Here is a 54412-nt window from a genome sequence, read left to right on the forward strand (position 1 = left end):
TCGAGCAGCTTCGCGAACACCTCGCGCACCTGCTCCTCGGGCACCGCGCCCGTGAACATCGGCACCGGCTGACCGCCGATGAGTGCCACGACCAGCGGGATCGACTGCGCACGGAACGCCTGCGCGATCTGCGGGTTGGCGTCGACGTCGACCTTGGCCAGCACGACCCGGCCGCCCTGCTCCCTGGTCACCTTCTCGATGATGGGGCTGAGCTGCTTGCACGGGCCGCACCATTCGGCCCACAGATCGACGACCACGGGCACCGACCGCGAGAGCTCGAGGATCTCGCCGAAGCTCGCGTCGGTCACATCGACGACGACCCCGCCGGATGCCGCCGGAGCGGCCCCGTCCGGAGCGGTCGCGGGCTGGGCCGCACGGCCGCGCAGCGAGGAGAGGTCGACGGCGCCGCGAAGTGCGGCAGCGGAGATTTCGGTCACTTGATCACCTGCACACTGAGAAGGTCCTGCTTGTAGGCGAGCAGACGGATCTGCTCGTTGGAGCCCTGCGCGGGCACGGCGAAGAACAGCTGGATGCCGTACGTCGTCGTGTAGCCCTTCGCGGCTTCGGAGACGCCGGTCAGCGCCTTCGAGGGCTCATCGGTGATCTTGATCACCGCGTCGGGGTTCGTCGGTGTGATCGTCTGCGTGTCGGTGACGCTCACGCTGACCACCGCGCCGCTGTCGAGGGTCGCCAGCGACAACGGCTCGTCGTCGGATGCCGCCATCTTGAAGGCGGCTTTCGATGTCTTACCGGCACCGGCATCCGCAGCCTTCTTCACCAGCGCGGCGCGGCTGTCACGGATCGACTTCGCGAACTCCTTGGACGCCTCGTCGAAGTCGCCGGCGTACTGGCTCTTGTCATCGGCGTCCACGAAGTCGGAGAACGCACCGGCGAGCTCCGACGGGGGCAGCGACAGGAACGCCGACTCGGCCGGGACGCGGGTGGTGCCCAGCCAGGCGGGCGCCACGTTCGGGAAGGTGCTCTTGGCGAGCATGTCGGCCATCGAGGTGACCCGGTAGTTGGCCCACGGGTCGCTCTGCACCATGGTCAGGAGCACCGGCGGCTTCTTGGCGTTCTTCTCGTCCACGGTCAGCGCGAGCACGGTGCGCGGCCACCCCTCGGTCGCCTCGGGGAGCAGGATCTTCACCTTGCCCAGCGGCGTCACGAGGGCGCCTTCACGCGCCTCGATCTTCCCGCGCAGCTGGTACTCCAGCCGGCGGGCGTCGAGCGCGGCTCCGATGAGGCGCGTCTCCGCGAGCTTGCCGTCCAGGTCGGTGTCGGCCTTGGTCAGCGTCGAGGCGACGTCGGCGACGATCCGCTGCCCCTGCTTGTCGGTGACGACGGGCTGCTTCTGGTTCTCCGGCGCGACGACACTCGGCGACGGCGTCGGTGAGGGGGCGTCACCGCCGAACTGCGGCCAGGAGTCGGCCGTGCAGCCGGTGGCGAGCAGCCCGGTCAGCGCGAGAGCCGGCAGCGCGATCGCCAGACGGCGACGCAGCGGCGTCATGGTCCGCTGAGTGGTGCCCGCGTCGCCCTGCAGCTCGATCTCGGCACGCTCCGGCATCGTGATCGGCTGCGTCTCGGGCAGCGGGCCCGGGCCCTTGCGACGCGGACCGCGTCCGCGGCGCTGGTGACGGATGCCGAGGATGTACAGCACGATGCCGACCGCCAGCAGCAGTCCACCGGCGGCCATCAGCGGACCCGCCCACGGCGTGCGCGTGTCCAGCGCCCAGGAGACGAGGATGTCGGTCGGCGCCGGCTTGACGCCGTCGCGGGCGATCAGCACGCTGTTGCCCTTGGTCAGCTGCAGATTCGCGACCAACGAGTCCTTGTCGGCGAACGAATCGAGCCAGAGATCCGAGCCGACCGGCGAGCGGCCGGACGTCTCACCGCCGTCGGCGGGCGGCTGCTCCGCCTTGACGCGCGCCGTCTTCGGCTTCCCCGACTTGGTCAGGGACACATGGTCGTAGGCGGTGTCGGACAGCCAGGACTTCATGTCGTCGGTGCGGGCGTAGGCCACGAAGACATCGCCCTTGCCGCGCACCAGCAGCGTCTGCAGACCGGTGTGGGCACGCAGCACGTCGGCATCGACAAGCACGTACGGAGTGGGTTGATCGACCGTCAGCTCCATCCGCTGCTCGGTCGGTCCCATGAAGATGGTCCGCTGAGCGATTCCCGCTCCGATGAGAACCGTGGCCAGCACGAAGGCCACGACGGCCCATACGAATCGCACGAATCAACTCCTTACGTGACCCCGGACGCGTTCCAGGGGTCCCCGCTCGACGTTCCAGACTATCGAAAGCACCTGAGCATTGCCCACGAGCACATCGGCCCGTCGTGGACGGTGTGAGGATCACAGGCGATTAGGCTTGCTCGCATCCGACCGGGAGAACGATGAAGATCCACAGCCCTTTCCGCACCGCTCTGGTGGCCACGCTCGGCGTGGGCCTGGGAATCATGCTGCTCACCAGCGTGCAGATGCTCTCGACGGTGCTGCTGTACATCGGCACGGCGCTGTTCCTCAGCCTGGGCCTGGACCCGCTGGTGTCGTTCCTCGAGCGCAGGGGCATGCCCCGCTGGGCATCCGTCCTCACCACGATCGTCGCCGTGCTCGGCGTGTTCACCGCGATCGTGCTGATCATCCTGCCCGTCGTCATCGAGCAGATCTCCCAGCTGGTCACGAAGATCACCGACCTCATCGTGAACGGCGACCAGACGATCCAGAACCTCAAGGACTGGATGACGGACACGTTCCCGAACCTGCGTGTGAACGACGTCTTCGCCTATGTGGAGGACTGGCTGTCCAAGGAGGACTGGGCCAAGAACGTCACCGAGTGGGGCGGCTCGATCGGACAGGGCGTGCTGATCGTCGGCGGTGCTGTGCTGACCGGCCTCTTCGGCGCGTTCATCGTGCTCGTGCTCACGATCTACCTGACCGCCTCCACCCCGTCGCTCAAGCGCGCGGTGTACCAGCTCGTCCCGGCGTCGCGCCGGGAGCGGTTCATCGACATCGCCGACCAGATCACCGACTCCGTCGGGCACTACGTGATGGGTCAGGTCACGCTCGGCGTGATCAACGGCATCCTGAGCTCGATCTACCTCTCGATCATCAATGCGCCCTTCACGGCGGTGCTCGCCGTGGTGGCGTTCTTCTTCTCGCTGATCCCGCTGGTGGGCACGCTCACGGGCTCGACCCTGATCGTGCTCGCCTGCCTGATCCCGGGGGTCGGCTCCCCCGCCACCGCCCTGGCGGCGGCGATCTACTACCTCATCTACATGCAGATCGAGGCGTACTTCATCGCCCCGCGCATCATGAGCCGCGCCGTGGCCGTGCCCGGCGCCGTCGTCGTCATCGCGGCGCTGTCCGGTGGTGCGCTGCTGGGCCTGCTCGGCGCGCTCATCGCGATCCCCGTCGCAGCCAGCATCCTGATCATCTACCGGCAGGTGCTGATCCCACGCATGAACGAGCGCTGACGCTCAGGCGTCCCAGACCGTCGCCAGCGGCAGCGCGTCGGGGTTCACGGCTGCGACGATCTCGGTCAGCACTCGCCTGGTCTGGCTCTCGCCGACCCACAGGTGCCGACCGCCGTCGACAGCGATGAGCCGGGCGTGCGGCACGAGCCCGAACCGCGCGCGAGCCTCGTCGGGACGCAGGTAGTCGTCCAGCTCGGGGACGAGCACGACCAGCTCGCGCTCGTCGCCCCGCCACGCCGACAGGTCGGCGTCGGTCGCGCGGTGCAGCGGCGGGGAGAGCAGGATCGCGCCCTCGATCTCGTGATCGCGACCGTACTTGAGCGCCAGCTCGGTGCCGAACGACCAGCCGACCAGCCAGGGGCGGGGAAGCCCGCGCTCACGGACGAAGTCCATCGCAGCGGCGACATCGAACTGCTCGGCCCCTCCCCCGTCGAAGGCGCCCTCGCTTCTGCCGCGGGGGGACGAAGTGCCGCGGGTGTTGAAACGCAGCACGGCCATCCCCGCCTGGGCGGGCAGCCGGGCGGCCGCCTTGCGCAGGATGTGGGTGTCCATGCATCCGCCGGCCGTGGGCAGCGGATGCAGCGTCACCAGGGTCGCCGTCGGCTCCCGGTCCGACGGCACCGACAGCTCGCCGACCAGTGTCAGTCCGTCCGCCGTGGACAGCTCGACGTCAGTGCGCTCAGCAGGCAGCAGGACGGGCCCGCGGATCTCGAAGGTCATCCGATCCTCCAGCAGTGCGTGTGCCAGTGCCGACGTGCGGCGAGGTCGGCAGAGTCGCCCATCACGCCGTCCGCGCGCCACGCGACCAGATGAGCCGTGCCCGGAGGGATGCTGCGTCCGCAGCCCGGGCAGATGTACTCCTTGACGGCCGATGCACCCGACACGGGCTGCACCGTCCATTCCTGGCCGCGACGGCTCTCGGTACGCTTCCAGCCCGCCAGGAGGCGGTCGAAGGACTCGTCTGCGCGGGAGCGGTCAGGACGCCGCCGGTGGGATCTTGCCATTCCTCCGGTCTACCACCAGTGGTTGCGGGTCCAGAACGCGTAGGCGCCCGCCCAGCTTCCGTAACGACCCGTCGCATAGCCGGTGCCCCAGCGCAGGTTGTCCACCGGGTTGTAGCCGTTCCCGGGGACCTTGCTGCAGGGCAGCGCCTGCACGAGACCGCAGGCGCCCGAGGACTTGTTGGTCGCGTTCGGATTCCAGCCGCTCTCCCGCGAGACGATGTAGTCCACGTAGGGGTAGTCGCTCGGGGCGATCCCCGCCGCAGCCATCCACTCCTCCTTGGTGCCGCCGCCGGTGTACTTCGGACGTGCTGCACCGCCACCGCCGCCGCTCTTCGCGGGCGCCGAGGCGACCGTGGGCTTGGGGGTCGGCTTCGGCTTGACGTAGACCTCGAACGCGCCGCGATCGACGGCCTGGATGGTCGCACCCTCGACCGTGACGGTGATGTTCTGCGTGTCCTCGGAGGCGAGGGAGAACGTGGTCACCGCCTTGTCGGCCGCGGTGCTCGGATCGGCGATGGCCGTCCCTGTGGGCGCCAGCAGTGCGGCGGAGACGCCGACGACCGCGAGACCCGCGCCGACAGCGCTGAGCCGTCGTCGCCAGGGAGTCTTCTGCGTCGAACCGGACGCGTTCGGGCGCGTCGGGTTCGATATCGATTCGTTATCGGGAGTCACGATGGTGGTCAGTCTACGCAGAACTCGCTGAGACGTCCATGAGAGTCCGCCGCGTGGCGGCAGATCAGCGGACCGCAAGCATCACTTCCACGGTGGCGTCGAGCAGTGCGTCCACCTGCTCCTCGCGGTATCCCCCGCGCTGCATCCGGAACGCCGCGCCACGCACCTGCTCCACCGTGAGGGGGTCGCCGTCGCGGAGGAAACCGCTGATGCGGTCGGCGACATGATCGACCTCGTCGATCCGGTATCCGAAGGTGAGGCGCCCCGTACGGGCGAAACGGTGGTGCGCGGGACGCGCGAGATGGTCGAGGATGCGCTGCGCGTCCTCACGGGCCCTCGCGACCCACTCGGTGACCCCCAGCGAGCGCACGGCGCGCTCCCTGGTGCGTGCGGCGAAGGCGTCCTCGACGCGTCCCAGTGCGGCATCCACCGCGGCGATGTCGTAGCCGTGCCGGACCAGCGGGAAGGAGGCATCGCGCACGTCCTCGGCTCCGAAGTCCTTCCGGTCGTCCTCGAACGCGCCGCGGGCGGCGTCGAGGAACGTGTCCACGGCTGCGCGGTGGTAGCCGCGGGTGCGCCCCGACGTGAGCGGAAACGCCGGAGGGGCGGCCTCGTCATCGCCGTCGAACACATCGAGATCAGAATCAGACATCACGAGACCATCCATGGGGCGAGCAGGTATGAGAGCGCGAGGGCGGGGATCGTCGACGGCAGGATGCTGTCCAGACGATCGAGCAGACCGCCGTGACCGGGCAGCCAGGAGCTCATGTCCTTGATGCCGAGATCGCGCTTGAGCATCGACTCCCCGAGATCGCCGAGGGTGGCGGAGAGCAGGATCACGGCGCCCAGGACGAGACCGCACCACCACTGCAGGTGCAGAAGGTAGGTCGCCAGCAGCACACCGGCGATCAGGGATCCGAGCACCGCCCCGCCGAAGCCCTCCCAGGTCTTCTTGGGGCTGATCCTCGGCGCCATCGGATGCTTCCCGAAGGCGAGCCCGGCCGCGTAGGCGCAGGTGTCGGCAGCGACGGCGATGGCCACGAAGGAGAGCACCCACCACTGACCGTTCTCACGGAACAGCAGCATGATCGCGATCGATGTGAGGAACGGCACGTAGACCTGCACGAACGCGCCGACCACGACATCGGAGAGCACGTCGCCGTAGGTGCGGCCGTCCTTGACGACCATCTGCGCGATCATCCGCCACACGGCGATGAACGACACGGCGACGATGAGCACCACCCAGCTGATCCAGAACTCGCCGGATGCTCCGGCCAGCAGCACACCCGTCGCCGCGATCAGCTGCGGAACGACGTCGACCCGCCGGCCGCCGGCGCGCAGCGCGCGGGAGAGCTCGTAAGTCCCCAGCAGGCCGGCGGCCAGTGCGATCGGCACGAAGAGCCACTTGATGAACAGCAGCGATGCCACCAGTGCAGCGCCGAAGGCCACGCCGATCACGATCGCGAGGATCAGATCGCGCCCGGTGCGCTGTTTGATGCGCTCGTTGGCCTGGTCGAAGTGGTCACGCGCCTGGGAGACGTGCGTCTCCAGCTGGTCGCGCGCCTGCGACACGTGCGACTCGATCTCATCGCGCCTGGCCCGCCACTGCTCGCGGATCGCGCTGTGATCAGCGGTCGACAGCGGACCCGCGTACGGATCGGGCTCCGCCGCGGGGAGCGGGGGACGCGGCGGCACGCGGGTCGCATCGAACTCCGGGAAGGCCGCATCCGACAGGGGCCGCGCCGTCACCGGCACATCGCCGTCCACCCGGCGCGTGCCGCGCACGGGGGTGGCGGCATCCTCGTTCCCGGATGCCGCCGGCCGCTCTGCGGACGACGCCGCATCCGGTTCCTGCGACCCGGGCGTCCCGGGCCGCGGTTCCTCGGAGTGATTCTCGCCGGACATGCCGATCAGACCTCGAGGAGCTCTGCCTCTTTGCGCTTGAGGGCCTCGTCGATGGCGTCGACGTACTGGCGCGTCAGAGCGTCCAGCTCCTTCTCGCCGCGAGCGATCTCGTCCTCGCCGACCTCGGCCTTGAGCGCGTCCATCTCGTCCTTCGCCTTGCGGCGAATGCCGCGGATGCGGACCTTCGCGTCCTCGCCCTTGGTGCGCACGAGCTTCACGTACTCCTTGCGGCGCTCCTGGGTGAGCTCGGGCATGGTGACGCGAACGATGTTGCCGTCGTTGCTGGGGTTCGCGCCCAGGTTCGGCATGTCGCGGATCGCCTGCTCGATGGCCTTGAGGGCCGACTTGTCGTACGGCGTGATGATCAGCGAGCGAGCCTCGGGGTTCGCGAGCGAAGCGAGCTGCGCGAGCGGCGTCGGCGTGCCGTAGTAGTCGACGAGCACCTTCTGGAACATCTGCGGGTTCGCACGCCCGGTGCGGACCGTGGCGAAGTCCTCCTTGGCGGCATCGACCGCGCGGGTCATGCGTCCGGTGGTTTCAGCGAGGACATCCGCGATCACGGGGGCTCCTTAGGTTCGGGGGTTTCAGAAGATTCTATCCGGCACGCCTCGGCGGTCCGTGGAGGAAAGGCCTCAGGCCGTGACGAGCGTGCCGATCGGCTCGCCCAGCAGGGCGCGGGTGACGTTGCCGGCCGGCTCCATGCCGAACACGCGCATGTCCATGGCGTTGTCCATGCACAGGCTGAACGCGGTGGAGTCGACGACCTTCAGGCCGCGCTGCAGGGCGTCGCGGTAGGTCACGCGGTCGATCCGCTCCGCGTCGGGGTCCTTGTTCGGGTCGGCGGTGTAGATGGCATCCACACCGTTCTTCGCGACCAGGACCTCCTGCGCGCCGATCTCGAGAGCGCGCTGCGCGGCGACCGTGTCGGTGGAGAAGTACGGGAGACCCGCGCCGGCGCCGAAGATCACGACGCGGCCCTTCTCCATGTGGCGCTCCGCGCGCAGCGGGATGTAGGGCTCCGCGACCTGAGTCATCTGGATCGCGGACTGCACGCGCGTCGGCGCGCCGGCCTGCTCGAGGAAGTCCTGCAGGGCGAGGGCGTTCATGACGGTGCCCAGCATGCCCATGTAGTCGGCGCGACCGCGGTCCATGCCGCGCTGGCTCAGCTCCGCACCGCGGAAGAAGTTGCCGCCGCCGACGACGACGGCGATCTCGACCCGGTCGACCGCCGCGGCGATGTCGCGCGCGATGGCGCTGACGACGTCGGGGTTCACACCCAGCGATCCGCCGCCGAAGGCCTCGCCGGAGAGCTTGAGAAGGACGCGACGGCGTCCGGTGCGTTCAGTCATGGGGTGGGTCCTCTCGTCCGGATTCAAGATAGTGCCTTCAGGGCATGAAGAAGGGGTTCGGATCGTGTGGATCCGAACCCCTCCCGAGGTGTTACGCGCCGACCTTGAACCGGGCGAAGTCGGTGACGGTGATACCGGCATCCTTCGCGACCTGGCTCACGGACAGCTTGTTGTCCTTCGCGTAGTCCTGCTCGAGCAGGGCGACCTGCTTGAAGTACGCGGTCACGCGGCCCTCGACGATCTTCGGCAGGGCGGCCTCGGGCTTGCCCTCGTTGCGGGAGATCTCGGTGACGATCTCGCGCTCCTTCTCCACGTCGGCGGCGGGGACATCCTCGCGCGTCAGGTAGGAGGGGTTCGCGAACGAGATGTGCTGCGCGATCGAGCGAGCGGTCTCCGCGTCGGTACCGGAGTACGCGACGGCGACGCCGATCTGCGGGGGCAGGTCCTTGCTGGTGCGGTGCATGTACACCGACAGGTTCTCACCCTTGACGGTGCGGACCTTGCGCAGCTCGACCTTCTCGCCGATGATCGCGGCCTCGTCGGAGATGAGCTGCTCGACGGTCTGAGCGCCCGCGGGGGCGGCCAGAGCGGCCTCGACCGAGTCGGCGCCGACAGCCGCGACGGCGTCGGCGACCTTGTCGGCCAGAGCGATGAAGCGCTCGTTCTTGGCGACGAAGTCGGTCTCGCAGGCGAGCTCGATCAGCGTCACGGCACCGGCGGACTCACGAGCGGCGATCAGGCCCTCGCTGGTCGAGCGGTCGGCGCGCTTGGCGTTGCCCTTGGCACCCTTCAGACGCAGGATCTCGGTGGCCTTCTCGACGTCGCCGTCAGCCTCCTCGAGCGCCTTCTTGGTGTCGACCATTCCCGTTCCGAGCTGCTCGCGCAGCGCCTTGATGTCGGCGATGGTGAAGTTGGCCATGTGTGGTGGCTCCTTGCTTCGTGTCTGTGCGTGGTGTGCTGGTTGCTTACTTGGCGTCTGCGTCGGCAGCGGCCTCGGCGGCCGGAGCCTCGTCAGCGGCCGGAGCCTCGACGACCTCAGCGGCCTCGGCGGCGGGAGCCTCGGCGTCACCCTGCAGGAGCTCCTGCTCCCACTCGGCGAGCGGCTCGGCGTCGCCCTCGGGGTTGTGCTTCTGCTGCAGGCCCTCGGCGGCGGCGTCGGCGATGATGCGCGTCAGCAGCGAGACCGAGCGGATGGCGTCGTCGTTGCCGGGGATCGGGTACTGGAAGTCGTCCGGGTCGGCGTTGGTGTCGAGGATGCCGATCACCGGGATGCCGAGCTTCTTGGCCTCGTCGATGGCGAGGTGCTCGCGCTTGGCGTCGACGACCCACAGGGCCGAAGGGGTCTTCGACAGGTTGCGGATGCCGCCCAGCGACTTGTGCAGCTTGTCGAGCTCGCGCTTCTTGAGCAGCAGCTCCTTCTTGGTGAAGCCCGATGCGGCCGGGTTCTCGTAGTCGAGCTCCTCGAGCTCCTTCATACGGGCGAGGCGCTTCGCGATGGTCGAGAAGTTGGTCAGCAGACCACCCAGCCAGCGCTGGTTGACGAAGGGCTGACCGACACGGGCGGCCTGCTCCGCGAGGACCTCCTGCGCCTGCTTCTTGGTGCCGACGAAGAGGATCGTGCCACCACGGGCGACGGTCTCCTTGACGAAGTCGTAGGCCTTGTCGATGTACGACAGCGACTGCTGCAGGTCGATGATGTGGATGCCGGAGCGCTCGGTGAGGATGAAGCGCTTCACCTTCGGGTTCCACCGACGGGTCTGGTGTCCGAAGTGCACGCCGCTGTCGAGCAGCTGGCGGATGGTGACCACAGCCATGGTCGTCTCCTTGTTCTGACGCTCTCGCGTCGTTGAGGTTGTTGCGCCGATCAGGTGATCGACTGTCCTGGTGCCCGGCGCACACCCGCCCTCGATGAGGAGGGACCTGTGGGAGTGGATGCCGCGACCTCCGCCTTTCGACGACGTCGCTCTGGGCACGCGTAGTCATCCCGATTGCGGGATGCTCCTCCAGCATACAGGATCGCGCGTGCGACGAACGGCGCAGCCCGGTGCGCTCTCCCTGCACGGCAGCACTGATTCGGCGGTTGTGCACGGATGCCGGGGATCGGGCGCGACGCCGTCGGGCTCGCGTGCCAGGGTGGGCGGATGGTCAGCGGGCATCTGGACGCGGAGAGGCGCCGTGGTCGCATCATCGCGATGCGCTGCGCGGTCGTGCTCGCCGTCCTCGCGATCCTGGGCGATGGCCGGGCTGCGCCCGGGGCGATGGCGACCGTGGTCCCGCCGGCCGCCATGTCCGTGTCCGGCTCGGTGGACGCGAGCGGCACGGCGCGACCGAGCGGCTCCGTGGCACCGGCAGGCGCGGCCCGCAGTGCGATCGGTGCGCCGGCGGAGGAGGCTCCCGGGTACCCATGGCGGTGGCCGGTCGCGGGCTCGCGCACGGTGATCGAGCCGTTCCGTGCACCTGCGCACGACTACGGCCCCGGCCACCGCGGCATGGACGTGACGGCGGCACCGGGCGCTGATGTGCTCTCACCGGCGGCGGGCGTGGTCGCTTTCCGCGGGACAGTGGCGGACCGGCCGCTGATCACGATCGATCACGGCGACGGCTACATCAGCACGCTGGAGCCCGTGTCGTCGGATCTCGCAGCGGGTGACGCCGTGCTGGCCGGCGACGTGGTCGGGGTCCTCGTCTCGGGAGGCCACGCCGCCCCGGGGACGCTGCATGTGGGCGTCCGGATCGACAAGCGGTACGTGAATCCGCGCGGACTGTTCGGCCTGCCGCCTCGTGCCGTGCTGCTCCCGTGCTGCGAGGACTGAGCCTCTCTGCGTCGTCCGGTTCGGGCGTCAGGCCCGAGGATGCGCGAGGCGATAGGTGGCGGTGAGCCGCTCGGCCGAGACGTGCGTGTAGATCTGGGTCGTGCCGAGGCTCGCATGGCCGAGCATCTCCTGCACCGCGCGCAGGTCGGCCCCGCCGTCGAGCAGGTGCGTCGCCGCCGAGTGCCGGAGGGCGTGCGGACCCACATGCTCTGCGCCGACGATGGGCCCGAGCACACGGGCGACGAGCGCGTACACCGTGCGCGGTCCGATGCGCGCGCCGCGTGCACCGAGGAAGAGCGCGGCACCGGGCGACTCGGTGCGGGCGAGCAGTGCAGGGCGTCCGCGTGTCAGAAACGCGTCCAGCGCGATCGCGGCGGGTGCACCGAACGGCACGACCCGCTCCTTGGAACCCTTGCCGAGCACCCGCACGACCCGCCTCTGCAGGTCCAGGTCGTCGACGTCGACGCCGCAGAGCTCGGAGACACGGATGCCCGCGGCATAGAGCAGCTCGAGGATGGCATGGTCCCGCAGCGCGATCGGATCCCCTGTGGACGCGGCGACGCGCTGCGCGTCCAGGAGCTCGCGCATGCCGTCGGCGGATGCGACGACGGGGAGGGTCTTGGCCCGCCGGGGCGTGACCAGGCGCAGGCTCGGGTCCGCGGTCACGAGCTGGGCGTCATGGGCCCATCCGAAGAACGACCGTACGGCGGCCGCGCGACGCGCGAGCGTGGAACGGGCGTCCCCCCGCTGGGTCGCCTGCCACAGCCAGTCGCGGAGAGCCTCCAGATCGATCTCGGTGACGTCGGCCTCTCCGACCGCTCTGCCCAGGTCGGCGAGATCCGAACGGTACGCGCGCACGGTCGCCGGGGAGAGCCTTCGCACCTGCGCGAGGTGCGCGATGAATGCCTCCACCGCCTGCGCGTACCTCATCGCTCCAGCATGCCGCGCCGCGGCCTCATCGGCGCGCTCCCCCGCCGATGTGCGAGCCTCAGGAGGTCCGCCTCCATCCATCCTGCCTCTGCTCCACGCTCCCCTCGAGCGCGAGGAGCCCCAGGAGGCTCCGCACGCGTTCCGCCGACAGTCCGCTGCGGAGCGCGAGGTCATCAGCATCGCGGGCAGTCCGGCTGCTCATCGCGTCGGTCAGGCGGATCTGGTCCGGATCGGCCCGTGCCGTCTGCGGTGCGATGAGCACGCGGTCGTCCCAGAGCTCACGCACCTCCCGCGCGCTGGTCACGCAGATCGCGTCGAACTCCCGGAGCAGCCGGTGGCAGCCCGCCGACGCGGCGGAGGAGATCGGGCCGGGCACTGCGCCGAGCGGACGTCCGAGGGCTGCCGCGTGCCCGGCGGTGTTCAGGGTGCCGCTGCGCCAGCCGGCCTCGACGACGACGGTCGCCAGCCCGGCGGCGGCGATCAGGCGATTGCGCTGCAGGAACCTCCACTTGGTGGGTGCGCCTCCGCAGGGCACCTCGCTGACCACCGCCCCGCCCCGCCGAATGCGATCGAACAGCTGCTGATGACCGATCGGATAGGCGCGGTCCACTCCCCCGGCGAGGAACGCGATCGTGGTCCCGCCCACCCCGAGTGCCGCGCGATGCGATGCGCCGTCGATGCCGTACGCCCCGCCCGAGACGACCACGACGCCGGAGCCTGCCAGATCCCCCGCCAGCTCACCGGCCACCGCCTCCCCGTAAGGCGTCGCGGCCCGCGCCCCCACCATCGCCACGGCGGGCTGCGCCGCCAGTGCGGCGGTGTCTCCGCGCACCCAGAGCAGCAGCGGCGCATGCGAGCCCAGATCGTCGAGTCCGCCGGGCCATTCGGGATCACCGGGAAGGAGAAGGCGACCGCCGACTTCAGCACAGGAGGTCAGCGCGTCCAGCACCGCCTGAGAACGGGCTCGCGGGTGCCACCGCGCCTGCGCCTCGGCGAACTCCCGCGGCTCCAGCAGCCCCGGTGTCAGCATCCGGTCCTCGCTCAGCGCGCGATCGAGCGCCTCCGATGCCCCGTGCGCCGCCACGAGCGCACCGGCCGCGCCGTCGCCCGGTTCGACGAGGACCGACCACGCCGCGCGCGCCAGTACCTCGTGCGGGTCCGCATCCGGCCGCAGTCGCTCGGCGGCGGGCAGCAGCCTCGCATCGTCCAGCATCCGGTTGGTCGTCGTCCTCATGCCAGCAAACCCTTCTTCAGGAACAGGGCCCGTCCCAGTTCATCGATGCCCGGAGTCGTCGCGCCGGCGAGGTCGGCGATGGTCCACGCCACACGGAGCACCCGGTCGTACGCGCGCAGTGTGACCGTCCCGCGCTCCAGTGCACGATCCAGCGGTGCGCGCACCTTCGCAGACAGGCGCAGTGCCCCGACCCGCAACCGCTCCCCCGGAACCTCGCCGTTCACGCGCCAGGGAGTGCCGCGGAGCCGCTCTGCCGCCGCCGCCCTGGCCGTCACCACCCTGGCGCGCGCCAGAGCGGAGGTGAGCTCCGACGCCTCTCCGGACGTCGCCCGCGAGGCGGCGACGCGGGCCACCTGCAGATCGATGTCGATGCGATCGCGGAGCGGTCCGGAGAGCCGCCCCGCGTAGCGCCGGATCGCCATGGGCGGACAGGTGCACTCCGCGCCACGGACCCCGTAGTTGCCGCACGGGCAGGGGTTCATCGCCAGCACCAGCTGGAATCGCGCCGGATAGCTCGCGGTGAAGCCGGCGCGGTGCACCTCGATCCGGCCTGACTCCAGCGGCTGCCGCAGCGCGTCCAGCGCGACCCGCTGGAACTCGGGTGTCTCATCGGGGAACACCAAAAGGGAGTAGTCTCGCAGGCCTCCGGGGCAGGTAGGGCAGGTCCGCAGCCGGGCAGTCACATACTTGCTGTTAACCATCCTTTTCTGTCACGGCCTGGGCCCCCGGTGCCCCGAATGCCCCTCCACACGCCCTCCGGGGTGCCCAACAGGGCGGTTTCAGGGCAAAAGGGCAGCGAGGGCGGCACGCTCTCTATTAGTTGTATAACGGAGTGCTAAAGTGTCACGGCCCCCGTCAGCCGCACTCCCGAGTCGTCCCCGGCCACCCTGCGTTACGATGCTCACCCTGGCCGCCCGGGATTCCCTCACTGCCGCCGTCACGAACTCCTGAACAGACACGCTAGCCGCCTCCCCGCCCGCACGCCTTCCCAGGAGTCCGCATGTCCGACGCTCTCACCCCCGGCATCGTCTCGCACGACGACGACCGTCTCCCCTATGACCTCTCCGACGACTTCGAGATGGTGTTCACCGTGGAGCGTGGCGGCTTCGCCCCTCGCACCGCCGTCTACGCCCTGGCAGTCGAAGCAGCCGAGTCAACCGGCAGCCGCATCCCCTCGCCCTCCCAGGTCTACGCGGCGCTTCGCGCCCGAGGTTTCCGGGAAGGGCGCAAGCATCCGGGAACTCGGGGCTTCCACGACCTCACCGTGCCGGATCGTCTGCTCGGCGTCCCTCGCGTCCAGCCGGACGGCACAGCCTCCGCATACAAGAACCGGGGCGAGCGCACCCCTGAAGCGCGCGAGGCTGCCCGCATGGCCCGCGTTGAGCGCTGGCTCGCCGAGCAGCGCCGCGTGGACATGATGACCAACCAAACGCCCAAGCGCGACGAGCGCGACTTCATCCGTCGCTCCCCATGGTTCACCCGCGCCTGACCCCGCTACCTCGCGTCACTCGCTCCAGCCGGGTCACCCGCGGCGATTCCCATGGGTTCCACGGGACTACCTAACCCGAGGCCCCAGACGCCGCCTGCTACCCGCCCCCAACGTGGTATATACAGGTAGAGCGGCGGAAAGGGCGCGAACGCGACCCCCGCCCAGCCCACCACCCCCGCCCTGTACGCAGGACGTGGTATATACATATGGACGGGCGGGAACGGCGCAAACGCGACCACCTGCCCCACACACTCCAAGCCCTCGGCTGCCACTCGGCACCGGGGGCTTTCGCATGCCCCCGACCCCGCAGGAGCCGCCTTGCCGCGCAGGAACCGCCGCCGCCCTTCCAACGACCCCGCCAACTTCTCCCGTCTCCTCCAGGAGCTCCGCGATGAGTTCGCCCGCTCGCATGGCCGTCTCACCGACGCCGAGCGCCTGAACCGGCGCGAACGGCGCAAGCAGGCCGCTCTCGCCCGTGAGGCCGAAGTGCGCCGGCTTGAGCAGCTGCGCCAGTCGGACCAGCCCCTCGACTTCGAGGATGCCAAGAACCTGCTCGCCGCCTACCTCTAGGCCGCGAGCCCCACAGACCACCCGCGCATGCGGGTTCCGCGAGTGAAGCGGTCACGCCGACGGGCACCGATCGAACCACCCGCACACTCCGCCGCGATCGCGGACGCCGAGGGCCAGGAGGCCAGAGCGTCCGAGCCCGGTCACCGGTTAGCCGGCCCGCCAGCCTCAGTCCAGGAGGACACGCAATGGGGTCCGCGAAGGTCAGCGTCGGGCAGGCGACTACTGCGCCAGATACGGCGCGTCAGTCTCCCTACCCATTGGAGAATCACATGGACATTTCCGTCCTCAAGGCCGAGCTCTCGGCCATTCAGCTGAAGGCCTCGGCCCTCGGCGACAAGATCAAGGCCAACACGATCACCGACGGCGAGTCGGCTGAACTCGAGTCGATGGCAGACCGTGCCGTCGCTCTGAAGGCGCAGATCACCCACCTGGAGAAGAACCCGAGCGGTTCCCCTCTCGGTGACACTGCCGGCGACTATGGCTGGGACGAGGGCCTGAACGGCCAGAAGCCCACCGGCACCCCTGCCGGCGAGAAGGGCTTCATCACCCCAGCCTCCGTCAAGCGCATGGCTGCCGCTCAGGTCGCTCAGATCGAGGCCAAGGGTCTCGTCGCGAACGGCTCGAACGTCATCCCGGTCGAGTTCGACAAGACGCCGCAGGTCCTCGCGACCCCCGGCGCCAACCTCGGCATCCTGGACGTCCTCGCGGTCAAGACCCGCGGGTCGTCTAAGTACACGTACGTCCGGCAGAGTGTGCGGACGAACAACGCCGCGGTCGTCCCGGCTGGCTCGCTCAAGCCCACTTCGGTCTTCACGGTCGAAGAGGTCGAGGGCGAGCTCGACGTCGTCGCTCACATGAGCGAGTACGTCGGGACCTACCTCCTGAAGGACAACGATGCGCTCGAGTCCTTCCTGGTGTCGGAGCTCCGCGCGGGCATCCTCGCCAAAGTCGCTGAGCTGGCCGTCGCCGAGTTCGCCTCAGTCACCGGCTCGCAGACGCAGGCCTTCGTGGACAACGCGATGGACTCGATCTACCTGGCAGCCTCGAAGGCTGCGGCTCTGGGCTACAACCCGGATGTCGTGCTCCTGCCGCGTGCAACGTTCGACGCGATCATGCTGGCCAAGGACGCGGACGGTAACTACCTGTACCGCAAGTCCGAGGACAGCCGCATCAACGGCCTGCACCCGGTCATCATCGAGGGCGCGGCCGACCAGGCCATCGTGCTCGACAGCTCGAAGGTCGGCATCTCGGTCGACAAGCAGGGTGTCGAGACCAAGTGGGACTCGATCAGCCGCTTCGAGTACAACGAGCTCCGCGCTCTGGTCGAAGGCCGCTTCGCGATCGACGTCTTCGCCGCTCCGGCGATCGTCGTCGTGGAGACCGCGGGCGAGTAACGCGCTCCCTCCGCTGAGTAGGTCACTCAGCCGGGTCGGCACCTCTCACCGGGTGCCGACCCACTCGGTACACCGCGAACGTGCGCGGCTAGGCACCCAGCCCCATGCGTATCAACAGCCATCCAGCGGTTACCGCTGCGGCGGTAGCGATGACGTACGCCGCCAGGTGTGGTCCCACCCACGCACGGAACATCTTCCACCGTTTCATCGGACTGTGATTGATCTGAATCTCAGGAACGTTGCCACTGCGCTCGTCCTCATCGACCGAGATCTGCATCGACCCCATCTTGAGTTCGACACCGCGCTCCTTTGCACGGGCAAGAACGGTGCGCATCGCGTCTTCAGTCTTGGCATAGCTGACCCCCGCGTACGCCGATACTTCGACAGCCTGATCACGCTCGTCAAACATGTACCCGCGTACGTCCCAATGGAGTCCCGGCAGAATGTAGTCCCAACCGATCGCAGGGTACTCGAGGTCATACTGAGCACGGATCACGGCAAGCTCACGCAGGGACTCACGCCTCCACCGACGCGGGCCGCTGGACATCTCAATCCCTTGCTGAAGCGGCGCACCGCCCGGTTGCACGTGTTCGACGCATTCAATGAGTATCCGGATGGCCTCCCACGCTTGGCTCTCGTCGGTGTACTTCGCCTGCGCATTAACGCTGTAGCTCTCAGCCACCCGTCCTCCATCTGTTCTCGCCAAAGCCTATCGACCCGCACGCCCTGGGGTAGGCGGGGCGAATCCTGCCGGCGACCACTCGCAGGCTCAACTACCGGCAACTTCTTTTGTGTCCCCTTGAAAACGACCACACCCCTGGACTGTTTCGACCCCGTTTTCGCCGCGCCCCTAGGAGGCACCCGATGGCACTTCGCATCGTCAACACCGCTCGCCTGGACGAGCTCGAACACTACGTCCGCCGCATCGAGGCCGAGAGAGACGACCTGAAGGCTCAGCTTGCCCGCGCTGACGCCCAGTTCACTGACCTCCAGCAGCAGCTCTGGGACGCCAAGCGTCCGGTCCCGACCGAGCTGGCTGCCGTAACCACCGAACTCCGTGCCTTCGTCCCCACGCTCCCGCAGGCTCAAGGCTTCCATCTGCTCCAGTCGGCGACCGACGCCAAGGCCTACGCCCAGGCCGTCCACCTGCTCATGCAGCACGCGCGGCTGGTCGGCTACGAGGAAGGCCACACCCGATGACCGCCAAGCTCTCCGCTCGCGACTCGCTAGAAGCGATGATCGCTGACAGCCCGACGCTCCAGGCCACCCGTGCCGGCGCCGTCGTCACGCTCGCGCGCCTCCTGGCCGAGCAGGTGGACGCCTCCACCGGCGGCCCGAGCACACGCCTCGCCGCGTCCTACCTCTCGATCCTCAAGGACCTGCGCCGCTTCGCATCCGAGGACCGCAGCGCCCCGAAGAAGGCCAGCCGTCTCGCTCTCATCAAGCAGCAGGCCGCCGACACCGCCAAGGAGTCCGCCCATGGCTAACATCCGCTTCGAACGCCCCTGCTCCGTATGCGGCGTGGTCAAGTCGCTGGCCGACTTCCCGCGAAACCGCTCCAGGGTCGACGGCCACGCCGCCGACTGCAAGGACTGTTCTGCCCGGCGACTCCGCGAGTACCGCGCGACCCCGCGAGGCCAGGTAGCCACGCGCGAGTCCCGTCGCCGGAGCGCCGAGCGCGCCGCCCAAGCCTACGACGAAGCCGTCGCCAAGCTGTCCCCAGCCGAGCAGGAAGCTCTCGGCTGGACTGGTCCGCGCTACGCGGCACCAACTCCATGAGTCCCACTGGACTCTCCACGATCTGAGCCTCCAGGCTCACCCAGCACGGCACGATAACGACGTGCTGCCCGCGCCTTGAGCCCACTACCTCGTCTGGCGCGCCCTATACCAGCCCCCTGGGGCGACTGTCGGAGTAGTGGCCGGCGGTCGCTCTGGGGGGCTTTTCTCATTGGAGCCACTACCCATGTTCGACCTTGAATACGCCCTCGGCCGCATCGAATCCACCATCGACCGCCTGATCCTCTCCACCATCCCGACCACCGCGCAGGAGCTGTCATGACCGCCTACCCCGAGCCCACCGCGGCTGATCGTCGCGCCTGGTACTTCAAGAAGCAGGACGACCGGCGCCGCGCTGCATACCGCAACTCGCTCCCGCAGGGCATCACGCGCCTTCACGCCCTCCTGGACGACGCCCCGTCCCCCTGGCACGCCGAGGTGATCCGCGCCCGCATCGAGCAGGTCCGCGAGCAGAACCGCGCGAAGAACCGCCGTCGCCGTCGCGCCCGGAGCCAGTCATGACCGCCGCGGAGAACCTGGCGCGCGCTGAAGTGGCCGCTCGCCGCATCGCTGAGCGGCTGGAAGTCTGGCTGCCGATCGTTGGCTACGAAGGCCTCTACGAGGTCTCAAGTCAGGGCCGCGTCCGCAACCCGCTCACAGGGCGCATCCTCAGGCCAGGCAGGCACAGTCCTCAGGGACACATGCGCGTCGCACTCTATCGGGACGGCGAATCGAAGGCGCTCGCCGTATCACGTCTTGTTGCCCAGGCCTTTGTCCCCAACCCGGAGGGCTACCCGCTGGTACGGCACCTCGATGGGCACCCGTCGAACAATCACATTCAGAACTTGGCGTGGGGCGACGCGGCCATGAACTTCGCGGACGCCGTTCGTCACGGCACCCTCTATCGTGCCGCCCACGGCACTCGCTCTAGGTACACCAGCGGTAAGTGCCGGTGCGACCGGTGCCTAACGGCGAACCGTGAGTATCAGCGCACTCGCGCAAAGAGGGAGACGGGAGTCACAGGATGACCGATAAGCCCGCCGCCCCCCAGCCCGTCTCACAGTTCGACGACCCCGGCATCGAGCGCACCGACAAGCCGAGCATCTGGCAAGATTCGCCCGATCTGCCGTCCACCCTGACCCCACCGAAGCCCTGGAGGTAACCCGATGACGACCGCCACCACCGACACCCTGCCCGCCGTCCTGGAGCAGACCGGAGCCGCGTTCCTGCGCCTTCACATGCTGACCGCTGACGTTGCGGAGGCACAGTGGCAGCCCTCGCGCCACCCCGTCTCCAAGGAAGATACCGGCATCCGCAGCAAGGGCCTAACCCACGATCCCGTCGCGCACACGGTGCTCGACACAGGTCGTCAGCGCCTCCGTGCAGCAGTCCAGGAGGCTGAGTCAGCGATGGCTAACGCTCTCCGCGTCATGCAGGGGGCTGACGAGCGCCTTTCCGCGGCCTTGAACACCCAAAGGCCATAGCCCCTCAGGAGTCTCAGAATCTGAGCGCCCCCACTGGGGCACCCGATAGTCATTCTGCGAGACCACAGGACGATCTGGTCAACCTGGACAGGGCCTCTCTAGAGGATGACAGCCTTGCGAGGCTCCTTGTCGATCCAGGCCTCACCGACCTGCCATTCGCCGTGGGCGTCCCGGTAGCGGATGGTGAACCGCACACCGAACAGGCGCCCGTTGCGCTTGCGCTCGCCCCTGAACTTGTTGGCGCCGACAGAAGGTCCCGGCCACTGCGTGTCGCCGACGAACTCGAAGTCTCCAAGCTCTGCCGCGATCGAGACGTCGCTAAGCTCGACGCCAGACTGCGTGTTGTTGAGTACAAACACGTCGCCGTCAAGCGGGATGACGCGCCACACTGGCCGCAGCAACGGGGTAGCTTCGCGCTCTTCCTTCATCAGTTGCAGAGCCTGCTGGCGCCCCTCAGCCCGCGCGCTCGCCACCGCCGCGTTTAGTTCTTTCGCGTGCTGCTTCGCAGCCTGGCTCACTTGATGCTCCGCGAACGACTGCGCCGCCTCGATCTTGGCTTGCGCGTCTTTCCAGGCCGCGTCAGCTGCACCTTGTAGCCGTTCGATGCGCTCCACAACCAGCGTGCTGTCCTCACGGACGGGCCGAACGTCGAGAGCATCCCACACGGCCGTGAGTTGAGCAGTGCGCTTGTCTCGGTCCTCTTCGGCCTTGGCAACAGCCTTGGTGGCGTTAGCCTGCCGCTTGGTCGTCGTGATCCGCAGGGTGCCGACCCACCGGATGCCGTGCCAGACCGGCGCCCAGAATCGCTCACGCGCGACCTTGCTGAAGCCACTAAGAATCAGCCCAGCACTCACCGCCACCAGCACGGGCAGCCAGTAGTCCTTAAGCCAGTCGACAGCAGTCACACTCTGAGAATATCGCCGGACACGACGAAGCCCCCGAGGGTGGCTCTCGGGGGCTATCGACGTGTCGCACTACTTCTGCTTGGCTTCCAGTTCCGCGAGGCGCGCAGCCATCGCCTCCAGTTCAGCCTTCTTCTTCGCGCGGGACTTCCGACTCGCCTCGACGGCCTGCTCGCGCTTGTAGAGCGCCTTGATCGCCCGTGCCTGCTCGATGAGCCCGTCCACGCTTTCCAGGTAGGCGGCCACGTCATCCTGCTCGACGTGCCCGGCCTCCAGCTCCGCGCTGAGTGCGTTGGCCGCTGCCGTGATGTTCTTGCTCATGGTGGTGTCCTCCGTAGGTGGTTGGCTTGATGATTCGATCGTGTCGTGTCCGCGGTGGCGCAGGAGCCCCGTGCACTGGACTCCCGCCGCCTCCCGAACTACGCGACCCCGAAGGCCGCGTCCACCCGCGCGAGCCGAACTGCCGGGTCTGGGTCCCACGCGATCCACCGCCCCAGCCTCAGCCCGTACAGGCCTGGAATGATCGCCGGCTGCCCCACGCCACCGGCTGCGCGGTGGCCGACCTCAGCCGACCTCCGCGCCTCACCGTAGTCCCTGCTCAAGCCGCCACCGCCACGCGCCGCCCGAGCTCTTCGAGAACTCCGATCAGCGGCTCGCGCATCATGTAGAGCGTGTCCTCCGCGATGAAAGCGTCCGGGTCCCGGCGCATCTCGGCGAACGTCAGGAGCGCGCGTGCATAGCCCTCTTCCTGCTCCAGCAGCTCACCAGTGGTCATCTCCGCGAACGCGGGTGCCAGGTTCTGAGTGTCCATATTGTATCTCCTTCACTTGCGACACCCCGTCGGTGTCGTTGATAGGAGCTTAGCGTCATGTTCTACTATGACGGCATACGTGCGCGTGACGTCGTTGAAAACACTGACGTCAGCCTCCGAACTCTCAGCCAACACTCAGGTAGTCGTCGTCCACGGGGTGCTCGATCCAGACGAAGTCCACTCGATCCTCTGGCTTGCTGGCCGCGCCCGTACCGACCGCAGGCGACACGACGATGCTGTCGAGCATGTCCCCCAGGATGAACTGCCGCTCAGGGATGCCGCCCTCTTCCCATGCCTCGCTGAGCGTGCGCCCCGTCGCCTCCCGCACCTTGATCACTCGCGCCGGCTGACTGAGCAGACGTGCCCTGGTTGCCTTCAGCTCATCGAGCCGCGGAATCAGTTCTGCGTAGTTGGCCCCATCCCGCCCCAACGCCACCTGAACATCGGCGATCGCCTGCGCCACGCTGTCGAGCTCGCCGGCGTCGATCGGCCCCTCGATCCGCTCGGTGACCCTGTACTCATTGAGTCCGCCGATCATCCCGAGGATGACGCCCTCCACGTAGTCCTCGATGATGCGGCGGCTGATCGCCACACCGCCGCATGTCTGACCGGGAATGGCCTTGTTGCTGCACCGGAACGCATCCACGGGCCGGTTCTTCCGTGAGTTGGCGTAGAGCACACTCCCACACTTGGAGCAGTACAACAGGCCGCTGAGCCAACTGGCCGCCTTGCGTGGCTGGTTCGGCCCGCGCTTCTTGAACCGCTCCTGCACCTGGGCCCACAGCCCTGCATCCACCACGGGCTCCCACCGCTGAATCGGGATGCCTTGCGCATCCGCGACGGCGTGGTACTCGATGATCGGTGACCCGTCCGACCGCTTGCCGACTTCTACCTTCTGCGTCGTCCGTCCCAGCAGCGTCGGCGACTGGAGCAGCTTGCGCACGGTGGTAATGCGCCACATCCCGCCGGCAAGCCCCTCCGTCGGCGCGCCCTTCTGCCGAGCCCGCCTCAGCGCTGACATCGTCGTCGGCACGCCATCGTCATTCAGCATCCGCGTCAGGTCGGTGAGCTTGTCCCCGCGCACGAAACCCTCCAGCAGCCTGCGGGCATAGCCGGCCTCGTACGGGTCGACCACGAGGACCTTGCCACCAGCGCCAGAACGAGCCACAGCGCGATAGCCGAAGGGTGGAGACCCACCAAGCCACCGCATCTGTTCTGGGTCCGTCTGGCTGAGCACGTAGCTCCGCATCGATCTGATGCGGTCCCTGGTGCCCTCGGCCTCCATGCGCGCGACCTCAGCGATGACGGCTGCCAGGATGCCGAAGGCGGGCATGTCCGACCTCAGCCCCTCCTTGTGGAACACGAGCAGTGCGTCTGGCCTGTCCTGGAGCACGCCAACGAGCTTTGCCACAGCCGTCAGGCCCATGCGCGACCACCTCGACAATTCCCAGCTGACCAGGACGTCGGCGCGTCCGTCCGCGATCATGGCCAGAGCTTCCTCCGCCCTCTCGCGCTCCTTGGTGCCAGTCAGCCCGTCGTCCCTGAGCACGGCGACCACGACCCAGCCCTCACGCTCGGCCAGCTTCCGGAGCTCCTTCTCCTGCCGCGCCAGGCTGACAGACTCGTCCGTGCTGCGGGAGACTCGAAGGTAGAGCACGCATCTCTTCATGTGCCCATTATGCGCCTTTAGGTGTCCCTCGATTCATCCAGGAACAGCACGCCGCGGTGGGCGCGGACGATGGCGCCGGGCCGTGCCACGCGCGTGCCCCCGCCCACGAGCGCCGCCGGGGACGCGCTGTGGTGCGGCGCGACGAACGGGACAACCGGATCGAGATGCGTGATCGGCTCCCCCGCCAGCGAGCGAATCGCCGCGACCTCCAGCGCCTCCTCCTCCCGCAGCAGGGGCAGAATGCCGGGCAGCCGCCGGGCGAGCATGGTCTTGCCCGCGCCAGGGGGCCCGCTGAGCATGAGGTGATGGCCGCCGGCGGCGGCGGTGACGAGCGCATCGACCGCCTCGTCCTGCCCGATCACGTCGGCGAGATCCAGACGGTCCGCATCGGCCGGCGCGGACACCGGCATCTCGACGGCGTCGACGTCGGGCACCTCCACCTCGGCTCCATGCATCGCCGCCACCTCAGCCAGGGAGGCCGCGGCCCGCACCTCGATGTCGGGGACGAGTGCGGCTTCGGCGGCGTTGGCGTGCGGCACGACGACGCGACCGAAGCCCGCGCGCGCCGCCGCGTACACCGACGGCAGCACTCCGGGAACCGGGCGCAACCGGCCGTCCAGGCCCAGCTCGCTGATGTGCACGGTCGAGCGGATCGCCTCGGCGGGAAGCGCACCGCCGGCTGCCGCGGTGGCGACAGCGATGCTGAGATCGAAGCCCGAGCCGTGCTTCGGCAGGCTGGCCGGTGACAGATTCACCGTGAGCCGGCGTCGCGGCACGTCGAGTCCGGCATTGCTCGAGGCATTGCGCACCCGCTGGACCGCCTCGCCGAGCGCCTTGTCCGGCAGCCCGATGATCCGGAACTCGGGCGTCTGCGCGGTGAAGTCGGCCTCGACCTCGACCATGTGCCCGTCCACGCCCGTCAGGGCGACGGCCCAGGTGCGTGCCGTGCTCACAGGATGTCCACGAGGTGCTCGAGCCGGGCGGTCGAGGCATCCGCTCCGACCAGGCCGATGGCCTCCAGGCGGATCTCGCGACGTCGTGCGGCATCCGGATGCGCGGCGGCCCACGCGAACGCCAGCCGCCACAGCCGTCGCCGCTTGCGCTCGTCGATCGCGTCGAACGGATGCCCGTAGAGCTCGGATCGGCGGGTCTTCACCTCGACGATGCACAGCTGGTCGTCACGGAACGCGACGATGTCGATCTCGCCCTGCTCACACCGCCAGTTGCGGTCGAGGATGGCGTACCCCCGTGAGCGGAGGTGCTGCGTCGCGCGCTCTTCTCCCGCGCGCCCGAGTTCGTCTTTCGCTGCCATGACGACAGCCTGACGGGGCGCGCCGACGCCGAGCGCAGCGGATCACGGCATCTGTGAAGAGCCCGTCCGCGTCAGCGGAATGTGGAAACCAGTGGGCTCACTTGCCGTCGAGCGAGAGCTCGTCCGGCAGCTCGAACTCGCGGCGCTGCAGCTCCTCGACGTTGACGTCCTTGAACGTCAGCACCCGTACAGCCTTCACGAAGCGGTCGGCGCGGTAGATGTCCCACACCCACACGTCGGTCATCGAGATCTCGAAGTAGAAGTCGTTCTCGGTGTCGCGACGTACGACGTTCACCTCGTTGGCGAGGTAGAAGCGCCGCTCGGTCTCCACGACGTACTGGAACTGCGCGACGACGTCACGGTACTCGCGGAACAGCGCGAGCTCGAGCTCGCGGTCGTAGTCGTCGAAGGCATCCTCATCCATGATGCTTCCATCCTAGGAGAGAGTGCGCGTCAGAAGAGCGTCGGGGCGTCGGCGATCGCCCACGACGACCTGTGCAGCGGCGACAGGCCCTGGTCCCGGATCGCGGCGCGGTGCTCGGGGCTCGCGTAGCCCTTGTTGCGGTCCCACTGGTAGGCGGGATGCTCGGGATGCAGATCCGTCATCAGCGCGTCCCTGGCGACCTTCGCGATCACGGATGCCGCCGAGACCGATGCGCAGTCGCGATCGCCCTTCACGATGGTGCGCACGGTCAGCCGCGCCGGGTGCACCCGGGAGACGTAGTCGTGGTTCCCGTCGAGGATCACCAGGGCGCGCTCCAGGGCAGCGCCCTGGTCGACGACGCCCTGCACCGCGCGCGAGGCGGCCAGCCCCAGGGCGCGCATGATCCCGACCTCGTCGATCTCGGAGGCGCTCGCCCACCCCACGGCGGAGGCCTGCACCCACTCGGCGGCGCGCGATGCCATGCCGGGCCGTCGCCTCTCGGTGATCAGCTTGGAGTCGCGCAGCCCCTCGGGAACGCGCCGGCGGGCGCCTGCGGCATCCATCACCGCCGCGCCGACCGCGACGGGACCCGCCAGCGCTCCGCGCCCGACCTCGTCGAGCGCGATGATCAGATCGAACTCCTCCTCGCGCAGCAGCCGGCGCTCCAGCCGCAGGGTGGGCGCGACGACGGTCACTTCTTCGGCTCCGGGATCGAGCGGAACACCTCATCGTGGGTGTCGATGAGGCCGAAGCGGTCCAGCGGCCACGTCGTCAGGAACGCGCGGCCCACGACGTCGCCGAGCGGCACGAACCCGCCACCGGGAAGATCCTGGTGGGCACGGGAGTCCTGCGAGCGGTCGCGGTTGTCGCCCATCACCCACAGCGAGTTCGCCGGCACGGTGACGTCGAAGTCGACGTCGGATGCCGCGGTGTCGCCCCCGGGGAGGTTGAGGTAGGAGAGCTCGTCGATCGGCGAGCCGTTGATCGTGATCTGGCCGAGGGCGTTGCAGCACACCACATGATCGCCCGGGAGGCCGATGACGCGCTTGACGAGGTGGTCCTGCGCGTCGGTGGTCGACAGGCCCACGAAGGTGAGCACCCAGTCCGCCGCCTCGACGAGGAACGGGCGCGCCGGCGTCTGCGGGGCCGGCGGGAGCCATCCACCCGGGTCCTTGAACACCACCACGTCACCGTGGTCGTAGCCGCTCCAGCGCGGGGTCAGCTCGTCAACCAGGATCCGGTCGTTGATCAGCAGCGTGCGCTCCATCGACCCGGAGGGGATGTAGAACGAGCGCACCACGAAGGTCTTGACGACGAACGACACCAGCGCCGCGATGATGATGATCACGAGCACGTCGCGAAGGAAGACCCAGGGTCCTCGCCGCCGCGTCGGCTTCTCCGCGGATTCGGCGGCGTCGGATGTCATATGGACTCTCTTCGTCTGATTCGCCGCACGACGGCGGCATCTACAAGGTTCGCACACGGACGTGCAGACGACAGAACCCCGAGACGGGAGTGTCTCGGGGTTCTGCGGAAGAGCTGCGCGTCAGTTGTCGCGCTTCTCCTTGATCTTCGCCTTCTTGCCGCGCAGGTTGCGCAGGTAGTACAGCTTGGCGCGACGCACGTCACCGCGGGTGACGACCTCGATGTGGTCGATCACCGGCGAGTGCACCGGGAAGGTGCGCTCCACGCCCACCTGGAAGCTGATCTTGCGAACGGTGAACGTCTCGCGCACACCATCGCCCTGGCGGCCGATGACGACGCCCTGGAAGACCTGGATACGCGAGCGCGAACCCTCGGTGATGTTCACGTGCACCTTGACGGTGTCACCGGGGTGGAAGACAGGGATGTCGGAACGGAGCGAAGCCGCGTCGACGGCGTCGAGGATCTGCATGATCGTCTCTCTCTGCACTCGCCACAGGTCGGATGCATGATTCAAAGGAATAAGAACGGGTGTGTGCCGAGCGGCGCGCGAGGCGTCCGCGGGTTCCCCTGAGGCAGAACCGGTTCACGGCACAAACATCTATTCTGCCATGAACCGGAGCCCGCTCAAAACCGGCCGACTCAGTCCTTCGTGCGGCTCTCCTCGATCACGATCACGTCAGGGGCGGGCTGGGATGCCAAGTCGTCGACGCGCGGTGCGGTGCTCCAGCTGACGGTCTCGCGGATGCGGATGCCCGTTCCCCTCGCCTCGTTCCAGAGCTGCCAGAGCTGCAGCCAGAACAGCGCGATCGCAGCCAGGATCGCCCCGGTCAGGAGCCACCCGAAGCCGCCGTCCACGAACAGGCCGACGGCGATGGTGAGCACGTGCCAGACGGTGAAGCCGGCGACATCCCACCAGGACACCGCACGCTCGGCTCGCACCGAGGGACGCGAGCGGGTGAGCAGCGTGAGGATCAGCTGCCCGACGAAGACCGTCGGCATCGCCATCAGCAGCACCCACAGCAGACTCCATGCGTTCTGGCCGAAGATCGCCCAGCCCACGAAGAGCCACAGCGGCAGGAGGAAGGCCGCCGGCACGAGCCAGCGGAAGAACGCCTCACGCAACCACATGCTCCGATCGTACGCACCCGCCGACATCCAGCGGCAGGTGTTCGCTGTGAGCTTGCTGCGTCCGCGGATCGGGGAGAATGGAAGCTGACGAGAGGATCCTTCCCATGATCGAACTGCGCACACCTGCCGAGATCGACGAGATGCGCGCCGCCGGCCGCTTCGTCGCGGAGACCCTGGCGACCCTGCGCGCGGAGACGAAGGTGGGCACCAACCTGCTGGCCATCGACCGTCACGCACACGATCTGATCCGCAAGGCCGGAGCCGAGTCCTGCTACATCGACTACGCCCCCTCGTTCGGCAACGGCCCGTTCGGCAAGGTCATCTGCACGTCGATCAACGACGCCGTGCTGCACGGACTCCCCCACGACTACACGCTGCGCGACGGCGACCTCGTGTCGCTGGACTTCGCCGTGTCCGTCGACGGCTGGGTGGCGGACTCCGCCGTGTCGTTCGTGGTGGGGACGCCGCGAGACGAGGACCTTCGCCTGATCGACACCACCGAGCGCGCGCTGGACGCCGCGATCGCCGCGGCGGTGGTCGGCAACCGGATCGGCGACATCTCGGCCGCGATCGCCGAGGTCTCGCACGGCGAGGGCTATTCGATCAACACGGAGTTCGGCGGACACGGCGTCGGCCGCATCATGCACGGCGATCCGCACGTTCCCAACGACGGGCGCGCAGGCCGCGGGTTCCCCCTCCGCGAGGGCCTGGTCTTCGCCCTGGAGCCGTGGCTGCTCGCCACCACGGATGAGCTGCGGACGGATGCCGACGGCTGGACCCTGCGCAGCGCGGACGGCTCGCGCGGCTCGCACTCCGAGCACACCGTCGCGGTGACCAAGGACGGCCCGATCGTCCTCACCGACCGGTCGTTCCTCGGCGTCGACTGACGCTCAGCTCGCGCGGTAGACGTACACGTCGGTGATCTGCGGCAGGTCGAAGGCGTCGCACCCGGCCGTGTCGGGGTCGTCGTCGAGGATGCGCTCGAGTTCGGCGACCATGCTCGCGCGGTCATCGTCGGATGCTGCGAGGAACGAGCTGACGGTCAGCCACCGGGAGATGTAGTCGGCCCTCGTGATCCGCTCCTGCCACGGCACCTGCACGAACCGCGGCTCGTCGAAGCCGGGGAGCGTCGCAGTGACCGCATCGTCGGCCTTCAGCCCGTCGGTCAGGCCGGGATGCGCGACGCGGGTGCACGCGCGGTCCCAGGCGCACCCCGGGTCCGAGTGGTTCCACAGCAGTCCCAGCGTGCCGCCGGGAATGAGCACACGACGGATCTCGGCGCACGCCGGTTCACGATCGAACCAGTGGAACGCCTGCGCGACCGTGACGACGTCGACCGAGGAATCGGATGCCGGGATCGACTCGGCAGCGCCGACGTGCGTCTCGACCTCGGGCAGCTTTGCGCGCAGCACCACCAGCATCTGCTCGGACGGCTCCACGGCGACGACGCGGTCGGCCCTCGGCACGAGCAGCGCCGTGAACTTGCCGGTGCCCGCTCCCAAGTCCAGCGCTGTGCTCACGTGCACCGGGAGGACGGCATCCGCCGCCGCCTCGGGGAATCCGGGGCGGAAACGGTCGTAGTCCTCCCCCGCGTTCAGGAACGACTTCGCCAGCGTCTGATCGGCCATGCCCCCACGCTAGCGGCCGGCGCTCAGTCCCCGAGCAGATCGGGACGGCGGGCCCGGGTGCGCTCGACCTGCTGCTCGCGGCGCCAGGACGCGATGGCGCCGTGGTTGCCGCTGAGCAGGATCGGCGGCACCTCCCTGTCGCGCCACACCGACGGCTTCGTGTAAGACGCGTACTCGAGCAGGCCGTCCTCGTGCGATTCCTCGACGAGGCTCTCCGGGTTGCCCACCACTCCGGGGATGAGCCGGCCGATGGCCTCGACCATCGCCATCACGGCGACCTCTCCCCCGTTGAGCACGTAGTCGCCCAGGCTGATCAGGCGCACCTCGCCCAGCTCGGCGGCGTACTCGAAGACGCGCTCGTCGATGCCCTCGTATCGGCCGCAGCCGAAGATCAGGTGCTCACGGGTCGCCAGCTCCCGCGCCGTCGCCTGCGTGAAGACCTCGCCGGCGGGCGAGGGGAAGATGATGGTCGGGCGGCTCTTCGACGGGCTTCCGTCCGAACTCGGGGAGCCCGCCGCAAGGGAGTCCAGCGCCTCACCCCACGGCTCGGGCTTCATGACCATGCCGGCGCCGCCGCCGTAGGGGGTGTCGTCGACCGTGCGGTGCCGGTCGTGCGTCCACTCGCGCAGGTCGTGCACGGTGAGGTCCAGGATGCCCGAGTCCTGCGCCTTCCCGAGCAGGGACAGCGTCAGTCCGTCGAAGTACGACGGGAAGATCGTGACGACGTCGATGCGCATGGCGCCGTCACTCCGATGCGGTCTCGTCCGCAGCATCCGCTTCATCGGCGGCATCCGCGGCCGACGGCAGCTCCTCGAAGAGCCCGGCAGGCGGGGTGACGATGACCCGGCCGGCGGCGATGTCGACGGTCGGCACGATCGCCGAGACGAACGGGACCATGACCTCGGCGGAGTCGGTCTTCACGATCAGCAGGTCCTGCGCGGGCAGGTGCTCGACGCGCACCACGCGGCCGATGACCTGATCGTCGCGGACCACGTCGAGACCGGCGAGCTGATGCGCGTACCAGGCGTCATCCTCGACCTCGTCATCCTCATCCATCCAGAGGATGGCCTTGACGAGGGATTCCGCAGCCGTGCGGTCCTCGACGCCTTCGAGGAAGACCACGGAGCTGCCGTTCATGACGCGGTAGTCGCGGATCGTGATCGTCTTGCCGTGCCAGGCGGATGCCTCCGGCACCTGCAGCGTGAACTCGGCGCCCGGGACGAAACGGCGCTCCGGGTTGTCGGTGTAGAGCTCGAGCTTCAACGCGCCCTTGAGGCCGTGCGCCTTGAGCAGGCGGCCGACGCGGAGCTGGTTCTTGTCGGTTGCCACGTCAGTCGTCCGCGACGTCGACGCGGACGCGACGTCCGTCGGCGAGGGCGGAGATGAGCGTGCGCAGCGCCTTGGCGGTGCGGCCGCCGCGCCCGATCACGCGACCACGGTCATCCGGGTGCACGTGCACCTCGAGGAGGTCGCCCCGGGGCGACGCGGATGCGGTGATGCGGACATCGTCCGGGTGATCGACGATCCCCTTGACGACGTGTTCGAGCGCGGCGGCGAGCACAGCGGATTACTCTGCGTCGGCGGCGGGAGCCTCAGCGGCCTCCGCGTCAGCGGCGGGAGCCTCGACGGGCTCGGCCTTCTTCTCGGCCTTGGGCTTGATGACCGACTTCTTCGACGAGTCGGCCTCGAAGGCGCCCTTGGCCTCGGCGACCTGAACGGTGGACTTGGCGTTCTTGTCGCCCTTGAACTTGCCCCAGTCGCCGGTGAGCTTCAGCAGCGCGGTGACCTGCTCGGTCGGCTGGGCGCCGACGGAGAGCCAGTACTGCGCACGCTCGGAGTCGACCTCGATGAACGAGGGCTGCTCGGTGGGGTGGTACTTGCCGATCTCCTCGATCACGCGACCGTCGCGCTTGGTGCGCGAGTCGGCGACGACGATGCGGTAGTAGGGGGCGCGGATCTTACCGAAGCGCTTGAGACGGATCTTGACAGCCACGATTCTCCTGAATGGTGTGAAAGGAAGATGAACGACGCCTGGAGAGTGGGGTGCACAACCCGGCGGAAGCTCTGAAGGGGGAACGGATGCTGGATAGAGGGTCGAGCAGCCGTCCGACCCTCTATTCTGCCAGATCCTCCCGCGGACCGCGAAACCGGGCGACACGGCGTGTGCGGTGGGCCCGGGCCGCGTGTCAGACTGTGCGCGTGCCGATCGAATTCGCGCCCTCAGCCCGCTCCACGGTCGGTCTGGAATGGGAGATCATGCTGGCCGATCCCGCCACCGGGGACCTGGTCGGGCGCGCGCCCGAGCTGCTGGCCCAGTTGGAGGCGCAGAGCGCGGCGGAGCGCCACACGGTCACCGGCGAGCTCCTCACGAACACCATCGAGGTCACCAGCGGCGTCGGTGCGACGGTCAAGGATGCCGTCGCCGACATCGCCGCCGCGATCAGTGCGGTGCGGGGCGCGACCGATCCGGCGGGGATCGAGCTGCTCTCGGCGGGCAGTCACCCGTTCGCGCAGTGGTTCAATCAGCGCGTCACCGAGAAGACCCGCTACCACCAGCTCATCGAGCGCACGCAGTGGTGGGGCCGGAACATGATGATCTGGGGCATCCACGTGCACGTCGGCGTGGAGGACCGCAGCAAGGTGCTGCCCATCGTCGGCGCGCTGTCCGCGTTCCTCCCCCACCTGCAGGCGCTGTCGGCATCGAGCCCCTTCTGGGCGGGCGAGCGCACCGGCTACGCCTCGAACCGGTCGCTCGTCTTCCAGCAGCTCCCGACGGCGGGCCTCCCGTGGCCGATCCGGACCTGGCAGGACTTCGAGGGCTACCTCGACGACATGGTCCGCACCGGAGTGATGCGCGATGTGTCCGAGGTGCGCTGGGACATCCGCCCGGCGCCCCGCTGGGGGACGATCGAGGTGCGCGCCTGCGACGGGATGTCGACACTCACCGAGCTCGCCTCGGTCGCCGCGCTCACCCAGACCCTGGTCGAGTTCTTCTCGCGCGAGCTCGACGAGGGCAGGGAGCTGCCGACCCTGCAGCCGTGGTTCCACCGTGAGAACAAGTGGCGCACCGCGCGCTACGGCCTGGACGCGCGGGTCATCGTGGACTCCGCGGGCTCCCAGGTGCCCGTCCGCGAGCACCTCTCCGCGGTGCTCGACGATCTGCGACCGATCGCGGACGATCTCTCCTGCACCCGCGAGCTCGACGGAGTGCGGACGATCCTGCAGAACGGCGCCAGCTACGCGCGCCAGCTCGAGGCGGCGGATGCTGCGGGCGGCGATCTGCACGAAGTCGTGCACCACCTCATCCGAGAGTTCCGCGCGGGCCCCGAGCACTCCGCAGCGGACTGAGCCTCCCGCCGGGTTCGACGTCAGTCGTCCTCGACCAGCAGCCGCGCCAGGGTCTCATCCAGCACCACGTCCGTGACGATCCCTGCAGCGATCGCCGCTCGGAGCGTGCCGACCTTCGCCGCACCGGAGACCACGCACACTCGGCGGGGCACGCGGCGCAGCCGGTCCAGTCCCAGCCCGGTGGACCTCGCGTTCAGGCGGATGTCCTTCCAGCTGCCGTCCGCGCGGAAGAACACCGTCGCCACGTCGCCGATCGCCTCGTCCTCCCGAAGGCTGCGGTAGTCGTCCCGGTTGAGGTAGCCGCCGACGTACACCCGGCTGGGCACCTCGGACTGCGGTGAGCCGAGTCCGAACACGGCGATGTCGGTCTTGGCCTGGAACGCCAGCACACGACGCGTGCTGCGCTCCCGCCACATCGCGGCTCTCGTGTCGGGGTCGTCGAAGAACGCCGGCACGGGGAACTGCTCGACCTGCGCGCCGAACGCGTGACCGAAGCGCTGCAGGATGTCGCTGGAGTACTCCAGCCCGCTGGTCTGGATGTTGCCCGCGCCGTTCAGCTGCACGATGGTCGTGCCGTGCGTCTCCTTCTGCACGAGGGCGCGGCTGACCATGGAGATCGTCGATCCCCAGGCGATGCCCACCACCATGTTCGAGTCGATGAACTGCGAGAGCAGGCGCCCGGCGGTCAGCGCCACGCGCTCCAGCCGCTCCACCTCGCTGACGATGCCCGACATCGGCACGATGTGCGCCGCGATCCGGAACCGCCGCCGCAGCTGCTCCTCGAGCTGCCCGACGCGCTCGAAGGGCGAGTTGATGCGGATGTCGACCAGCCCGGTGTCCCGCGCGTGTGCCAGGAGCCTCGACACGGAGGAGCGCGAGGTGCCCAGTTCCGACGCGATCGCGTCCATCGTCATGTCCTGCAGGTAGTAGAGCTTCGCCGCGGTGAGCGCCGCGGTCATCCTGGCATCCTGTCGTCCCTGATCCGCAGCCATCCGAACCACCTCCGGAGCCAGCTTTGCACATTCGTGCAGGACGTTTGCATGATCCTGCCAGAGGTCGGATGCTGGAGACAGGGACGAAGGGGACACCATGGTCGAGAAGACGCGAAGCACACGACGCGCGACGGAGCTGGCATCCGTGCGCGAGGCCGGACGGACCACCGTCCTGATCATCGGCGCCGGCATCAACGGCATCTCGCTGTTCCGCGATCTCGCGCTGCAGGGCGTCGACGCGGTCATCGTGGATCGAGGCGATTTCGCCGGCGGCGCATCGTCGGCGTCCAGCCACATGATCCATGGCGGCATCCGCTATCTGGAGAACGGCGAGTTCCGGCTGGTCCGCGAATCCGTGCAGGAGCGCAACGGCCTGCTGCGCATAGCACCGCACTACGTGAAGCCGCTGGAGACCACCATCCCGATCTACTCCACCTTCTCCGGCATCCTGTCCGCGCCGCTCCGCTTCCTGACTCACCGCAGCGGCAAGCCCCAGGAGCGCGGCGCCGTGCTCATCAAGCTCGGCCTGACCATCTACGACACCTTCTCCCGTGACGGCGGGTCCGTGCCGCGGCACCGCTTCCTCGGCCGCACGTCGTCACTTGCGGAACTCCCCCACCTGGATCCGCGGATCAAGTACACCGCCACCTATTACGACGCCTCGATGCATGATCCCGAGCGCCTGGCGCTCGACGTGCTGCAGGACGGCCGGTCGGCGAACCCGCGCTCGCACGCGCTGAACTACGTCGAGGCCGTCGGCCGTGACGGCGACGGCGTGGTGCTGCGCGATCGTGAGAGCGCCGAGGAGTTCACCGTCCGGGCGGACGTGATCGTGAACGCATCGGGTCCGTGGACCGACCTGACCAACGACGCCCTCGGCGACGCGACCCGGTTCATGGGCGGCACCAAGGGATCGCACATCGTGCTGGATCACCCCGAGCTGCTCGCCGCGACGCAGGGTCGCGAGATCTTCTTCGAGCACTCCGACGGCCGCATCGTGCTGATCTATCCGCTCAAGGACCGTGTGATGGTCGGCACCACCGATATCGACGCCGATCCCCGGGAGCCTGCACGCTGCACGGAGGAGGAGATCGACTACTTCTTCGACCTCATCCACCACGTCTTCCCCGCGATCGAGGTGGACCGCGAGCAGATCGTCTACCGGTTCGCCGGCATCCGCCCGCTCCCCCGTCACGAGGACACCGCGCCCGGCTTCGTCTCCCGCGACTACCGGATCGAACTCGACGAGAGCGGCCCGACGCCCATGCTCAGCCTGGTCGGCGGCAAGTGGACCACGTTCCGCGCGCTCGGCGAGCACCTCTCGAACCGCGTGCTCGAGCTGCTGGGACGGCCCCGCTCGGTGTCGACCGCCGGCCTGCCGATCGGCGGCGGGCACGGCTTCCCCCGCACCACGAGGGCTCGTGCGGCCTGGAAGCAGGCGAACCTGCCCGGAGCGGATGCCGCGCGCGGCGATGCGCTGCTCGCCCGCTACGGCACTCGTGCGGCCGAGGTCTGGTCGCACATCGAGCGGGAGGACGACCGCCCGCTGGCCGGTGGCGCGCTGTCCGTGCGCGAGCTGGAGTGGATGGTCGAGCACGAGCTCGTCGTCCGGCTCGCCGACGTCGTGCTGCGCCGATCGAACATCGCCTTCGTCGGCGACGTCACGGGTGAGCTGCTCGTCGAGCTGGCCGACGCGCTGGCGCCGCTGATGGGCTGGGACGCGGACCGCAGGGATGCGGAGGTCGAGGCGACGGTGCAGCTGCTGAACGACGCGCACGGCCTGTCGATCGCCGTCCCGGCGCGCAGCTGACCACACTGGTGAAGACGCGGATCGCCGGAGATCCGCTGAAGGAGGGCCGCATGGCCGAGTACGTTCTGTCGATCGATCAGGGCACCACCTCGAGCAGGGCGATCGTCTTCGACCGCGCCGGCCGGGTGGTGGCGTCCGGCCAGAAGGAGCACGAGCAGATCCTGCCGCGCACGGGCTGGGTGGAGCACGATCCCGCCGAGATCTGGCAGAACGTCCAGGAGGTCATCGGTCTCGCCCTCACCCGCGCGCACCTCACCAGGCACGACATCGCCGCGGTGGGGATCACGAATCAGCGCGAGACCGCCGTCGTGTGGGACCGGCACACGGGTGAGCCGGTGTACAACGCGATCGTGTGGCAGGACACCCGTACGCAGGAGATCGTCGACCGGCTCGCGGCCGACGAGGGCATCGACCGGTTCAAGCCCGTGGTCGGGCTGCCCCTGGCCACCTACTTCTCCGGCACGAAGGTCGCCTGGATCCTGGAGAACGTCGACGGCGCCCGGGAGAGGGCGGAGGCCGGCGACCTGCTGTTCGGCACCACTGACTGCTGGGTGCTGTGGAACCTCACGGGAGGAACGGACGGCGGCGTCCATGCCACGGACGTGACGAACGCCTCCCGCACGCTCTTCATGGATCTGAACACCCTGGAGTGGCGCGACGACATCCTGGAGGCCTTCGGCGTTCCCCGATCGATGATGCCGGAGATCAGATCGTCGTCCGAGGTGTACGGCCACGCGGAGAGCCGATCGCTGCTGCGCGAGGCGCCCATCGCCGGGATCCTCGGCGACCAGCAGGCGGCCACGTTCGGTCAGGCGGCGTTCCAGGCCGGCGAGAGCAAGAACACCTATGGGACCGGCTGCTTCCTGATCTTCAACACAGGCGAGCAGATCGTGCACTCGAAGAACGGCCTGCTGACGACCGTCGGTTACAAGCTCGGCGACGCGCCGGCGCACTACGCGCTGGAGGGCTCGATCGCGGTCGCCGGCTCGCTGATCCAGTGGCTGAGGGATCAGCTGGGACTGATCTCGTCCGCACCCGAGGTGGAGAAGCTCGCCGCGCAGGTGAAGGACAACGGGGGCGTGTACATCGTGCCGGCGTTCTCCGGCCTCTTCACGCCGTACTGGCGCCCGGACGCCCGTGGCGCCATCGTTGGGCTCACCCGCTTCGCGAACCGGAGCCACATCGCACGGGCGGCGCTCGAGGCGGTCGCGTTCCAGACGCGCGACGTGCTCGACGCCGTCAACGCCGATGCCGGGGTCGCGCTGAGCGAGCTGAAGGTGGACGGCGGCATGGTGGCCAACGACGCGCTGATGCAGTTCCAGGCCGACGTGCTGGGCGTCCCCGTGGTCCGCCCCGTCGTCGCGGAGACCACCGCGCTCGGCGCGGCGTACGCGGCGGGGCTAGCCGTCGGGTTCTGGAAGGACCTCGACGAGCTGGCCGCGAACTGGCAGCAGGACCGGCGCTGGGAGCCGGAGATGGATGCTGCGGAACGAGACCGTCAGCTGCGGCTGTGGCGCAAGGCCGTCACGAAGTCCATGGACTGGGTCGACGACGACGTGCGCTGAGCGTCGGCTGCGCCGCCCTCCCGAGCGGCGCAGCCGACGCGGCGATCACTGCAGCGCGGTCCTGGCGGGTGCGCTGCGGTGCGCATCGGCGCCGAACGCCACCAGGTGGAACGCGCGGCCGGCGGAGAGGTCGACCGACTCTGCGAAGAAGGCCCCGCGGTGCACGCGACCGAGCCAGGTGGCACCGGCTGTGCCCACCTGAAGCACGTCGTATCCGGCGGCATCCTGTCGCACGGTCCACTCGAACGCGAGGTGGCGGCGGCCGTCTCCGCCGTCCCCGGCGTCCTTCACGCTGAACCTGGAGGGCGTCGCCGGCCGGAGCGGCTTGCCCGCCTCTCGCAGCGACACCCGTCCGAGGCGCCCGTCGCCCGCTGTGCGCAGCGAGATCCGGGCGATGCGGCGATCGTTCACGTCCACCTCACCGCGCCACTCCGTCCAGGTCCCTCCGCCGGCGTTCTCCAGCCGGCGCCAGTCGATCGCGTCCGGCGCGTCCTTCCACGTGATCCCGATCTCGACGGATGTCAGCTGCTGGGCGCGCAGCGAGACCGCCATGGCCGCGGCGGCGGTCAGATCGGTCTTGAACAGATGGACGACGCCGTCGCCGCGCAAGCGGAGACAGTGCGCGCTGCCGAAGCTGGTGGATTCGTCCAGCGTCACGCTCAGATCGCCCTCCGTCCAGTACTGCCACGTGAGCGCGCGGTCGGCGCAGCCCATGTTGTCCCATCCGCCGGTGCGGACCTGCAGCCCGTCCAGGTGGAACGACGAGCCGACGCCCACGTTGAAGTCGGTCACGATCGGCAGTGCCCCGTAGGGCGAGCGCTCCGTGATCCAATGCGCGATCCCGTCCCACTGCCGGTAGTTCAGCGTGTCTGTCCGGTACGGCGGCTTGCGCGGTTCGAGCCGTCCTGAGGTCACCGGGTTGCCGGTGGGTCCGGACCAGAACCTCTGCTCCAGATCGCGGTAGGTGCTGCGCCCCTCCGGTGAGGAGGTCTCGCCGCGCCAGGATCCGTCCAGCCAGATCTGGGAGTCCACGAACAGCGCCACCGAGGTGGGCGCCGGCTTTCCGGGGCCTGCGACGCTGCCGAAGTCCTCCTCGGGGCGGAAGCCGCCCTTCTGGTGCTCGACGCCGGCGAATCCGACCACGCGAGGGTCGTATCCGGCGTCCCTCGCGGAGGCGGCGCTCTTGGTGAGGTCCCGATCCGCCCCGCCCGTGGTCGCCTGCCACCAGTAGTTCATGAAGATCGAGTCGTACATCGGCGCGTCCGGCGTGCCCAGCCAGCGCAGGTTGTTCTCGCTGAGGCGGTTCTCGTACGTCACGAACCCGCGGTCGAAGTCGGCGGAGTCGTAGCCCTGCAGGTAGAAGTCCGGGTCGGTGCGCTTGAGGTAGCGCAGGAAGTCCTTGAACTTCGTGATCTGCGCGGTGGTGACCGTCGCCTCCTGGTTGATGAACAGCCCGTCGAAGCCGAAGTACTTCCGGATCTCGATCAGCTTGTCCGCCACGGGGAACGACCCGTCCGCACGCTGCACGAGGAACGCGTCGAAGTCCACCGGGCGGGGCCAGAACCAGCCGCCGATCGACAGAGCTCCGTTCTTGTGCGCAGCCTCGGTCCAGCCGGGATTCGGGATGTCGATGACGCCGTAGGGACGACCGGGCACGCGCTCACCGTCGACCATCTCGATGGGCGCGGGCCCGTCGACCTGGCCGTGCCAGGTGCCCCAGATGTCGATGTACGCCCAGTACCGCTGCGTGTACACCTGCGCCTCGAGTCCGATCGCCTGGTTGTGACCCTCGTAGATGCTCCCGGCATCGTCGATCGTGAGCGTGGAGAGCTGTACGGCCGGGTCGAGGTCCGGGTGCGCCTGCGTGGCGGCGAACGGCGCGATGCGCTTCGCCCGAGGGATCAGGCACTGCAGATGCCTCCCCCACGGCGTGCTCGCGGGGTCGAAGTCGAGCAGATCGTCCGCCGTCCAGCCGAAGGTGTACGGCCCGGGTGGGGTGCCTCCCGACGCGGGCACGGGTGCCTCCTTCACGCTCGCGGCGGCGGCCCTTCCCGTAGCCGCGTTCGCGGCTGTGCTCGCGTTGCCGACGAGCAGGGCCGCCAGCCCGACGCCTCCGACGGTCAGGAACGTTCTCCGGTTGATCTCGGTCATGTGCACTCTCTCCGGTCTCGCATCTTCGCGGTTGGCGAGCGCGCAGCCGAGGGGTGGCAGCGCTGCTCGTGAGATCGACTATAGCGCTTTAGTAGATCGGCGCCATGCACTGCGTCAGCGGATGTCGCATCCTCGGCGTGGACGGAAGGCGCGAAGCTCGCGCGCTCCGGACGGACTGATCCACAGCGGGCTTCGAGCGGGCACCCATCCCCGGGGCGTACCGTCAGGCGCGTGTTCCGACCCTCTCGTGATCCCTGGCTGATGCTGCTCTGCGCGGCACTGTCCGGCGCGGTGCTGACCGGCTGCGCGGCCGCGACGGCCGCGACCGGATCGCGGGGCGCGGAGTCTCAGCGGAAGCCCGTCATCGTCACGATCGGCGACTCGATCATGTCCGGCCACGGTCTCGACAACGGCGAGGACTGGCCGAGCATGCTCTCCCAGCGCACCGGCGTCACCATCGACAACCTCGCCTGCAGCGGGGCGGGATTCCTCGCGGTCGGCACCTGCGGCCAGGACTTCCGGGGCCTGGTGGATGCCGCCGCGAAGGATGACCCGACCCTCGTCATCGTGCAGGGATCGGACAACGACGTCGGCCGGTCGGATGCCGACATCACCGCCGTGACGAAGCGCACGGTCGACGCGATCCATCGCGCCATGCCCCGCGCCGAGCTGGTGGGGCTGAGCACGCTCTGGGATCCGTCGGAGCCGAAACCCGCCGAGATCGACGTCAGCTCCGCCGCGGTGCGCGCCGCCGTGACCGCCCTCGGCGGCAGGTACATCGACATCGGCCAGCCGCTGCGGGGCGATCCCTCACTGCTGCAGGATGACGACGAGCATCCGACCGTCGCGGGACAGCAGCGGCTCGTGCACGTGATCCGCGTCGAGCTGGAGCACGCCGGCTACCGGCTCTGAGGCCAGGCGCTCAGTTCTTGCCGAAGAGCTTCTGGATCTCGGCCATGTCCGCCTCGGTCGGCGCCTTCTGCCCGCCGAGCCCGAAACCGGAGCCGGTGGGAGTCGAGTTCGACATCGCGATTCCCGCGTTCTCGGCCGCCCGCTTCGCCGGGTTGCCCGACCGGGATCCGCCCTTGTTCTTGGCGCCCTTCCTGCCGCGCTTGGCCGAAGCCCCCGGCTTGCCCATCGGGCCCATGCCGGGGATCTGCGGGGTGCCGCCGCGGGCGACCGTCTTCATCATCTTGGCGGCCTGCTCGAAGCGCTGCACGAGCTGGTTCACGTCGGTCACGGTCATGCCGGAACCCCGCGCGATGCGGAGCCGCCGCGAGCCGTTCAGGATCTTGGTGTTGCGGCGCTCGGCGGGGGTCATCGAGCGGATGATGGCCTCGGTGCGGTCGACCTCGCGCTCGTCGAAGTCCTCGAGCTGCTGCTTCATCTGGCCCATGCCCGGCAGCATGCCGAGCATCTTCTTCATCGAGCCCATCTTGCGCATCTGCTGCATCTGCTCGAGGAAGTCCTCGAGGGTGAAGGCCTCGTTGGCGAGCTTCTCGGCCATCTTCATGGCCTCTTCCTCATCGAAGGCCTGCTGGGCCTGCTCGATGAGGGTCAGGATGTCGCCGAGGTCGAGGATGCGGCTCGCCATGCGGTCGGGGTGGAACGGCTCGAGGTCCTCGAGGTTCTCGCCCGTGGAGGCGAAGATGATCGGGCGTCCGGTCACAGAGGCCACGGACAGGGCGGCGCCACCGCGCGCGTCGCCGTCGAGCTTGGACAGCACGACGCCGGTGAAGTCGACGCCCTCCTGGAAGGCCTTGGCCGTGTTCACGGCATCCTGGCCGATCATCGCGTCGATGACGAACAGCACCTCGTCGGGGTCCGTCGCCTTGCGGATGTCGGCCGCCTGCTTCATCAGCTCCGCGTCGACGCCGAGGCGTCCCGCGGTGTCGATGATGACGACGTCGTGCTGCTGGCGGCGGGCGTGCTCGACACCGGCCTTGGACACCTGCACAGGGTCGCCGACGCCGTTGCCGGGCTCGGGGGCGAAAATCGCGGCTCCCGCGCGCTCGGCGACGACCTGCAGCTGCGTGACGGCGTTCGGGCGCTGCAGGTCGGCGGCGACCAGCAGCGGGGTGTGCCCGTCGGCCTCGAGCTGCTTGGCGAGCTTTCCGGCGAAGGTCGTCTTGCCCGAGCCCTGCAGGCCGGCGAGCATGATCACCGTCGGCGGGGTCTTCGCGAACTCCAGACGGCGCTGCTCGCCGCCGAGGATCGCGACGAGTTCCTCGTTGACGATCTGGACGACCTGCTGGGCCGGGTTCAGCGCCTTGTTGACCTCGTCGCTCAGGGCGCGCTCGCGCACCTTCGCGGTGAAGTCCTTGACGACGACGAGCGCGACATCGGCGTCGAGCAGGGCGCGACGGATCTCGCGGACGGTGCCGTCGACGTCGGCGGGGCTCAGCTTTCCCTTCGTGCGGAGGTTGCGGAAGGTCTCGGTGAGCCGATCGGAGAGCGTGCCAAAGGTTGCCATGGTGCCTCTGATTCTACGGGAGCGGAGCCTCCTGTCTGAGCGCGGCCCTCAGCTGATCCTTCGCACGCTGGTAACGACCCCGGGCGGTGGATGCCGGGATGCCGAGGAGGTCTGCGGCATCCGCGACGCTCAGACGCTCCCAGTGCACCAGCCTGACGAGCTCTGCGAGGTCGGGCTCGAGCCGGTCGATGGCGTCGCGCACCTCGGCGCCCTCATCCGCGGGCGGCGCCGTGGCGGACTCCCGTACCTGCAGCCGGATGCGATCGGCCAGCGCCCAGCGCCGGCGCTGCCCTCGGGAGTGATTCAGCAGGGTGCCGCGGGCGATACCGAAAAGCCACATGCGTGCGCGTTCGTCGTCGGGCGGGAGCTCCTTCACCCGGCGCCAGGCGACGACCATCGTCTCACCGAGCAGATCCGGCGCGTCATCCGCGCCGACGCGGCGCTCGAGGTAGGCGAGAAGATCGGATGCCGAGGACTCGAGCGCGCGCGTGAGCGGCTCGTCGCGGGACGTCACTCGCCGCCCTCGCCGCCCCAGTCCTCGCCCTCGCAATGGAGCTGGCTGTGACTCTCCGTTCCGGCGAGGTCCCCTGCTCCGCCGTCGTATCCGTGCGCCTTGAGCTCTTCTTGCAGCGCCGTGGAGAGTGCCTGCTCGTGGGCCTGCCAGGCGTTGAGGTCGGCGAGCCGCGGGTCAGGGTCGGGGTCTGCGGCGGCCTTCTGATCCGCCTCGATCTGCTCCAGGTGCTTCGCCACATACGGATCCGCGGCGGCTTCCACATCGGTGTTCGCGAACCACTCGTCGATGATCCGGTCGACGTCCGCCTGGATCAGCGGGTTGTGGGTGTCGAACCCGCTGTGCCGGATCTCGCACTGTCCCCACGTCGGCGACGTGTACGTGTAGCTGCGGTCCGGGTTCTCCAGTCCCTGAATCCAGAGCCAGTCCGAGTTGGCCGTCGCGATTCCCGCGCCGCCCACCAGCACCACCGCGAGCGCGCCGCTCAGCAGCGCGATCCGCCGCCGGGGGCGCTTCTGCCGGCGACCGGTGTCGCGGGCGTCGCGCACCATCTGCGACAGCGCGGCGTCGCGGCCGCTCCCCCGGTCGGCGAGATGCGGAGCGGAGCGGTCGAGCAGGACATCCATCGGATCGGACATGAGCGCCTCCTTCAGCGGCTTGTACTCATGACCTGTCCGGCGGACCGCGAAACGTCCGCTCAGCCCCAGGGAAGATCGTGGATGCTGCGCAGCGCCTCGTCGAACTGGGCCTCGAGCGATGCCTGTCCGGCGCCCTGCTCCGCCCACACCCGAAGCGACGACAGCACGGCGGTGGCCAGGGCGGAGCCCAGGATGTCCGCGCGGATCTCGTCGATCCCCGCGCTCCGCGCCGCGGCGGCGACCGCAGATGCGATGCGCGCGTGGCGCAGCCCGGTGTCGCGCAGCAGCTCCTGCTCGAGTCCCATCGCCGCCGCGTTGCGCAGCGCGAGTGCGAGCGGGTCAGGGGCGAAGCCGTGCACGATCGGCAGTACGGCCGCGCGCACGGACGGGCCGTCGGCGTTCCGGCCGAGTGCGGCCAGTGCGATGGAGGCCGCGGCGATCCGGGCGTCCAGCCCCGACCAGAGCACATCGCTCTTCGACGAGAAGTAGTTGAAGAAGCTCGAACGGCTGACGCCGGCACGCTGCGCGATGTCGACGACGGAGGTGGCCTCGTACCCCTGCTCGAGGAAGAGCTCGCATGCCGCCTCGGCCAGCGTCTCACGCGACGACGCCCTCGGCCTGCCTGCTCGCGACTCGGTTGCCATGTCCGTCAGCGTAGCGTCATGCCGATGCGCGACAAGCCCTGCAGACAGGCGTAGGCTGTACCGAGCTGCTTTCTTGCACTGCATCCAACAACCATTGGGAGCGATCATGCTCGACATCCGGATCGCCGGTCTCGCACCGGAGTTCGTCCCCTACCTGGACGGGTGGGAGCTGCAGCGCAGCATCCACCGCGAGGTCGTCGCGGGCGACCGGCCCGACACGCTCCTGCTGCTCGAGCACGAGGCCGTCTACACGGCCGGCAAGCGCACGGAGCCGCAGGAGCGCCCCCAGGACGGCACGCCCGTGGTCGATGTCGACCGCGGCGGCAAGATCACCTGGCACGGCCCCGGCCAGCTCGTCGGCTACCCGATCGTCCGCCTGCCCGAGCCCATGGACGTCGTCGCGCACGTGCGCCGCATGGAGCGCCTGCTGATCAGCATCCTGAAGCCCCTGGGCGTCGACGGGTACCAGGTCGAGGGCCGCAGCGGCGTGTGGGTGCGCAGGCCGCTGTCCGAGGACAAGGTCGCCGCGATCGGGGTGCGCGTGCAGCAGGGCGTGACCATGCACGGCTTCGCGATCAACTGCGACAACTCGCTGGCCGGATTCCGGGGCATCATCCCGTGCGGCATCACGGATGCCGGTGTCACCACCGTCAGCGAGATCGTCGGCGCCGACGTCTCCCCCGCCGACATCGTGCAGGCCGTCTCCGACGCCTTCGCCGCTGAGTACGCCACCGAGACCCGCAAGGAGGTGGCCGCATGAGCGCCGCCCATCCCGACGGACGCAAGCTGCTGCGTCTGGAGATCCGCAACTCCGAGACCCCGATCGAGCGCAAGCCCGAGTGGATCCGCACCAAGGCGAAGATGGGCCCCGAGTACAAGGCACTGCACTCGCTGGTGAAGGACGAGGGTCTGCACACGGTCTGCCAGGAGGCCGGCTGCCCGAACATCTTCGAATGCTGGGAGGACAAGGAGGCGACCTTCCTGATCGGCGGCTCGCAGTGCACCCGCCGCTGCGACTTCTGCCAGATCGACACCGGCAAGCCCGCCGACTACGACACCGATGAGCCGCGTCGCGTGGCAGAGAGCGTCACCCAGATGGGTCTGCGCTATGCCACGGTCACCAGCGTCGCACGAGACGACCTGCCCGACACGGGCGCCTGGCTGAACGCCGAGACGGTCCGCCAGATCCACGCGCAGAACCCGAACACCGGGGTCGAGCTCCTCGCCAACGACCACGGCGGCAAGCCGGAGAACCTGAACCAGATCTTCGAGGCCCGTCCCGAGGTCTTCGCTCACAACGTCGAGACCGTGCCGCGCATCTTCCGTCGCATCCGCCCCGCGTTCACCTACGAGCGCTCGCTGAACGTGATCACGCAGGGCCACGACGCGGGTCTGATCACGAAGTCCAACCTCATCCTCGGCATGGGCGAGGAACCGGAGGAGGTCGTGCAGGCGCTGCAGGACCTGCACGACGCCGGTTGCGACATCATCACCATCACGCAGTACCTGCGGCCGTCGCCGCGGCACCTTCCCGTGGCGCGCTGGGTCAAGCCCGACGAGTTCGTGGAGTTCAAGGCCGAGGCCGAGCGGATCGGCTTCCTCGGCGTGCTCGCCGGCCCCCTGGTGCGGTCGTCCTACCGGGCCGGGCGGCTGTGGGCGCAGTCGATGATCTCGAAGGGCCGTCCGATCCCCGCGCATCTCGCGCACATCGCGGAGAGCGCCGAACTGGGCTTCGCTCAGGCGGTCTGACGCTTCGACTCGGTGGTGGGCGCTAGTCGGCGCTCATCACCGAGATGACCGAGCCGTCGTCGGCGAGGTTCACGAGCAGCACATCGTCGGTGGCATCCGCGTCCAGCGCGTACTCCATGACCGCGAACGGATCGGTCCCGCCGTGCTCGTCGGCGAGGATCGTCATGCTCATCAGGCACAGCGAGCGGATGATATCGACCGCGGCGTCGCCGCTGATGTCGACCAGCACCTCCTCGAGCTGATCACCGTAGGCCTCCTGCTGCTGCAGGATGTACTCGGTGACCTCGCTGGTGCGATCGTCAACCTCGGCCAGCATGGCGCGGCGCACCGTGGCATCCAGGTCCTCGATGCCGGAGATCAGAGCAGCGGCGACGTCGAGCGCCTCCTGGGAGACGTCCTCCTGATCGGGGGCGGTCAGATCGACCGTCACGGACTGGTCACCGAACTCGACCCGCTCGGTCCAGAAGATGGCGCCGTCGGGCCCCGAGGAGAGGACTCCGAAGTAATCGTGTTCGATCGCCATATCGCTATGAAACCAGCCTCTCCGCCCGTGCGGTAGTCCTACGCGCCGACAAGAGCCGACACGAAGACATGCGGGGTGAAACCGGTGAGATCGTCGATGCCCTCGCCCTGCCCGAGGAGCTTCACCGGGATGCCGGTGCGCTCCTGCACGGCCAGGATGAAGCCGCCCTTCGCGGAGCCGTCGAGCTTCGTGATCACGAGCCCCGTGACGCCCGCGTGCTGGAGGAAAGCCTCCGCCTGCATGACGCCGTTCTGACCCGTGGTGGCGTCCAGAACGAGGAGCACCTCGCTGATGGGGGCGAGTTTCTCCACGACTCGGCGCACCTTCGACAGCTCGTCCATCAGGCCGCCCTTGGTGTGCAGGCGGCCCGCGGTGTCGATGATCGCGATCTCCGTGCCATGCTGCTTGGCGTACTCCACCGTCTGGAAGGCGACGGAGGCCGGGTCCTGACCCTCGTGCTGCGGACGGACCATCGCCGCACCGCCGCGCTGTGCCCAGGTGGCCAGCTGCTCGACCGCGGCCGCGCGGAAGGTGTCGGCTCCACCGACCACCACGCTGCGCTCGAAGCCGCGCAGGAACTTGGTGAACTTGCCGATGGTCGTGGTCTTGCCGACGCCGTTGACCCCGACGACCAGCACCACGGCCGGACGCTCGGTGAGCTTGAGTGTGGTGTCGAACTTCGCGAACCGCTCCTCGAGCGTCTCCCGCAGCATCCGCTGCAGATCCTTCGGATCGGTGGTGCGGTACCTGTCGACCTTCTCGCGCAGCTCGTCCAGCAGGGCCTCGGTGATGTCGGGGCCGAAGTCCGCCGTGATCAGCGCGGTCTCCAGGTCCTCCCATGTCGTCTCATCGATCGTGGGCTTGACGAACATGCCGCGCAGCGCGCGACCGAGGGACCAGGACTTCTCCGCCATGCCCCCAGCCTATCCAGGCGACGGGCGACCGGTTCTCAGGCGGATGCCGCGGCGCGGTCGCCCACGCGCTGGCCGACCACCGCGGAGACGCCGTCCTGACGCATCGAGACCCCATACAGGGCGTCGGCGATCTCCATCGTGCGCTTCTGATGGGTGATCACGAGGAGCTGCGAGTTCTCGCGCAGCTGCTCGAACACCGTCAGCAGCCGTCCGAGGTTGGCGTCGTCGAGTGCCGCCTCCACCTCGTCGAGGATGTAGAACGGGCTGGGCCGTGCCTTGAAGATCGCGACCAGCAGCGCGACCGCGGCCAGGGACCGCTCTCCGCCCGAGAGCAGGGAGAGCCGTTCGATCTTCTTGCCGACCGGACGCACCGCGACCTCGATGCCGGTGCTGAGCATGTCGTCGGGGTCGGTCAGCGAGATGCTCCCGGATCCACCGGGGAACAGCAGCGGGAACACCTCCCCGAAGGCCTGCTTGGTGTCCTCGAACGCGCTGGCGAAGATCACCTGCATCCGCTCGTCGAGGTCGGCGATGATCGCCAGCAGGTCCTGCCTGGTCTTCGTCAGATCGGCGAGCTGCTCGGTGAGGAAGGCATGCCGCTGTTCGAGTGCGGCGAACTCCTCCAGAGCGAGAGGGTTGACCCGTCCGAGCTGAGCGAGCTTGCGCTCGGCGTCCTTCAGCCGTCGCTCCTGGATGCGCCGGTCGAACGGGATCGCGGCGTTCTCGTCCTGCTCCTCCGCGCTCCTGCCGTCAAGATCGCGATCCCGCGGGACGGGCTGATCCGGCCCATATTCCGCAATCAGAATATCTTCGTCGAGGGCGAGCTCGGAGGCCACGCGCTCGAGCAGGCTCGTGAGGTGGAGCTTCTTCTCGTGGATCTGCAGCTCGAGGCCGTGCACGCTCTCGGTGAGCCCCGCCAGGCGCTCGCGCAGCGAACCCTCCTGCGCCCGCAGACCGGTCAGCTCCTCGTTGTGCGCGGAGCGCTCGGCCTCAGCGGCGGCGAGGGCCAGGCGCGCCTCGGTGACGGAGCGGTCGATGGAGTCGAGCACCCGGGGCACCTCGTCGGCGACAGCGGATGCCGCTTCGCGCTGCGCCCGGCGGATCACCGCACGGCGGGCGGCCTCCGCCGCGGCATCGCGCTCCTGCCCGCGCTGCCGCTCCAGCGACACGACCCGGGCCTGCGCGGCGCGGACGCGCTCACGCAGCGTCTCGACCTCGAGGCGGGCGCGCACCTCGCCCTCCCGAGCGGACTCCAGCGCCTCGAGGAGCCCGTCGCGCGCGGACGCGTCGAGCACCGGCCGCGGCTCGGACTCGGATGCCTCCAGCTCGGCCTTCGCGCGCTCGGCCGACGCCTCGGCATCCGCGACCGTGCCCTGCACCTGGGCGAGCCCGGCCTCCAGGCGCTCGCACTCGGCGACCGCGGCCTCGTGCCGCACCGTCACCCGGTTCACCTGCTCGGCGTGCGTGGCCAGGGCCGCGTCGTGCTCGCGGAGCGCACGCAGCGCATCCTTCGCACGGCGCCGCGCGTCCTCGACGGCTTCGGTCGAGCCCTCGCGGGCCTCGCGCAGTTCGGCGACGGTCTCCCGCACCTCGGCGAGACGCTCCGTGGCCGCATCCCGTTCGGCCGCCAGCTCCAGTCGTGACGCCTCCCCGGTGCCTGCCCGCATCGTCTGCGCCGTGATGACCTCGCCGGTGCGGGTGACGATCGTCGTGCGTGTGTCCGCGAGCGCGTCGAGCGCCAGCCGCGCCGCTCGAGCGGCATCCAGGTCGTCGGCGACGAGCACGGCGGCGAGGATGCCGCGGATGCCGGCCGGCGCGTCCACGACCTCGGCGGCCGAGACGACACCTGGCACGTCCAGGGCGACGGGCGTCACAGCGACCGTGGTGTCGGCGATGACGAAGTCGACGGTTCCGCGGGCGCCACCGGAGGACACCAGCGCGAATGCGTCGTCGACGCCGTCCACGAGCACGCCCTCGGTGAGCGGGCCGAGCACGGCCGCGACGGCCGCCTCGAAGCCTGCACGCACCTGCACGGCGTCGCCGACCAGCCCGCGCACCCCGGATGCTCCGGACGCGACGATCTCGGCGGCGCCGCCGGACAGCGACAGCGCGCTGCCGAGGGCGGCGGCCTTCGCCGTCAGTGCATCCGCCTCGCGCTCGGCCTCGTGCAGTCGCTCGCGCAGCGAGTCGCGATCGCTCTCGGCGGCCGAGACCAGCTTCTGCGCCTCGTCGTAGGCGGCTGCGTATTCGGCCGCGGAGCCGTCAGGCGCCTCGGCATCCGCGATCGACTCCAGCGCCTCCTCGGCCTCGCGGCGTCGGGCGTGCGCGGCTTCGAGGGCGTTCTCCTGGCGCAGCACCGCGCCGCGCACCGCGGCGAGGGCGGATGCCGCGGCGTCCGCGTTGCCGCGCAGGGTCGTCAGCCGCATGTCGTACTGCGACACGAGTGCGCTCTGCTCGGCGATGTCGACATCGAGCGTGTCCAGCTCGGCTCTCGCGTTGACGACCTCGCGACTGGCGGCAGCAGCAGCGTCCTGGGCGTCGCCCAGGCCCTCGGAGATCCGGGAGATCTCGTCCTTCGCCTCGTCGATCGTGTCCTGCGTCACCGTGATGGCCGTGATCGTGTCGTCCTCGCCGCCGAGCAGCGCGAGGCGCTGGTTCGCCAGCGTGAACAGGCTCCGCATCCGCTCCTGCGCCTGCTCCAGCCCGAACGTGACGCGACGCGCCTCGTCGACCGCCGCGGAGTTCTGCTGGGCCTCGAGCCGCTGGATGCCGGTTCGCACCGTGTCGAGCTGATCCGAGAGCACGATCCGCTCGGTGTGCCGCTCCTGCTCCGTACGGGTGTGATCCGCCAGCGCGGTGCGCAGCGCGACCACGTCGTCGGCGAACAGGCGCGCCTTCGCATCACGGACGATCGCCGCGATCCCGGCCGCCTCACGGGCGATCTCGGCCTGCCTGCCGAGCGGCTTGAGCTGCCTGCGGATCTCCCCGGCCAGATCGCTCAGCCGCGTCAGGTTCGTCTCCATGGCGTCGAGCTTGCGGAGGGTCTTCTCCTTGCGCCGACGGTGCTTGAGGATGCCCGCGGCCTCCTCGATGAATCCGCGACGGTCCTCGGGCGAGGCCTGCAGCACGGTGTCGAGCCGGCCCTGGCCGACGATCACGTGCATCTCCCGGCCGAGCCCGGAGTCGCTGAGCAGCTCCTGCACGTCCAGCAGTCGGCAGCTCGAGCCGTTGATCGCGTACTCGCTGGAGCCGTTGCGGAACAGCGTGCGGCTGATGGTGACCTCGGCGTAGTCGATCGGCAGGGCGCCGTCGCCGTTGTCGATCGTGAGCTGCACCTCGGCTCGGCCGAGCGGGCCGCGGGTCGACGTCCCGGCGAAGATGACGTCCTCCATCTTGCCGCCGCGGAGCGTCTTCGCCCCCTGCTCGCCCATCACCCATGCGAGCGCGTCCACGACGTTCGACTTGCCCGAGCCGTTGGGGCCGACGATGCAGGTGACACCGGGTTCGAACACGAAGGACGTGGGCTGCGCGAAGGACTTGAAGCCCTTGAGCGTCAGGCTCTTCAGATGCATGCCGGGACTCCGAGCGTCGGAAGGGCGTCATCGGTCGCGGGAAGCACGCCCATACGCTACCCGAAAGCCGCGGAACGGCGGGGATCCCGCGCTGCGTCCGGAGCGATCCCGAGCGGTTCCCCGACCGCAGGCCCGAGGCGCGACACGCCGAGGACACGCCCGGATGCTTGACTCCGCTGGGAACTTCCCGCTAGCGTGACTCACCGATCACAAGAGAGGAGGTCACCGATGATGATCACGAAGCTGAACGGCGTCACTTGCACCGCCGGCACTGTGTCGGCGAAGTCGCCACGTATCTCGGTGGCCTTCGCACGCACGGCCGCATAACGCCGCACCGCACCTCTCACGACTCGTCAGACGCTCCGCGTCCGGTCGATGATCGTCGCCCCGCGCACCGCGCGGCTGGCGCCCCGCCCGTTCCAGGGCGATTCCCGGCACGTCCGCTCTGCTTCTGAGCGCGTGCCATCCGGATGCCACCGGCATCGCATCCGCGCGCCTCACCGGCATCCGCTTCGTTCCCCACCATGAGAACAACCGACAGAAAGCGCACACATCGTGAGCACCTCCTTGCTGACCGACCGTCAGCACACCACGTCCATCCACCCTCCGGATACCGAGGATCGTCAGATCCTCAACATCCCCGACCAGGCGGCCCTGCAGCGGCTCCCGCTGTCCGACCGCCTCAGCCTCCGCATCGGGCTCTGGCTGCTCGAGCGCGGCCTGCGCACCGGCGACATCGTCGATGACGCATCGCGCCCGAGTCGCCCTGAGCGCATCACCGAGCACGAGGCGATCACCCTGCTCACCTTCGATCTGCAGAGGGGCCTGCGATGAGCATCGCGACCGAGAACACCGAGAACATGCCCATCGCACTCCCCGCAGGCGCGACCCTGCGTCCGCTCGAGCTCCCGGCTCGAGCGGACTCGGGGCCGACCGCCGTCATCCGCGAGTACGCGGAGGTCCGCAACCGATCCATCCTCGAGACGACCGGTCGCGAGGACGACTTCCTCACGCCCGAAGCTCTCCTGACCGCCCTGCGCAGCACCGCCCAGCGCACCAAGCGCCAGTGGTACGTCGAGCGCGACGGCGCCGTCATCGGATGCGCGGCGCTCGATGTGAGCCTCGACGGCACGGGTGACACCGCGATCATGACGGTCGCCGTGCCGAAGGCCGCCGCCGGCCAGGGCATCGGTCGTGCCGTGTACGAGCACGTGGAGTCCGCGGCGCGCGCGTTGGGCGTGGCCAGGCTCCAGCACTGGGCCGAGCACCATGACGACACGGGAGCCTTGCCCGTGCTCGACGCCCCCACCGGCTTCGGCTCGATCCCCGCCGATCGCTCAGCGCTGTTCCTCGAGCGCAGCGGGTTCACTCTCGAGCAGGTCGAGCGGGCCAGCGCGCTGGTCTGGTCGCCCGAGACCGAGGGCCATCTCCGAGCCCTGCACGCCACCGCCCAGCGGCACGCGTCCGACTACCGGATCGTGTCGTGGGGTCTGCCGACGCCCGCCGAGCACCGCGACGGCTACGCCTGGCTGAAGTCGCGGATGTCGACCGACGCGCCGGATGCCGACCTGGGCACACCGGAGGAGATCTGGGACGCCGCCCGCGTGGTCGAGCAGGACGAACGCATCCTCCGACGCGGGTGGTCCGCGCTGGTCACGGCCGCGCAGCACATCGGCACCGGCGAGCTGTGCGCCTTCAACGAGCTGTCGATCGCCGCCGATCAGATGACGACCAGCACCCATCAGTGGGACACGCTGGTGCTCTCCGAGCACCGTGGTCATCGGCTCGGGATGCTCGTGAAGACCGCGGGCCTGCTCGCCTGGCGCGAGCGCTACCCCGAGTCGCCCCGTGTCGTCACCTACAACGCCGAGGAGAACCGGCCGATGCTCTCGATCAACGAGGAGATCGGCTTCTCCCCCATCGCCTACGAAGGCGCCTGGAAGAAGGAACTCGCATGACCCTCCCCACCGCAGAGCTGACGATCACCGAGGTCGCCGTCCCCGCGTCGCTGGACGATGCGGATGCCGCTGACTTCATCGCAGCCGTGGCCCTGAACAACGCCGTCTGTCTGGCCGACAGCGGAGTGGACGACTACGAGCGCACCGCCGCCGAGATGCTGCCCATGTGGAAGGACCGCACCGATCACGTGCACCGCACTTTCATCGCGCGCGCCGGCGACAGCATCATCGGTGCGATCTCGCTGTACTGCGGGGTCGCTGAGCCCACCAGCGCAGAGGTCGACCTGATGGTGCTCCCGGAGCACTGGTCCACGGGCGTCGGGCAGGCTCTGCTCGACCGCGCGGAGCAGGAGGCGCGGCTGCAGGGCCGCCGGGCCCTGCAGGCGTGGACCCTGCACCCGGCCGTCCCCGGCAGCGAGACCCTGACGCCGAAGACCGGCTGGGGCGTGATCTCGTCCAGCCCGCACACCCGCCTGCTGGAGCAGAACGGCTTCACGCTCGAGCAGGTGGAGCGCAGCAGCGGCTTCGACCTGCAGGCCGATCCGTCGACGGTCGAGCGGATGCTCTCGGAGGCTATCGCCGCGGCCGGGCCGGACTACCGTCTCGTCGAGTGGAACCTGCCGACCCCGCCCGAACAGCGCGACGGCTACGCCTGGGCGCTGTCGCGGATGTCGACGGACGCTCCCAGCGGAGGCCTCGAGATCGACGAGGAGACCTGGGACGCGGCCCGCATCGCCCGACGCGACGCGCGCATCATCGGGGGCGGTCAGACGATGTCGGTCGCCGCGGTGGAGCACGTGCCCACCGGGACGCTGGCGGCCTTCAACGAGCTGGTCATCGGCGAGGACCTCACCGGTGTGACCCATCAGTACTGCACGCTGGCGTTGAAGGAGCACCGCGGGCACCGTCTCGGTCAGCTCGTGAAGTGCGCGAACGTCATGCGCTGGCGCGGCATCGCGCCGGCATCGCCGAGGATCTCGACGTTCAACGCCGAGGAGAACCGGCCGATGCTCGACATCAACGAGGCGATGGGATTCGTGCCGCGGGCGTACGCCGGCGCCTGGCAGAAGCGCCTGGACTGAGCAGGTGGATCGATACTCGGGTCGCTCACGCAGCGACCCGAGTACGATCCGCCGCCGCCCGCGGTGGCGAACGCTGGAGTCATGAACACCGACCTCGCAGACGCAGCCGTCACGCTCTCACCCCGACCGCGCCGCTTTCGGCACGGGTCCGTCGTTCCTGTCCTCGCCGCTGCCGCGGTGATCGTCGCATCCGGTGTCGCCACCGCAACCGGTCCTGGCGCGGAGTACGCGCGGATCTTCCCGCCGGCCTGGCTGGGCGTCGTGGGCGCTGCGGCCGTTGTGTTCGGCGTGCTGCTGCGCGCTCGCGCACTGCGCACCGGACGCGCCGCGGGTGCCGAATCGGCGGCCTGGGTCGGTGCCGTGCTGCTGCTCGCAGCATCTGGCGGGTTCGTGCTGGACTGCTTCCGGGCGTTCTTCGCGGTGACCGGCATCCCGGCCGGTGCCTTCTCCGAGGTCGACGTCCCCGGCGCTGTCGCACGCGGTCTCGCCCTGGCGGGCGCCTTCATCGCCATCCGGCTCGCCCGGACCATCCGCGCCGATACGTCACGCGCGTCGCGTGCAACCGGATCTGCCGCCGGCCGGCTCTCGCTGCTGGCCATCGGACTCGTGCTGTGCGTCCCCTATCCACTGCTCAAGACGATCTGGTGGATGCAGGGCGACGACAGCGGCTTCGATGTGGGATTCCCGGCGATGGAGCTCGTCCTGTTCGCCGTCGCGGCAGGGGGCTTCATCGTGCTCACGACGAAGCTCGGAGACGTCCTGCCCCGATGGTTGGTCGTGCTGGGCGGCTGGAGCGGATCCCTCGTGCTCATGAGCATGGGCGCGCTGATGGTCGTCGGCCTCGTCGCCCAGGCGACTCACCTCGTTCCTGCGACGGTCGACCTCGGCGCCGGGGCGCGAGCCGTGATCGTGTTCGCGGTGTACTCGACCTGGTTGCTGCTCGGTGTTGCCGTCGCTGCGGCTACGGTGCTGTATGAGGAGCGGCGGGCATCCGTCTCGCCCGCGGTGTGAGAGGAGTCCGGATGCGTCGATGGAGCCGGATCCTGATCGTCGCCGTGCCGGCGCTGCTCCTGCTGCCGGCTACGGCGT

62 protein-coding genes and 1 pseudogene (2 of these 63 running past the window's edge) are annotated in these 54412 nt (G+C 69.1%); 23 read left to right on the forward strand and 40 right to left on the reverse strand.

Annotated features, from left to right (window positions below; all coding sequences use genetic code 11):
- Nucleotides 1–437, reverse strand: the 5' end (the start) of a protein-coding gene (locus MIAR_RS05460; protein WP_285632441.1) for a tetratricopeptide repeat protein. 493 nt of this gene lie to the left of the window's left edge; the window shows 437 of its 930 coding nt (coding positions 1–437); its start codon is at nt 435–437; its stop codon lies beyond the left edge, outside the window.
- The gene (locus tag MIAR_RS05465) at nt 434–2233 is read right to left on the reverse strand and encodes a DUF8094 domain-containing protein (protein ID WP_285632444.1); all 1800 of its coding nucleotides are present in this window, start codon (nt 2231–2233) and stop codon (nt 434–436) included. The genes MIAR_RS05460 and MIAR_RS05465 overlap by 4 nt, the downstream gene beginning before the upstream one ends.
- A gap of 161 nt (nt 2234–2394) precedes the next feature.
- Between MIAR_RS05465 and MIAR_RS05470 the strand changes: the two genes are divergently transcribed.
- The gene (locus tag MIAR_RS05470; RefSeq protein ID WP_285632447.1) at nt 2395–3474 is read left to right on the forward strand and encodes an AI-2E family transporter; all 1080 of its coding nucleotides are present in this window, start codon (nt 2395–2397) and stop codon (nt 3472–3474) included.
- Between the two features lie 3 nt (nt 3475–3477).
- Here the strand turns inward: MIAR_RS05470 and MIAR_RS05475 are convergent, their stop codons facing one another.
- From MIAR_RS05475 to rpsB, 9 genes are all read right to left on the reverse strand, one after another.
- The gene (locus MIAR_RS05475; protein ID WP_285632450.1) at nt 3478–4194 is read right to left on the reverse strand and encodes an alpha/beta hydrolase; all 717 of its coding nucleotides are present in this window, start codon (nt 4192–4194) and stop codon (nt 3478–3480) included.
- Nucleotides 4191–4478 carry an Rv1322 family protein gene (locus tag MIAR_RS05480; RefSeq protein WP_285632453.1) on the reverse strand — a complete coding sequence of 96 codons (288 nt, stop codon included), beginning with the start codon at nt 4476–4478 and terminating at the stop codon, nt 4191–4193. Before MIAR_RS05480 ends, MIAR_RS05475 begins: the two co-directional genes overlap by 4 nt.
- Nucleotides 4479–4487: 9 nt before the next feature.
- A complete protein-coding gene (locus MIAR_RS05485; protein WP_285632456.1) occupies nt 4488–5150 on the reverse strand; it encodes an aggregation-promoting factor C-terminal-like domain-containing protein in 663 nt (220 codons plus the stop codon).
- A 64-nt stretch (nt 5151–5214) separates the two neighbouring features.
- Nucleotides 5215–5802 (reverse strand): DivIVA domain-containing protein, encoded by a 588-nt coding sequence (locus MIAR_RS05490; protein WP_285632459.1) that lies wholly within the window; start codon nt 5800–5802, stop codon nt 5215–5217.
- Nucleotides 5802–7055, reverse strand: a complete 1254-nt coding sequence (locus tag MIAR_RS05495; RefSeq protein WP_285632462.1) for a phosphatidate cytidylyltransferase — start codon at nt 7053–7055, stop codon at nt 5802–5804. Before MIAR_RS05495 ends, MIAR_RS05490 begins: the two co-directional genes overlap by 1 nt.
- A gap of 5 nt (nt 7056–7060) precedes the next feature.
- Nucleotides 7061–7615, reverse strand: coding sequence for a ribosome recycling factor (gene frr / locus MIAR_RS05500; RefSeq protein ID WP_285632465.1), 555 nt, complete (start codon nt 7613–7615; stop codon nt 7061–7063).
- A gap of 72 nt (nt 7616–7687) precedes the next feature.
- Entirely contained in the window at nt 7688–8404 is a 717-nt protein-coding gene (gene pyrH, locus MIAR_RS05505) for a UMP kinase (protein ID WP_285632468.1), read from the reverse strand.
- A 91-nt stretch (nt 8405–8495) separates the two neighbouring features.
- Nucleotides 8496–9323: a translation elongation factor Ts gene (gene tsf / locus MIAR_RS05510; protein WP_285632471.1), complete on the reverse strand. Its 828-nt coding sequence runs from the start codon at nt 9321–9323 to the stop codon at nt 8496–8498.
- A 46-nt stretch (nt 9324–9369) separates the two neighbouring features.
- Complete coding sequence (gene rpsB / locus MIAR_RS05515; protein WP_285632475.1) at nt 9370–10218, reverse strand: 30S ribosomal protein S2; 849 nt, start codon at nt 10216–10218, stop codon at nt 9370–9372.
- A 327-nt stretch (nt 10219–10545) separates the two neighbouring features.
- Here rpsB and MIAR_RS05520 point away from each other — a divergent pair, with 327 nt between their 5' ends.
- Nucleotides 10546–11217 (forward strand): murein hydrolase activator EnvC family protein, encoded by a 672-nt coding sequence (locus MIAR_RS05520; RefSeq protein ID WP_285632478.1) that lies wholly within the window; start codon nt 10546–10548, stop codon nt 11215–11217.
- A 27-nt stretch (nt 11218–11244) separates the two neighbouring features.
- Here MIAR_RS05520 and MIAR_RS05525 read toward each other — a convergent pair whose 3' ends face one another.
- Genes MIAR_RS05525 through MIAR_RS05535 form a run of 3 tightly spaced genes read right to left on the reverse strand, consistent with a single transcriptional unit; the run spans nt 11245 to nt 14001 of the window.
- Nucleotides 11245–12147: a tyrosine recombinase XerC gene (locus MIAR_RS05525; protein WP_285632481.1), complete on the reverse strand. Its 903-nt coding sequence runs from the start codon at nt 12145–12147 to the stop codon at nt 11245–11247.
- Nucleotides 12148–12205: 58 nt separating this feature from the next.
- Nucleotides 12206–13381 carry a DNA-processing protein DprA gene (dprA, locus tag MIAR_RS05530; protein ID WP_285632484.1) on the reverse strand — a complete coding sequence of 392 codons (1176 nt, stop codon included), beginning with the start codon at nt 13379–13381 and terminating at the stop codon, nt 12206–12208.
- The gene (locus MIAR_RS05535; protein WP_285632488.1) at nt 13378–14001 is read right to left on the reverse strand and encodes an ATP-binding protein; all 624 of its coding nucleotides are present in this window, start codon (nt 13999–14001) and stop codon (nt 13378–13380) included. Before MIAR_RS05535 ends, dprA begins: the two co-directional genes overlap by 4 nt.
- Nucleotides 14002–14381: 380 nt before the next feature.
- Between MIAR_RS05535 and MIAR_RS05540 the strand changes: the two genes are divergently transcribed.
- The 3 genes from MIAR_RS05540 (at nt 14382) to MIAR_RS05550 (ending at nt 16834) form a co-directional block, all read left to right on the forward strand.
- Entirely contained in the window at nt 14382–14870 is a 489-nt protein-coding gene (locus tag MIAR_RS05540) for a hypothetical protein (RefSeq protein ID WP_285632491.1), read from the forward strand.
- Between the two features lie 318 nt (nt 14871–15188).
- Complete coding sequence (locus MIAR_RS05545; protein ID WP_285632494.1) at nt 15189–15440, forward strand: hypothetical protein; 252 nt, start codon at nt 15189–15191, stop codon at nt 15438–15440.
- 269 nt (nt 15441–15709) lie between these two features.
- Entirely contained in the window at nt 15710–16834 is a 1125-nt protein-coding gene (locus MIAR_RS05550; protein ID WP_285632497.1) for a phage major capsid protein, read from the forward strand.
- 88 nt (nt 16835–16922) lie between these two features.
- Here MIAR_RS05550 and MIAR_RS05555 read toward each other — a convergent pair whose 3' ends face one another.
- Nucleotides 16923–17516, reverse strand: a complete 594-nt coding sequence (locus tag MIAR_RS05555) for a hypothetical protein (RefSeq protein WP_285632500.1) — start codon at nt 17514–17516, stop codon at nt 16923–16925.
- Nucleotides 17517–17698: 182 nt separating this feature from the next.
- Here MIAR_RS05555 and MIAR_RS05560 point away from each other — a divergent pair, with 182 nt between their 5' ends.
- The 6 genes from MIAR_RS05560 (at nt 17699) to MIAR_RS05585 (ending at nt 20094) form a co-directional block, all read left to right on the forward strand.
- A complete protein-coding gene (locus tag MIAR_RS05560) occupies nt 17699–18034 on the forward strand; it encodes a hypothetical protein (protein ID WP_285632503.1) in 336 nt (111 codons plus the stop codon).
- Nucleotides 18031–18321 carry a hypothetical protein gene (locus MIAR_RS05565; protein ID WP_285632506.1) on the forward strand — a complete coding sequence of 97 codons (291 nt, stop codon included), beginning with the start codon at nt 18031–18033 and terminating at the stop codon, nt 18319–18321. The genes MIAR_RS05560 and MIAR_RS05565 overlap by 4 nt, the downstream gene beginning before the upstream one ends.
- 568 nt (nt 18322–18889) lie before the next feature.
- Nucleotides 18890–19132, forward strand: a complete 243-nt coding sequence (locus MIAR_RS05570; protein WP_285632509.1) for a hypothetical protein — start codon at nt 18890–18892, stop codon at nt 19130–19132.
- Entirely contained in the window at nt 19129–19638 is a 510-nt protein-coding gene (locus tag MIAR_RS05575; RefSeq protein WP_285632512.1) for an NUMOD4 domain-containing protein, read from the forward strand. The genes MIAR_RS05570 and MIAR_RS05575 overlap by 4 nt, the downstream gene beginning before the upstream one ends.
- Entirely contained in the window at nt 19635–19772 is a 138-nt protein-coding gene (locus MIAR_RS05580; protein ID WP_285632515.1) for a hypothetical protein, read from the forward strand. Before MIAR_RS05575 ends, MIAR_RS05580 begins: the two co-directional genes overlap by 4 nt.
- A gap of 4 nt (nt 19773–19776) precedes the next feature.
- On the forward strand, nt 19777–20094 hold the full coding sequence (locus MIAR_RS05585; RefSeq protein ID WP_285632518.1) for a DUF7169 domain-containing protein: 318 nt from the start codon (nt 19777–19779) through the stop codon (nt 20092–20094).
- Nucleotides 20095–20192: 98 nt separating this feature from the next.
- Here the strand turns inward: MIAR_RS05585 and MIAR_RS05590 are convergent, their stop codons facing one another.
- The 11 genes and pseudogenes from MIAR_RS05590 to MIAR_RS05640 form a co-directional block, all read right to left on the reverse strand.
- The gene (locus MIAR_RS05590) at nt 20193–20999 is read right to left on the reverse strand and encodes a flotillin family protein (protein ID WP_285632521.1); all 807 of its coding nucleotides are present in this window, start codon (nt 20997–20999) and stop codon (nt 20193–20195) included.
- 69 nt (nt 21000–21068) lie between these two features.
- Nucleotides 21069–21317 (reverse strand): hypothetical protein, encoded by a 249-nt coding sequence (locus MIAR_RS05595; protein WP_285632523.1) that lies wholly within the window; start codon nt 21315–21317, stop codon nt 21069–21071.
- A 277-nt stretch (nt 21318–21594) separates the two neighbouring features.
- On the reverse strand, nt 21595–21807 hold the full coding sequence (locus MIAR_RS05600) for a hypothetical protein (protein WP_285632526.1): 213 nt from the start codon (nt 21805–21807) through the stop codon (nt 21595–21597).
- Between the two features lie 124 nt (nt 21808–21931).
- A complete protein-coding gene (locus tag MIAR_RS05605) occupies nt 21932–23476 on the reverse strand; it encodes a recombinase family protein (RefSeq protein WP_285632529.1) in 1545 nt (514 codons plus the stop codon).
- 29 nt (nt 23477–23505) lie between these two features.
- A pseudogene (locus MIAR_RS05610) lies at nt 23506–24429 on the reverse strand (ATP-binding protein); the annotation flags it as partial.
- A complete protein-coding gene (locus MIAR_RS05615; RefSeq protein ID WP_285632575.1) occupies nt 24426–24788 on the reverse strand; it encodes a YraN family protein in 363 nt (120 codons plus the stop codon). The gene MIAR_RS05615 and the pseudogene MIAR_RS05610, both read right to left, overlap by 4 nt.
- Nucleotides 24789–24885: 97 nt before the next feature.
- A complete protein-coding gene (locus tag MIAR_RS05620; protein ID WP_285632578.1) occupies nt 24886–25212 on the reverse strand; it encodes a DUF2469 family protein in 327 nt (108 codons plus the stop codon).
- A 29-nt stretch (nt 25213–25241) separates the two neighbouring features.
- Complete coding sequence (gene rnhB / locus MIAR_RS05625) at nt 25242–25907, reverse strand: ribonuclease HII (protein WP_285632581.1); 666 nt, start codon at nt 25905–25907, stop codon at nt 25242–25244.
- The gene (gene lepB / locus MIAR_RS05630) at nt 25904–26638 is read right to left on the reverse strand and encodes a signal peptidase I (protein WP_285632584.1); all 735 of its coding nucleotides are present in this window, start codon (nt 26636–26638) and stop codon (nt 25904–25906) included. Before lepB ends, rnhB begins: the two co-directional genes overlap by 4 nt.
- A gap of 120 nt (nt 26639–26758) precedes the next feature.
- Complete coding sequence (gene rplS / locus MIAR_RS05635) at nt 26759–27106, reverse strand: 50S ribosomal protein L19 (RefSeq protein ID WP_285632587.1); 348 nt, start codon at nt 27104–27106, stop codon at nt 26759–26761.
- A gap of 170 nt (nt 27107–27276) precedes the next feature.
- A complete protein-coding gene (locus MIAR_RS05640; RefSeq protein WP_285632591.1) occupies nt 27277–27765 on the reverse strand; it encodes an MFS transporter permease in 489 nt (162 codons plus the stop codon).
- A gap of 104 nt (nt 27766–27869) precedes the next feature.
- On the opposite strand from MIAR_RS05640, the gene map reads away from it, so the two are divergent.
- The gene (map, locus tag MIAR_RS05645; RefSeq protein ID WP_285632594.1) at nt 27870–28652 is read left to right on the forward strand and encodes a type I methionyl aminopeptidase; all 783 of its coding nucleotides are present in this window, start codon (nt 27870–27872) and stop codon (nt 28650–28652) included.
- Between the two features lie 3 nt (nt 28653–28655).
- On the opposite strand, the gene MIAR_RS05650 is transcribed toward map, so the two are convergent.
- Genes MIAR_RS05650 through rpsP form a run of 5 tightly spaced genes read right to left on the reverse strand, consistent with a single transcriptional unit; the run spans nt 28656 to nt 31386 of the window.
- Nucleotides 28656–29393: a class I SAM-dependent methyltransferase gene (locus MIAR_RS05650; RefSeq protein WP_285632597.1), complete on the reverse strand. Its 738-nt coding sequence runs from the start codon at nt 29391–29393 to the stop codon at nt 28656–28658.
- A 23-nt stretch (nt 29394–29416) separates the two neighbouring features.
- Nucleotides 29417–30130, reverse strand: a complete 714-nt coding sequence (gene trmD, locus MIAR_RS05655; RefSeq protein WP_285632600.1) for a tRNA (guanosine(37)-N1)-methyltransferase TrmD — start codon at nt 30128–30130, stop codon at nt 29417–29419.
- Between the two features lie 7 nt (nt 30131–30137).
- The gene (gene rimM / locus MIAR_RS05660; protein ID WP_285632603.1) at nt 30138–30722 is read right to left on the reverse strand and encodes a ribosome maturation factor RimM; all 585 of its coding nucleotides are present in this window, start codon (nt 30720–30722) and stop codon (nt 30138–30140) included.
- A 1-nt stretch (nt 30723) separates the two neighbouring features.
- Nucleotides 30724–30954, reverse strand: a complete 231-nt coding sequence (locus MIAR_RS05665; protein ID WP_071644715.1) for an RNA-binding protein — start codon at nt 30952–30954, stop codon at nt 30724–30726.
- Nucleotides 30955–30960: 6 nt separating this feature from the next.
- Nucleotides 30961–31386 (reverse strand): 30S ribosomal protein S16, encoded by a 426-nt coding sequence (gene rpsP / locus MIAR_RS05670; RefSeq protein ID WP_285632614.1) that lies wholly within the window; start codon nt 31384–31386, stop codon nt 30961–30963.
- Between the two features lie 206 nt (nt 31387–31592).
- Here rpsP and MIAR_RS05675 point away from each other — a divergent pair, with 206 nt between their 5' ends.
- A complete protein-coding gene (locus MIAR_RS05675) occupies nt 31593–32741 on the forward strand; it encodes a glutamate--cysteine ligase (RefSeq protein WP_285632617.1) in 1149 nt (382 codons plus the stop codon).
- Between the two features lie 20 nt (nt 32742–32761).
- On the opposite strand, the gene MIAR_RS05680 is transcribed toward MIAR_RS05675, so the two are convergent.
- On the reverse strand, nt 32762–33700 hold the full coding sequence (locus MIAR_RS05680) for a sugar-binding transcriptional regulator (protein WP_285632619.1): 939 nt from the start codon (nt 33698–33700) through the stop codon (nt 32762–32764).
- Between the two features lie 130 nt (nt 33701–33830).
- Here MIAR_RS05680 and MIAR_RS05685 point away from each other — a divergent pair, with 130 nt between their 5' ends.
- On the forward strand, nt 33831–35543 hold the full coding sequence (locus tag MIAR_RS05685) for a glycerol-3-phosphate dehydrogenase/oxidase (RefSeq protein WP_285632623.1): 1713 nt from the start codon (nt 33831–33833) through the stop codon (nt 35541–35543).
- A gap of 50 nt (nt 35544–35593) precedes the next feature.
- A complete protein-coding gene (glpK, locus tag MIAR_RS05690) occupies nt 35594–37108 on the forward strand; it encodes a glycerol kinase GlpK (protein ID WP_285632626.1) in 1515 nt (504 codons plus the stop codon).
- Between the two features lie 45 nt (nt 37109–37153).
- On the opposite strand, the gene MIAR_RS05695 is transcribed toward glpK, so the two are convergent.
- Complete coding sequence (locus MIAR_RS05695) at nt 37154–39259, reverse strand: endo-beta-N-acetylglucosaminidase (protein WP_285632629.1); 2106 nt, start codon at nt 39257–39259, stop codon at nt 37154–37156.
- Between the two features lie 231 nt (nt 39260–39490).
- Between MIAR_RS05695 and MIAR_RS05700 the strand changes: the two genes are divergently transcribed.
- Nucleotides 39491–40171, forward strand: coding sequence for an SGNH/GDSL hydrolase family protein (locus MIAR_RS05700; RefSeq protein ID WP_285632632.1), 681 nt, complete (start codon nt 39491–39493; stop codon nt 40169–40171).
- A gap of 10 nt (nt 40172–40181) precedes the next feature.
- Here the strand turns inward: MIAR_RS05700 and ffh are convergent, their stop codons facing one another.
- The 4 genes from ffh to MIAR_RS05720 are packed head-to-tail and all read right to left on the reverse strand — an operon-like array spanning nt 40182 to nt 43525.
- A complete protein-coding gene (gene ffh, locus MIAR_RS05705; protein ID WP_285632635.1) occupies nt 40182–41732 on the reverse strand; it encodes a signal recognition particle protein in 1551 nt (516 codons plus the stop codon).
- A gap of 13 nt (nt 41733–41745) precedes the next feature.
- Nucleotides 41746–42246, reverse strand: coding sequence for an RNA polymerase sigma factor (locus tag MIAR_RS05710; protein WP_285632638.1), 501 nt, complete (start codon nt 42244–42246; stop codon nt 41746–41748).
- The gene (locus tag MIAR_RS05715; protein WP_285632641.1) at nt 42243–42881 is read right to left on the reverse strand and encodes a hypothetical protein; all 639 of its coding nucleotides are present in this window, start codon (nt 42879–42881) and stop codon (nt 42243–42245) included. Before MIAR_RS05715 ends, MIAR_RS05710 begins: the two co-directional genes overlap by 4 nt.
- A 59-nt stretch (nt 42882–42940) precedes the next feature.
- Entirely contained in the window at nt 42941–43525 is a 585-nt protein-coding gene (locus MIAR_RS05720) for a TetR/AcrR family transcriptional regulator (RefSeq protein WP_285632644.1), read from the reverse strand.
- Nucleotides 43526–43631: 106 nt separating this feature from the next.
- On the opposite strand from MIAR_RS05720, the gene lipB reads away from it, so the two are divergent.
- The gene (gene lipB, locus MIAR_RS05725) at nt 43632–44285 is read left to right on the forward strand and encodes a lipoyl(octanoyl) transferase LipB (protein ID WP_285632647.1); all 654 of its coding nucleotides are present in this window, start codon (nt 43632–43634) and stop codon (nt 44283–44285) included.
- Entirely contained in the window at nt 44282–45274 is a 993-nt protein-coding gene (gene lipA, locus MIAR_RS05730) for a lipoyl synthase (protein WP_285632650.1), read from the forward strand. The genes lipB and lipA overlap by 4 nt, the downstream gene beginning before the upstream one ends.
- A 22-nt stretch (nt 45275–45296) precedes the next feature.
- On the opposite strand, the gene MIAR_RS05735 is transcribed toward lipA, so the two are convergent.
- The 3 genes from MIAR_RS05735 to smc are packed head-to-tail and all read right to left on the reverse strand — an operon-like array spanning nt 45297 to nt 50283.
- The gene (locus MIAR_RS05735) at nt 45297–45797 is read right to left on the reverse strand and encodes a DUF2004 domain-containing protein (RefSeq protein WP_285632654.1); all 501 of its coding nucleotides are present in this window, start codon (nt 45795–45797) and stop codon (nt 45297–45299) included.
- 38 nt (nt 45798–45835) lie between these two features.
- Nucleotides 45836–46711 (reverse strand): signal recognition particle-docking protein FtsY, encoded by an 876-nt coding sequence (ftsY, locus tag MIAR_RS05740; protein WP_285632657.1) that lies wholly within the window; start codon nt 46709–46711, stop codon nt 45836–45838.
- 35 nt (nt 46712–46746) lie between these two features.
- Complete coding sequence (gene smc / locus MIAR_RS05745; protein WP_285632660.1) at nt 46747–50283, reverse strand: chromosome segregation protein SMC; 3537 nt, start codon at nt 50281–50283, stop codon at nt 46747–46749.
- Between the two features lie 555 nt (nt 50284–50838).
- On the opposite strand from smc, the gene MIAR_RS05750 reads away from it, so the two are divergent.
- From MIAR_RS05750 to MIAR_RS05770, 5 genes are all read left to right on the forward strand, one after another.
- Nucleotides 50839–51117, forward strand: coding sequence for a hypothetical protein (locus MIAR_RS05750; protein WP_285632663.1), 279 nt, complete (start codon nt 50839–50841; stop codon nt 51115–51117).
- A complete protein-coding gene (locus MIAR_RS05755) occupies nt 51114–52241 on the forward strand; it encodes a GNAT family N-acetyltransferase (protein WP_285632666.1) in 1128 nt (375 codons plus the stop codon). The genes MIAR_RS05750 and MIAR_RS05755 overlap by 4 nt, the downstream gene beginning before the upstream one ends.
- Nucleotides 52238–53323 carry a GNAT family N-acetyltransferase gene (locus tag MIAR_RS05760; RefSeq protein ID WP_285632669.1) on the forward strand — a complete coding sequence of 362 codons (1086 nt, stop codon included), beginning with the start codon at nt 52238–52240 and terminating at the stop codon, nt 53321–53323. Before MIAR_RS05755 ends, MIAR_RS05760 begins: the two co-directional genes overlap by 4 nt.
- 81 nt (nt 53324–53404) lie before the next feature.
- A complete protein-coding gene (locus tag MIAR_RS05765) occupies nt 53405–54334 on the forward strand; it encodes a hypothetical protein (RefSeq protein ID WP_285632672.1) in 930 nt (309 codons plus the stop codon).
- 11 nt (nt 54335–54345) lie between these two features.
- Nucleotides 54346–54412, forward strand: the 5' portion of a protein-coding gene (locus tag MIAR_RS05770; protein ID WP_285632675.1) for a sensor histidine kinase. 1088 nt of this gene lie beyond the right edge of the window; 67 of the gene's 1155 nt are visible here — the first part of the coding sequence; it begins with the start codon at nt 54346–54348; its stop codon lies off the right edge, out of view.

Origin of the sequence: Microbacterium arabinogalactanolyticum (genome assembly GCF_030268005.1) — a bacterium.
Lineage (GTDB): Bacteria > Actinomycetota > Actinomycetes > Actinomycetales > Microbacteriaceae > Microbacterium > Microbacterium arabinogalactanolyticum.

Excerpts from the sequence above, each read along its gene's own strand:
- MIAR_RS05470 (WP_285632447.1), top strand. The coding sequence starts at position 2,395 with ATGAAGATCCACAGCCCTTTCCGCACCGCTCTGGTGGCCACGCTCGGC.
- MIAR_RS05475 (WP_285632450.1), bottom strand. The coding sequence starts at position 4,194 with ATGACCTTCGAGATCCGCGGGCCCGTCCTGCTGCCTGCTGAGCGCACT.
- MIAR_RS05480 (WP_285632453.1), bottom strand. The coding sequence starts at position 4,478 with ATGGCAAGATCCCACCGGCGGCGTCCTGACCGCTCCCGCGCAGACGAG.
- MIAR_RS05490 (WP_285632459.1), bottom strand. The coding sequence starts at position 5,802 with ATGTCTGATTCTGATCTCGATGTGTTCGACGGCGATGACGAGGCCGCC.
- MIAR_RS05495 (WP_285632462.1), bottom strand. The coding sequence starts at position 7,055 with ATGTCCGGCGAGAATCACTCCGAGGAACCGCGGCCCGGGACGCCCGGG.
- pyrH (WP_285632468.1), bottom strand. The coding sequence starts at position 8,404 with ATGACTGAACGCACCGGACGCCGTCGCGTCCTTCTCAAGCTCTCCGGC.
- tsf (WP_285632471.1), bottom strand. The coding sequence starts at position 9,323 with ATGGCCAACTTCACCATCGCCGACATCAAGGCGCTGCGCGAGCAGCTC.
- rpsB (WP_285632475.1), bottom strand. The coding sequence starts at position 10,218 with ATGGCTGTGGTCACCATCCGCCAGCTGCTCGACAGCGGCGTGCACTTC.
- MIAR_RS05520 (WP_285632478.1), top strand. The coding sequence starts at position 10,546 with ATGGTCAGCGGGCATCTGGACGCGGAGAGGCGCCGTGGTCGCATCATC.
- MIAR_RS05525 (WP_285632481.1), bottom strand. The coding sequence starts at position 12,147 with ATGAGGTACGCGCAGGCGGTGGAGGCATTCATCGCGCACCTCGCGCAG.
- dprA (WP_285632484.1), bottom strand. The coding sequence starts at position 13,381 with ATGAGGACGACGACCAACCGGATGCTGGACGATGCGAGGCTGCTGCCC.
- MIAR_RS05540 (WP_285632491.1), top strand. The coding sequence starts at position 14,382 with ATGTCCGACGCTCTCACCCCCGGCATCGTCTCGCACGACGACGACCGT.
- MIAR_RS05550 (WP_285632497.1), top strand. The coding sequence starts at position 15,710 with ATGGACATTTCCGTCCTCAAGGCCGAGCTCTCGGCCATTCAGCTGAAG.
- MIAR_RS05560 (WP_285632503.1), top strand. The coding sequence starts at position 17,699 with ATGGCACTTCGCATCGTCAACACCGCTCGCCTGGACGAGCTCGAACAC.
- MIAR_RS05565 (WP_285632506.1), top strand. The coding sequence starts at position 18,031 with ATGACCGCCAAGCTCTCCGCTCGCGACTCGCTAGAAGCGATGATCGCT.
- MIAR_RS05570 (WP_285632509.1), top strand. The coding sequence starts at position 18,890 with ATGACCGCCTACCCCGAGCCCACCGCGGCTGATCGTCGCGCCTGGTAC.
- MIAR_RS05575 (WP_285632512.1), top strand. The coding sequence starts at position 19,129 with ATGACCGCCGCGGAGAACCTGGCGCGCGCTGAAGTGGCCGCTCGCCGC.
- MIAR_RS05580 (WP_285632515.1), top strand. The coding sequence starts at position 19,635 with ATGACCGATAAGCCCGCCGCCCCCCAGCCCGTCTCACAGTTCGACGAC.
- MIAR_RS05585 (WP_285632518.1), top strand. The coding sequence starts at position 19,777 with ATGACGACCGCCACCACCGACACCCTGCCCGCCGTCCTGGAGCAGACC.
- MIAR_RS05595 (WP_285632523.1), bottom strand. The coding sequence starts at position 21,317 with ATGAGCAAGAACATCACGGCAGCGGCCAACGCACTCAGCGCGGAGCTG.
- MIAR_RS05600 (WP_285632526.1), bottom strand. The coding sequence starts at position 21,807 with ATGGACACTCAGAACCTGGCACCCGCGTTCGCGGAGATGACCACTGGT.
- MIAR_RS05605 (WP_285632529.1), bottom strand. The coding sequence starts at position 23,476 with ATGAAGAGATGCGTGCTCTACCTTCGAGTCTCCCGCAGCACGGACGAG.
- MIAR_RS05615 (WP_285632575.1), bottom strand. The coding sequence starts at position 24,788 with ATGGCAGCGAAAGACGAACTCGGGCGCGCGGGAGAAGAGCGCGCGACG.
- MIAR_RS05620 (WP_285632578.1), bottom strand. The coding sequence starts at position 25,212 with ATGGATGAGGATGCCTTCGACGACTACGACCGCGAGCTCGAGCTCGCG.
- lepB (WP_285632584.1), bottom strand. The coding sequence starts at position 26,638 with ATGACATCCGACGCCGCCGAATCCGCGGAGAAGCCGACGCGGCGGCGA.
- rplS (WP_285632587.1), bottom strand. The coding sequence starts at position 27,106 with ATGCAGATCCTCGACGCCGTCGACGCGGCTTCGCTCCGTTCCGACATC.
- MIAR_RS05640 (WP_285632591.1), bottom strand. The coding sequence starts at position 27,765 with ATGTGGTTGCGTGAGGCGTTCTTCCGCTGGCTCGTGCCGGCGGCCTTC.
- map (WP_285632594.1), top strand. The coding sequence starts at position 27,870 with ATGATCGAACTGCGCACACCTGCCGAGATCGACGAGATGCGCGCCGCC.
- MIAR_RS05650 (WP_285632597.1), bottom strand. The coding sequence starts at position 29,393 with ATGGCCGATCAGACGCTGGCGAAGTCGTTCCTGAACGCGGGGGAGGAC.
- trmD (WP_285632600.1), bottom strand. The coding sequence starts at position 30,130 with ATGCGCATCGACGTCGTCACGATCTTCCCGTCGTACTTCGACGGACTG.
- MIAR_RS05680 (WP_285632619.1), bottom strand. The coding sequence starts at position 33,700 with ATGACCGCGGCGCTCACCGCGGCGAAGCTCTACTACCTGCAGGACATG.
- MIAR_RS05685 (WP_285632623.1), top strand. The coding sequence starts at position 33,831 with ATGGTCGAGAAGACGCGAAGCACACGACGCGCGACGGAGCTGGCATCC.
- glpK (WP_285632626.1), top strand. The coding sequence starts at position 35,594 with ATGGCCGAGTACGTTCTGTCGATCGATCAGGGCACCACCTCGAGCAGG.
- MIAR_RS05695 (WP_285632629.1), bottom strand. The coding sequence starts at position 39,259 with ATGACCGAGATCAACCGGAGAACGTTCCTGACCGTCGGAGGCGTCGGG.
- ffh (WP_285632635.1), bottom strand. The coding sequence starts at position 41,732 with ATGGCAACCTTTGGCACGCTCTCCGATCGGCTCACCGAGACCTTCCGC.
- MIAR_RS05715 (WP_285632641.1), bottom strand. The coding sequence starts at position 42,881 with ATGTCCGATCCGATGGATGTCCTGCTCGACCGCTCCGCTCCGCATCTC.
- MIAR_RS05720 (WP_285632644.1), bottom strand. The coding sequence starts at position 43,525 with ATGGCAACCGAGTCGCGAGCAGGCAGGCCGAGGGCGTCGTCGCGTGAG.
- lipB (WP_285632647.1), top strand. The coding sequence starts at position 43,632 with ATGCTCGACATCCGGATCGCCGGTCTCGCACCGGAGTTCGTCCCCTAC.
- lipA (WP_285632650.1), top strand. The coding sequence starts at position 44,282 with ATGAGCGCCGCCCATCCCGACGGACGCAAGCTGCTGCGTCTGGAGATC.
- MIAR_RS05735 (WP_285632654.1), bottom strand. The coding sequence starts at position 45,797 with ATGGCGATCGAACACGATTACTTCGGAGTCCTCTCCTCGGGGCCCGAC.
- ftsY (WP_285632657.1), bottom strand. The coding sequence starts at position 46,711 with ATGGCGGAGAAGTCCTGGTCCCTCGGTCGCGCGCTGCGCGGCATGTTC.
- smc (WP_285632660.1), bottom strand. The coding sequence starts at position 50,283 with ATGCATCTGAAGAGCCTGACGCTCAAGGGCTTCAAGTCCTTCGCGCAG.
- MIAR_RS05755 (WP_285632666.1), top strand. The coding sequence starts at position 51,114 with ATGAGCATCGCGACCGAGAACACCGAGAACATGCCCATCGCACTCCCC.
- MIAR_RS05760 (WP_285632669.1), top strand. The coding sequence starts at position 52,238 with ATGACCCTCCCCACCGCAGAGCTGACGATCACCGAGGTCGCCGTCCCC.
- MIAR_RS05765 (WP_285632672.1), top strand. The coding sequence starts at position 53,405 with ATGAACACCGACCTCGCAGACGCAGCCGTCACGCTCTCACCCCGACCG.